54 protein-coding genes and 2 tRNA genes (1 of these 56 running past the window's edge) are annotated in these 57,671 nt (G+C 40.6%); 29 read left to right on the top strand and 27 right to left on the bottom strand.

Annotated features, from left to right (window positions below; translation table 11 throughout):
* Positions 1-81: 81 nt before the first annotated feature.
* The 4 genes from GYX91_RS06800 to GYX91_RS06785 all read right to left on the bottom strand — a co-directional run bounded on the left by GYX91_RS06800 (position 82) and on the right by GYX91_RS06785 (position 5,246).
* Positions 82-1,602 carry a catalase gene (locus GYX91_RS06800; RefSeq protein WP_025330996.1) on the bottom strand — a complete coding sequence of 507 codons (1,521 nt, stop codon included), beginning with the start codon at positions 1,600-1,602 and terminating at the stop codon, positions 82-84.
* 292 nt (positions 1,603-1,894) lie between these two features.
* The gene (gene erpA / locus GYX91_RS06795; RefSeq protein ID WP_078474723.1) at positions 1,895-2,242 is read right to left on the bottom strand and encodes an iron-sulfur cluster insertion protein ErpA; all 348 of its coding nucleotides are present in this window, start codon (positions 2,240-2,242) and stop codon (positions 1,895-1,897) included.
* Positions 2,243-2,296: 54 nt separating this feature from the next.
* Entirely contained in the window at positions 2,297-3,343 is a 1,047-nt protein-coding gene (gene argC, locus GYX91_RS06790) for an N-acetyl-gamma-glutamyl-phosphate reductase (RefSeq protein WP_144363189.1), read from the bottom strand.
* A 31-nt stretch (positions 3,344-3,374) separates the two neighbouring features.
* The gene (locus GYX91_RS06785; RefSeq protein WP_238791323.1) at positions 3,375-5,246 is read right to left on the bottom strand and encodes a potassium transporter Kup; all 1,872 of its coding nucleotides are present in this window, start codon (positions 5,244-5,246) and stop codon (positions 3,375-3,377) included.
* Between the two features lie 441 nt (positions 5,247-5,687).
* On the opposite strand from GYX91_RS06785, the gene rimP reads away from it, so the two are divergent.
* From rimP to rbfA, 4 genes are all read left to right on the top strand, one after another.
* Positions 5,688-6,170 (top strand): ribosome maturation factor RimP, encoded by a 483-nt coding sequence (gene rimP, locus GYX91_RS06780; protein ID WP_084551043.1) that lies wholly within the window; start codon positions 5,688-5,690, stop codon positions 6,168-6,170.
* 47 nt (positions 6,171-6,217) lie between these two features.
* Complete coding sequence (gene nusA / locus GYX91_RS06775; protein ID WP_037392462.1) at positions 6,218-7,705, top strand: transcription termination factor NusA; 1,488 nt, start codon at positions 6,218-6,220, stop codon at positions 7,703-7,705.
* Positions 7,706-7,715: 10 nt separating this feature from the next.
* Positions 7,716-10,637: a translation initiation factor IF-2 gene (infB, locus tag GYX91_RS06770; protein ID WP_174830323.1), complete on the top strand. Its 2,922-nt coding sequence runs from the start codon at positions 7,716-7,718 to the stop codon at positions 10,635-10,637.
* Between the two features lie 80 nt (positions 10,638-10,717).
* Positions 10,718-11,089 (top strand): 30S ribosome-binding factor RbfA, encoded by a 372-nt coding sequence (rbfA, locus tag GYX91_RS06765; protein ID WP_025330989.1) that lies wholly within the window; start codon positions 10,718-10,720, stop codon positions 11,087-11,089.
* A gap of 77 nt (positions 11,090-11,166) precedes the next feature.
* Here the strand turns inward: rbfA and GYX91_RS06760 are convergent, their stop codons facing one another.
* Positions 11,167-11,652 carry a YbhB/YbcL family Raf kinase inhibitor-like protein gene (locus GYX91_RS06760; protein WP_174830321.1) on the bottom strand — a complete coding sequence of 162 codons (486 nt, stop codon included), beginning with the start codon at positions 11,650-11,652 and terminating at the stop codon, positions 11,167-11,169.
* Between the two features lie 217 nt (positions 11,653-11,869).
* Between GYX91_RS06760 and GYX91_RS06755 the strand changes: the two genes are divergently transcribed.
* Positions 11,870-12,562 (top strand): alpha/beta fold hydrolase, encoded by a 693-nt coding sequence (locus GYX91_RS06755; RefSeq protein ID WP_202983731.1) that lies wholly within the window; start codon positions 11,870-11,872, stop codon positions 12,560-12,562.
* 78 nt (positions 12,563-12,640) lie between these two features.
* On the opposite strand, the gene GYX91_RS06750 is transcribed toward GYX91_RS06755, so the two are convergent.
* The 3 genes from GYX91_RS06750 to eno form a co-directional block, all read right to left on the bottom strand.
* Complete coding sequence (locus tag GYX91_RS06750) at positions 12,641-13,018, bottom strand: STAS/SEC14 domain-containing protein (RefSeq protein WP_037392470.1); 378 nt, start codon at positions 13,016-13,018, stop codon at positions 12,641-12,643.
* A gap of 283 nt (positions 13,019-13,301) precedes the next feature.
* Positions 13,302-13,622: a cell division protein FtsB gene (ftsB, locus tag GYX91_RS06745; RefSeq protein ID WP_078474718.1), complete on the bottom strand. Its 321-nt coding sequence runs from the start codon at positions 13,620-13,622 to the stop codon at positions 13,302-13,304.
* 30 nt (positions 13,623-13,652) lie between these two features.
* On the bottom strand, positions 13,653-14,936 hold the full coding sequence (gene eno / locus GYX91_RS06740; RefSeq protein WP_100125926.1) for a phosphopyruvate hydratase: 1,284 nt from the start codon (positions 14,934-14,936) through the stop codon (positions 13,653-13,655).
* Between the two features lie 459 nt (positions 14,937-15,395).
* Here eno and GYX91_RS06735 point away from each other — a divergent pair.
* Positions 15,396-15,488, top strand: a tRNA-Ser gene (locus GYX91_RS06735).
* A 303-nt stretch (positions 15,489-15,791) separates the two neighbouring features.
* Positions 15,792-17,771, top strand: a complete 1,980-nt coding sequence (locus tag GYX91_RS06730) for a ligand-gated channel protein (protein WP_100125927.1) — start codon at positions 15,792-15,794, stop codon at positions 17,769-17,771.
* Between the two features lie 207 nt (positions 17,772-17,978).
* Here GYX91_RS06730 and GYX91_RS06725 read toward each other — a convergent pair whose 3' ends face one another.
* The 12 genes from GYX91_RS06725 to leuC all read right to left on the bottom strand — a co-directional run bounded on the left by GYX91_RS06725 (position 17,979) and on the right by leuC (position 28,618).
* Positions 17,979-18,746 (bottom strand): TatD family hydrolase, encoded by a 768-nt coding sequence (locus tag GYX91_RS06725; protein ID WP_025330982.1) that lies wholly within the window; start codon positions 18,744-18,746, stop codon positions 17,979-17,981.
* Positions 18,747-18,790: 44 nt separating this feature from the next.
* Positions 18,791-19,228 carry a ProQ/FINO family protein gene (locus GYX91_RS06720; RefSeq protein WP_025330981.1) on the bottom strand — a complete coding sequence of 146 codons (438 nt, stop codon included), beginning with the start codon at positions 19,226-19,228 and terminating at the stop codon, positions 18,791-18,793.
* A 102-nt stretch (positions 19,229-19,330) separates the two neighbouring features.
* Entirely contained in the window at positions 19,331-20,446 is a 1,116-nt protein-coding gene (gene aroC / locus GYX91_RS06715) for a chorismate synthase (protein WP_084585107.1), read from the bottom strand.
* 253 nt (positions 20,447-20,699) lie between these two features.
* Positions 20,700-20,954 carry a hypothetical protein gene (locus tag GYX91_RS06710; RefSeq protein ID WP_038648923.1) on the bottom strand — a complete coding sequence of 85 codons (255 nt, stop codon included), beginning with the start codon at positions 20,952-20,954 and terminating at the stop codon, positions 20,700-20,702.
* A gap of 401 nt (positions 20,955-21,355) precedes the next feature.
* A complete protein-coding gene (locus GYX91_RS06705; protein WP_025330978.1) occupies positions 21,356-21,892 on the bottom strand; it encodes a membrane integrity-associated transporter subunit PqiC in 537 nt (178 codons plus the stop codon).
* Positions 21,892-23,529, bottom strand: a complete 1,638-nt coding sequence (gene pqiB / locus GYX91_RS06700; RefSeq protein ID WP_174830318.1) for an intermembrane transport protein PqiB — start codon at positions 23,527-23,529, stop codon at positions 21,892-21,894. Before pqiB ends, GYX91_RS06705 begins: the two co-directional genes overlap by 1 nt.
* Entirely contained in the window at positions 23,516-24,853 is a 1,338-nt protein-coding gene (locus GYX91_RS06695; protein ID WP_174830317.1) for a paraquat-inducible protein A, read from the bottom strand. Before GYX91_RS06695 ends, pqiB begins: the two co-directional genes overlap by 14 nt.
* A gap of 108 nt (positions 24,854-24,961) precedes the next feature.
* Entirely contained in the window at positions 24,962-26,032 is a 1,071-nt protein-coding gene (gene leuB / locus GYX91_RS06690; protein ID WP_037392326.1) for a 3-isopropylmalate dehydrogenase, read from the bottom strand.
* Positions 26,033-26,123: 91 nt separating this feature from the next.
* On the bottom strand, positions 26,124-26,765 hold the full coding sequence (gene leuD / locus GYX91_RS06685; protein WP_174830315.1) for a 3-isopropylmalate dehydratase small subunit: 642 nt from the start codon (positions 26,763-26,765) through the stop codon (positions 26,124-26,126).
* Between the two features lie 66 nt (positions 26,766-26,831).
* Entirely contained in the window at positions 26,832-26,972 is a 141-nt protein-coding gene (locus tag GYX91_RS06680) for an entericidin A/B family lipoprotein (RefSeq protein ID WP_051506459.1), read from the bottom strand.
* Between the two features lie 18 nt (positions 26,973-26,990).
* On the bottom strand, positions 26,991-27,116 hold the full coding sequence (locus GYX91_RS06675) for an entericidin A/B family lipoprotein (protein WP_078474712.1): 126 nt from the start codon (positions 27,114-27,116) through the stop codon (positions 26,991-26,993).
* Positions 27,117-27,211: 95 nt separating this feature from the next.
* Complete coding sequence (gene leuC / locus GYX91_RS06670; protein ID WP_084548021.1) at positions 27,212-28,618, bottom strand: 3-isopropylmalate dehydratase large subunit; 1,407 nt, start codon at positions 28,616-28,618, stop codon at positions 27,212-27,214.
* 607 nt (positions 28,619-29,225) lie between these two features.
* On the opposite strand from leuC, the gene gshA reads away from it, so the two are divergent.
* The 10 genes from gshA to GYX91_RS06620 all read left to right on the top strand — a co-directional run bounded on the left by gshA (position 29,226) and on the right by GYX91_RS06620 (position 38,660).
* Positions 29,226-30,584 (top strand): glutamate--cysteine ligase, encoded by a 1,359-nt coding sequence (gshA, locus tag GYX91_RS06665; RefSeq protein WP_174830313.1) that lies wholly within the window; start codon positions 29,226-29,228, stop codon positions 30,582-30,584.
* Positions 30,585-30,679: 95 nt separating this feature from the next.
* Positions 30,680-31,690 (top strand): tryptophan--tRNA ligase, encoded by a 1,011-nt coding sequence (gene trpS, locus GYX91_RS06660; protein ID WP_174830311.1) that lies wholly within the window; start codon positions 30,680-30,682, stop codon positions 31,688-31,690.
* A gap of 70 nt (positions 31,691-31,760) precedes the next feature.
* Positions 31,761-32,732: a glutathione synthase gene (gshB, locus tag GYX91_RS06655; protein WP_174830309.1), complete on the top strand. Its 972-nt coding sequence runs from the start codon at positions 31,761-31,763 to the stop codon at positions 32,730-32,732.
* Between the two features lie 50 nt (positions 32,733-32,782).
* Positions 32,783-33,190, top strand: coding sequence for a diacylglycerol kinase (locus tag GYX91_RS06650; protein ID WP_174830307.1), 408 nt, complete (start codon positions 32,783-32,785; stop codon positions 33,188-33,190).
* Between the two features lie 147 nt (positions 33,191-33,337).
* Entirely contained in the window at positions 33,338-34,264 is a 927-nt protein-coding gene (locus tag GYX91_RS06645) for an AEC family transporter (RefSeq protein ID WP_084548018.1), read from the top strand.
* Positions 34,265-34,426: 162 nt separating this feature from the next.
* The gene (locus tag GYX91_RS06640; RefSeq protein WP_174830305.1) at positions 34,427-35,359 is read left to right on the top strand and encodes a DMT family transporter; all 933 of its coding nucleotides are present in this window, start codon (positions 34,427-34,429) and stop codon (positions 35,357-35,359) included.
* 27 nt (positions 35,360-35,386) lie between these two features.
* Positions 35,387-36,304 carry a LysR family transcriptional regulator gene (locus tag GYX91_RS06635; RefSeq protein WP_084553453.1) on the top strand — a complete coding sequence of 306 codons (918 nt, stop codon included), beginning with the start codon at positions 35,387-35,389 and terminating at the stop codon, positions 36,302-36,304.
* A 294-nt stretch (positions 36,305-36,598) separates the two neighbouring features.
* The gene (gene dapF / locus GYX91_RS06630) at positions 36,599-37,456 is read left to right on the top strand and encodes a diaminopimelate epimerase (RefSeq protein WP_174830303.1); all 858 of its coding nucleotides are present in this window, start codon (positions 36,599-36,601) and stop codon (positions 37,454-37,456) included.
* Entirely contained in the window at positions 37,453-38,106 is a 654-nt protein-coding gene (locus GYX91_RS06625; RefSeq protein WP_174830301.1) for a DUF484 family protein, read from the top strand. The genes dapF and GYX91_RS06625 overlap by 4 nt, the downstream gene beginning before the upstream one ends.
* On the top strand, positions 38,106-38,660 hold the full coding sequence (locus tag GYX91_RS06620; protein WP_025330963.1) for a hypothetical protein: 555 nt from the start codon (positions 38,106-38,108) through the stop codon (positions 38,658-38,660). Before GYX91_RS06625 ends, GYX91_RS06620 begins: the two co-directional genes overlap by 1 nt.
* 109 nt (positions 38,661-38,769) lie before the next feature.
* On the opposite strand, the gene GYX91_RS06615 is transcribed toward GYX91_RS06620, so the two are convergent.
* Positions 38,770-38,985 (bottom strand): hypothetical protein, encoded by a 216-nt coding sequence (locus GYX91_RS06615; RefSeq protein ID WP_025330962.1) that lies wholly within the window; start codon positions 38,983-38,985, stop codon positions 38,770-38,772.
* 1,059 nt (positions 38,986-40,044) lie between these two features.
* Here GYX91_RS06615 and GYX91_RS06610 point away from each other — a divergent pair.
* Complete coding sequence (locus tag GYX91_RS06610; RefSeq protein WP_174830300.1) at positions 40,045-41,700, top strand: electron transfer flavoprotein-ubiquinone oxidoreductase; 1,656 nt, start codon at positions 40,045-40,047, stop codon at positions 41,698-41,700.
* A 77-nt stretch (positions 41,701-41,777) separates the two neighbouring features.
* On the opposite strand, the gene GYX91_RS06605 is transcribed toward GYX91_RS06610, so the two are convergent.
* Complete coding sequence (locus GYX91_RS06605) at positions 41,778-42,029, bottom strand: hypothetical protein (RefSeq protein ID WP_078474237.1); 252 nt, start codon at positions 42,027-42,029, stop codon at positions 41,778-41,780.
* A gap of 97 nt (positions 42,030-42,126) precedes the next feature.
* On the opposite strand from GYX91_RS06605, the gene GYX91_RS06600 reads away from it, so the two are divergent.
* A complete protein-coding gene (locus GYX91_RS06600; RefSeq protein ID WP_174830299.1) occupies positions 42,127-43,107 on the top strand; it encodes a hypothetical protein in 981 nt (326 codons plus the stop codon).
* 166 nt (positions 43,108-43,273) lie between these two features.
* Here GYX91_RS06600 and GYX91_RS06595 read toward each other — a convergent pair whose 3' ends face one another.
* Both GYX91_RS06595 and GYX91_RS06590 read right to left on the bottom strand, forming a co-directional pair.
* A complete protein-coding gene (locus tag GYX91_RS06595) occupies positions 43,274-43,606 on the bottom strand; it encodes a carboxymuconolactone decarboxylase family protein (protein ID WP_084562332.1) in 333 nt (110 codons plus the stop codon).
* Positions 43,607-43,706: 100 nt separating this feature from the next.
* Positions 43,707-44,222: an RNA polymerase sigma factor gene (locus tag GYX91_RS06590; protein WP_174830298.1), complete on the bottom strand. Its 516-nt coding sequence runs from the start codon at positions 44,220-44,222 to the stop codon at positions 43,707-43,709.
* A gap of 569 nt (positions 44,223-44,791) precedes the next feature.
* Here GYX91_RS06590 and GYX91_RS06585 point away from each other — a divergent pair.
* Positions 44,792-44,867: transfer RNA gene (locus tag GYX91_RS06585), tRNA-Thr, on the top strand.
* A 289-nt stretch (positions 44,868-45,156) separates the two neighbouring features.
* Here GYX91_RS06585 and GYX91_RS06580 read toward each other — a convergent pair.
* Positions 45,157-46,134 (bottom strand): bile acid:sodium symporter family protein, encoded by a 978-nt coding sequence (locus GYX91_RS06580; protein WP_025330957.1) that lies wholly within the window; start codon positions 46,132-46,134, stop codon positions 45,157-45,159.
* Between the two features lie 301 nt (positions 46,135-46,435).
* Positions 46,436-48,031: an inorganic phosphate transporter gene (locus GYX91_RS06575; protein ID WP_025330956.1), complete on the bottom strand. Its 1,596-nt coding sequence runs from the start codon at positions 48,029-48,031 to the stop codon at positions 46,436-46,438.
* A gap of 117 nt (positions 48,032-48,148) precedes the next feature.
* On the opposite strand from GYX91_RS06575, the gene thiE reads away from it, so the two are divergent.
* A complete protein-coding gene (gene thiE / locus GYX91_RS06570; protein WP_174830297.1) occupies positions 48,149-48,775 on the top strand; it encodes a thiamine phosphate synthase in 627 nt (208 codons plus the stop codon).
* Between the two features lie 214 nt (positions 48,776-48,989).
* Positions 48,990-49,997 (top strand): ferrochelatase, encoded by a 1,008-nt coding sequence (gene hemH / locus GYX91_RS06565; RefSeq protein WP_025330954.1) that lies wholly within the window; start codon positions 48,990-48,992, stop codon positions 49,995-49,997.
* Positions 49,998-50,070: 73 nt separating this feature from the next.
* Here hemH and yegQ read toward each other — a convergent pair whose 3' ends face one another.
* Positions 50,071-51,438: a tRNA 5-hydroxyuridine modification protein YegQ gene (gene yegQ, locus GYX91_RS06560; RefSeq protein WP_078474241.1), complete on the bottom strand. Its 1,368-nt coding sequence runs from the start codon at positions 51,436-51,438 to the stop codon at positions 50,071-50,073.
* 179 nt (positions 51,439-51,617) lie between these two features.
* On the opposite strand from yegQ, the gene recO reads away from it, so the two are divergent.
* The 7 genes from recO to GYX91_RS06525 form a co-directional block, all read left to right on the top strand.
* Complete coding sequence (gene recO / locus GYX91_RS06555; protein WP_174830295.1) at positions 51,618-52,349, top strand: DNA repair protein RecO; 732 nt, start codon at positions 51,618-51,620, stop codon at positions 52,347-52,349.
* A 579-nt stretch (positions 52,350-52,928) separates the two neighbouring features.
* Entirely contained in the window at positions 52,929-53,432 is a 504-nt protein-coding gene (gene tssB, locus GYX91_RS06550) for a type VI secretion system contractile sheath small subunit (RefSeq protein WP_025330951.1), read from the top strand.
* Between the two features lie 21 nt (positions 53,433-53,453).
* Positions 53,454-54,986, top strand: coding sequence for a type VI secretion system contractile sheath large subunit (gene tssC / locus GYX91_RS06545; RefSeq protein WP_037392136.1), 1,533 nt, complete (start codon positions 53,454-53,456; stop codon positions 54,984-54,986).
* Positions 54,987-55,050: 64 nt separating this feature from the next.
* A complete protein-coding gene (locus tag GYX91_RS06540) occupies positions 55,051-55,314 on the top strand; it encodes a PAAR domain-containing protein (protein ID WP_025330949.1) in 264 nt (87 codons plus the stop codon).
* Positions 55,315-55,341: 27 nt separating this feature from the next.
* Positions 55,342-56,685: a type VI secretion system baseplate subunit TssK gene (tssK, locus tag GYX91_RS06535; RefSeq protein ID WP_078474412.1), complete on the top strand. Its 1,344-nt coding sequence runs from the start codon at positions 55,342-55,344 to the stop codon at positions 56,683-56,685.
* The gene (locus tag GYX91_RS06530; RefSeq protein WP_171991476.1) at positions 56,675-57,316 is read left to right on the top strand and encodes a DotU family type IV/VI secretion system protein; all 642 of its coding nucleotides are present in this window, start codon (positions 56,675-56,677) and stop codon (positions 57,314-57,316) included. Before tssK ends, GYX91_RS06530 begins: the two co-directional genes overlap by 11 nt.
* Before the next feature lie 8 nt (positions 57,317-57,324).
* On the top strand, positions 57,325-57,671 hold the start of the coding sequence (locus GYX91_RS06525; protein WP_078474410.1) for an OmpA family protein. Its footprint extends 1,264 nt past the window's final position; the window shows 347 of its 1,611 coding nt (coding positions 1-347); it begins with the start codon at positions 57,325-57,327; its stop codon lies off the right edge, out of view.

Genomic DNA, 57,671 nt, shown 5'->3' with positions numbered 1-57,671 from the left:
AATTATCTAACGGAAATATATTTCTATATAAAAATCCTTAAACGTTATTGTTTAAGGATTTTTATCAATTAATGATTAAGTTTAAATCAGAACAGCACATCCCTGTGCTGGGTCACTGCTGCGTGCTGCTATAGCTGCTTCTACTGTCATGCCCAGTGCTTTGGCTACGCCTGCACCATAGTCCGGATGGCAGGCATTGCAGTTACGAATATGTCTGTATTTGATAAAGTCAGGTGCATCACCCATAGCTCGTGCTGTGTTTTCAAACAGTACCTGCTTCTGGTTATCATTCATTAAGTTAAATAAGGCGCGGGGCTGGCTGAAATAGTCATTATCGTCTTCGTGGAAATTCCAGAAATCAGCATCACCATGTATTTTAAGCGGAGGTTCACGAAATTCAGGCTGTTCCTGCCATTGATGAAAGCTGTTAGGCTCGTAATGGGGCAGACTTCCATAATTGTCATCTACCCGGGTTGTACCATCACGATGGTTACTGAAAACGGGACAGCGTGCTTTATTAACGGGTATCTGATGATGATTGACCCCTACACGGTAGCGGGCAGCGTCTGCGTAATTATACAGGCGTGCTTGTAATACTTTGTCAGGAGAAACGCTGATTCCCGGCACCAGATTACTAGGAGCGAAAGCAGCCTGTTCAACGTCAAGATAATAGTTATCCGGGTTGCGGTTTAGTTCGAATTCGCCCACCTCGATAAGCGGATAATCGCCATGCGGCCATACTTTAGATAAATCAAACGGATGATAGGGTACTTTTTCTGCATCGGTTTCCGGCATGATTTGAATATACATTGTCCATTTAGGAAAATTACCGGATTCGATAGCATTGTAAAGATCGCGCTGATGGCTGTCACGATCTTGTCCCATGATAGTGGCGGCCTCTTCATCGGTAAGGTTTTTAATTCCCTGTTGAGTGCGGAAGTGAAATTTAACCCAGAAGCGTTCTTTATTAGCGTTAATGAAACTAAATGTATGTGAACCGAAACCATGCATATGCCGGTAACTGGCCGGTATGCCTCTGTCGGACATGGTAATGGTTACCTGATGAAATGATTCCGGCAGTAAAGTCCAGTAGTCCCAGTTATAAGTAGGGCTGCGTAGATTGGTACGGGGGTCGCGTTTGACGGCTTTATTAAGGTCTGGAAATTTACGCGGATCACGCAGAAAAAATACAGGTGTATTATTGCCTACCAGATCCCAATTGCCCTGTTCGGTATAAAAGCGCATGGCAAAGCCGCGGATATCGCGCTCAGCATCTCCGCCACCGCGTTCAGCTGCTACTTCGGAAAAGCGTACAAACATTTCGGTTTTTTTGCCAATCTGGCTGAATAGTTTGGCACATGTATATTTGGTTATATCGTGGGTAACTGTGAAAGTACCAAATGCACCTGAGCCTTTTGCATGCATCCGGCGTTCAGGGATAACTTCACGGACAAAATTGGCCAGTCTTTCGTTCAGCCATAAATCTTGAGCCAGTAAAGGACCGCGTGGTCCGGCTGTAAGACTATTCTGATTATCAGAGACAGGCGCCCCCTGATCTGTTGTGAGATGGGTTACCGGGCATTTTTTTATATCATGGTTCATGGTAAAGCTCCTTGTTAATTTGTTATTAAAAAAGGCCTTTACTGCTTTTGGCTACCCAGATGATTATAGGCTTAAGTATAAAATCGAATGTTAACTGTTTGTTATTTTTACATTTTATTGTAAATGACAATTATTTTTAAATTGTGTGAAATTTTTAATGTATTGAGTTTTAAAGTGAACAATTTTTGGTTATCGCTGGTTGTTGCCCATAAATAAACCAGCCTGCTTTGGCTGGTTTAGAAAATTAATTCAGTTGTTTGAGTAAAGAAATCTTGCTATATAGTCGATTCACTTAAACAGAGAAAGACGAGCCACAGCCACAGGTGGTAGTTGCATTAGGGTTACGGATAACAAATTGTGAACCGTGCAGACTTTCAGAATAATCGATTTCAGCACCAACCAGATACTGATAACTCATTGGATCGATCAGAAATGTTAAGCCATTTTTCTGGATTTCAAAATCATCATCATTAACGATTTCATCAAAAGTAAAACCGTACTGGAAACCTGAGCATCCTCCCCCTGTTACAAATACGCGCAGTTTCAGGTCCGGATTGTTTTCTTCTGCAATTAAATCTTTTACTTTGGTACAACAGCTTTCAGTAAAGATAATCGGTGTTTCAATATCGGTTTCTGACATGGTGTAGTCCTTTTAATAATATGTGCATACTTGATTGTCTATCCTGCTGACCGGTTATGGCAAGAGGGGAATAAGATTTAATCCGCTTTTTTCATCAAGCCCGAACATGATATTCATATTCTGTACAGCTTGTCCGGCTGCACCTTTTACCAGATTATCAATTACAGAAAGAATAATCCAGGTATTATTCTGCGGCGCAGGTTGTATACTGATGCGGCAGAGATTTGCTCCGCGGACTGAGCGGGTTTCAGGTGTGCTGCCAGCAGGCATGACATCAACAAACGGGCTGGATTGATAATAATCGGCAATCAACTGATATGGGTTGCAACCTTCTTTTACCTGAATATATATGGTGGCATGCATGCCGCGAATCAAGGGCGTCAGATGAGGTACAAACACCAGACTGTTACCTGAATTAGGTTGTAAAAGATTCAGTGTTTGCCTGATTTCCGGTAAATGTCTGTGTCCGCTGATACCATAAGCTTTGAAATTATCGCTGCATTCTGCGAACAGGTTACCGGTATTTGCTTTGCGACCTGCACCAGATACTCCTGATTTACAATCGGCAATAAGCGGCATGTCATGAATCAGACATTGTTGCTGCAATAACGGTAATAAAGGCAGGCTGACACAAGTCGGATAGCAGCCCGGATTGGCTACCAGCTGCGCCTGAGTAATGGCAGTACGGTTCAGTTCCGCCAAACCATAAACAGCTTTTGCGATCCATTCGGGGCTGGCATGAGTAAACGGATACCATTTTTGCCAGACTGCTACATCTTTGATACGGTAATCTGCAGACAGGTCGATTACTTTAACTCCCTGTGTCAGTAATATTGGAGCCTCATGCATGGCTACACCGTTAGGTGTTGCAAAAAATACTAAGTCACATTTACTTAAGTCGGCCTGATCGGGATGTTGGAAAATCAAATGATCATAGATGCCGCGCAAACTGGGAAAATAATCGCTTAGCGTTGTTCCGGTAGTGCTGCGGCTGGTAACGGTGATGATTTCAGCTTCCGGATGCTGTGCCAGTAAACGTAATAGTTCTACACCAGTATAACCTGTGGCTCCGACTATGCCGATTTTAATGCTCATATGGATCTCTCATGAATTTTTTGCAATTGCTGTGTAGTTAAATCACGACCTGAGCGCCGAGTTCGACGACGCGGTTAGCCGGTATATGATAGTAATTACCGGCTGAAGCACTGTTTTTATATAACCATTTGAAAAGGCGTGCACGTAACCGCCCCATATTGCCATGTTTGGTTTTGGCGGCAACAACAATGCTGTCGTGTGACAGAAAAAAAGAGGTATCCATGGTATCAAGTTTAATTCCTTGTTCAGCCATCAATTTCAGAATATGGGTGATATTGGCTGTTTCCTGAAAACCATAATTGGCGATGACTCTGGTAAAGCGGGGACCAATCTGTTTCATGGCAATACGGTCATTATCGGCCACATAGGGTATTTCTTTGGTTTTGACGCTGAGCAATACATTATAGCTATGCAGTACTTTATTGTGTTTCAGATTATGCAGGAGTGCTCGTGGAATGCTGAACGGGTCGGAAACCATGAATACTGCATTGCCGGAAACAATCTGAGGCGGGTAGTCGTGCAGGTTTTCAACAAAATTATCCAATGAAAATTCCTGATTTTGCTGTGCCTGTAGCAATTGTGCCTGTCCGCGACGCCATGTTGAGAATAATGTAACCACAATCAGGGCTACCATTACCGGGAACCAGCCGCCATGAATTAGTTTTAGCAGGTTACTGCTGAAGAAAACCAGATCAAAACACAGAAAAACCGAAGTAAGCAGTAAGGCAAGCGGGATTGGCCAGCGCCAGTTTTTAATCATTACTACGCAGAACAGACATGAGGTAATAACCATGGTACCCGTAACTGCAATACCGTAAGCTGAAGCCAGATGTTCTGAATCGTGAAAAGCCAGTACTACTAATGTGACTGCTACCAGTAACAGCCAGTTAACCAGCGGCAGGTAAATCTGACCAACTTCTTCATTATTGGTATGGATAATATTCATGCGTGGGGCAAAGCCAAGCTGTATTGCCTGACGGGTAAGCGAGTAGGCTCCAGCAATAACGGCCTGACTGGCAATAATAGTTGCAAAAGTAGCCAGAATAATTAATGGAATCAATAGCCAGTGCGGTGCGCTGAGAAAAAACGGGTTATTAATTGCATTCGGATTATGCAGAATCAGGGCACCCTGACCCAGATAATTGATAATCAGACTAGGTAAAACAATTTTTATCCATGCTGTCTGGATTGGTTTACGACCAAAATGTCCCATATCGGCATAGAGGGCTTCTGCACCGGTTACAGCCAGTACAACGCAGCCCAGCCCGATAAAACCGTCCCAGCCATGATTAATGGCAAAATTAATTGCATAGAAAGGGCTGAAAGCAAGAATAATTTTCGGAGCCTGAACTATCTGATACAGACCTATCAGTGCAATAGCACTAAACCATATCAGCATAACCGGACCAAACAGTGTACCGATTTTGTGTGTACCTTTTTTTTGAATGAAAAAAAGTCCGAACAGGATAATCAATGCTATTGGCATAACATAAGACCGGAAGCTTTCACTGATTACCGTTAACCCCTCTGCAGCGGATAAAACCGATACGGCCGGCGTAATCATGGCATCACCGTAAAAAAGAGCGGTGCCGGTAAGCCCCATCATCATCACAATCCATACAGGTTTACCCTTAAGATGCTGCATTGCCTGCTGCATCAGTACAACAACGCCGCCTTCACCATTATTATCGGCTCGCAGAATAAACAGAACATATTTCAGAGTAACGATCAGGAGTAATGACCATACAATCAAAGAAACAAAGCCCAGTACATTAGTTTCTGTGGGAGCGATTGTAGAAGCGCGGAAGCTTTCTTTTAAGGCATACAGAGGACTGGTTCCAATGTCACCGTAAACAATACCCAATGCAGCCAGTGTCATTGCGGTATTGGCAGAAAACTGTTTACGCATTTATTTACCTCTAGTGATTATAGGGGAGTGCAGTTTAGTCTTAACGTCAACTTTAGCCAATCCCTTAAGTGTGAGTTTCTTTAGTTTTTTATTCAATAGTCATAGCAACTTATAATTAATTCATATTAATTTTGTGCTTTTGGATATGATACAGATGCATCATTTATCAGTATATCTGAACGAAACGGTAAATTGTTGACATTATTTCATAATTTGTTATGAAAAATTTACATAATGTTAATTATTATGACTGATTTCAGACAGTGATTATACAGTGCCGATGACGCAATTAATTGATATGTTTGTGCTAATCGGTATTAATTTTAAATTTGAATAATGGCAGGTGGTTTCTTTTTTTTCAACAATGAGTTAAAATAAAGAAATTTTTCGAATTATTGAGAAATGGCCCTAAGGCCATTTTTTTGTTTTTATGGAGCACAGATGGATATTCAGGGCATTTTAGAAAAAACTTTGCCGGGTCTGGGCTATGAGCTGGTTAATTATGAGCTGACTGCTCAGGGGGATTTACGCGTCTTTATTGATAAGGCAGAAGGCGGTATTTCCCTGGATGATTGTGTTGCGGTCAGTAATCATTTAAGCCGGGTATTGGCTGTAGAGGATGTGGATTATCAGCGTCTGGAAATTTCCAGCCCGGGCTTAGACCGTCCTTTAACCAAACCGGCAGATTTTACGCGTTTTGCCGGGCAACTGGCCAAGATTAAGACACGTTTGCCTATAGATGGGCAGAAGAATTTTATTGGTCGGATTAATGGTATTGATGAAAACGATTTAATCAGTATTACGCTGGAAGAAATTAATGAAGCGCGTCGAGCCAAACGTGCTGCTGTGGCAGCCGGTAAGACGGTTTTAATAGAATGGCAGAATATTGATAAAGCACGTTTAAAACCAGAATTTGATTTTTAAATTGAAATTTCATATTTTTGTAAGCAAAGGCTTACAAGGAGAATTAAATGAGTCGTGAAATTTTACTACTGGCCGAAGCTTTGGCGAGTGAAAAAAATGTAGATACAGAAGTAGTATTCAGCGCGCTGGAATTTGCTCTGGCCAGTGCGGCAAAGAAAAAAACTGAGCGTGAAAATATGGATGTGCGGGTAGTGATTAACCGCAATACCGGCGATTACAGCAGTTTTCGCCGCTGGCTGATTGTGGCTGATGAGGATTATACCTATCCCGATATTCAAAAAACCATTGAAGAGATTCAGGAAGAAATTCCGGGAACTACGCTGCAGATTGGTGAGTATTACGAAGAACCAATCGAAAATGTGGAATTTGGCCGGATTGGCGCACAGACAGCCAAACAGGTTATTTTGCAGCGCATTCGCGATGCAGAACGTGAACAGATTTTAAATGAATTTTTACAGCGTAAGGATAGCCTTGTTCTGGGTACGATTAAGCGTGTGGAACGACACGGCGCAATCGTAGAAATTGGCCGTCTGGAAGCACTGTTGCCGCGAGATCAGATGATTCCGCGCGAAAACTTCCGTAATGGCGACAGAGTACGGGCTTTGTTTTTACGGGTAGACCAGATTGGTAACCGCAGTCAGGTTATTCTGACACGTACTTCGCGAGAATTCCTGTTAAAACTGTTTGAAATGGAAGTGCCGGAAATTGAAGACGGTCTGCTGGAAATCAAGGAAGTAACACGTGATCCGGGTTTACGTGCCAAAATTGCGGTGAAATCCAATGATGCACGTATTGATCCGCAGGGTACCTGTATTGGTGTACGCGGTTCGCGTGTCAATGCAGTAACGGAAGAATTAGCAGGTGAGCGTATTGATGTAGTGCTGTGGTCACCTGAAACTGCACAGTTTGTGATTAATGCGCTGAGCCCTGCAGAAGTAACTCGTATTCTGATAGATGAAGATCATCATTCTGTTGATGTGATTGTGGCAGAAGATCAGCTGGCCCTGGCAATCGGACGTGGCGGACAGAATGTACGTCTGGCAGCCGAACTAACAGGCTGGCAGCTGAACATCATGACTGTGGATGAGGCTCAGGAACGCCACGAAGCTGAAGATAAAGCCGTACGTGAGCTGTTTATCAATAACCTGGGTGTTGATGAAAACGTAGCTGAGGTACTGGTTCAGGAAGGCTTTACCAGCCTGGAAGAAGTGGCTTATGTTCCTGTTCAGGAAATGCTGGAAATTGAGGGTTTTGATGAAAGTACGGTAGAAGAATTGCGTAATCGTGCCCGTGATGCCATTTTAACCCTGGCCATCGCCTCTGAAGAGCAGTTAGAGCACATGGACGAAGATTTGAAAAATCTGGAAGGTGTTGATCAGGAAATGCTGCATGATCTGGCCAATGAAGGAATTAAAACCCGTGATGATCTGGCCGAATTGTCAGTAGATGAACTGATTGAAATTACAGGCATTGATGAGGAAACCGCCAAGAAAGTGGTGATGGCAGCACGCGCCCACTGGTTTGACGAAGTATGAGGGTACGCGAATGAGTAATCAAATAACTGTAGAACAATTTGCCTCGGAACTGCATTTATCAACCTCAAGGTTGCTGGAACAGTTAGCCGAAGCAGGAGTACACAAACAGGCAGCGACGGATAAACTGACAGCTGCAGATAAAAAACAGTTGCTGGTTTATTTAAAGCAGTCTAATGGTAGTCAGTCTGCCGGTACCATCACGCTGAATCGTAAAAAACCAGCTGAAAAAAGTACTGTTGGCGGCGTTGAAGTTGAAACCCGCCGGCGGCGGCGTATTGCTGTACCGCCGGAAGAACAGGAAGCCAGAAAGGCAGAAGAAAAACAGAATCTTCCGCAGCCTGAATCCGAACCGGTGAAAACAGCAGATACTGAGGCTGAAGAACTGGCAAGAAAAGCTGCTGAAGAGCAGGCTGAAGCGCGACGCAGAGAAGAATCTGCTGCGGCAGCAGCTGCAGAAGCAGCACGTCTGAAAGCAGCAGCGGCGGCCAGTAAAACCGAACAGAAACCTAAAGTGGAATCTGTGCAGACAGAAGTGGTAAAACAGGAAGTGAAACAGCAACAGAACGCAGCAGCTCAACCTGCAGAAGTACCTGCTGATAAAAAGCCAGCAGCAGACAAAACTGAGCAGTCTAAATCCAAGCGCAACAACCGTAACCGGAATGCGAAAAAAATTGATTTGGCTGCACTTAAGGCTGAAGCAGCTAAGCCGATTATCAGTCCTGAAGAGCAGGCTCAGCGTGATGAAGAAGCCAGACGTGCTGAAGCCATGCGCGCTCATCGTGAAATGTTACTGAAACAGAAACAGGAACGTCAGGCACGGCGCGAAGCAGCTAAACAGCAGGCTAAGGAAGAAAGTAAAGCAGTTAGTGAGCAGAAAACTGCTGAAGTGCGTTCGGCTAAGCCAACTGAGAAAAAACCGGTGAGCAGTAATGCACCGAAAGCAGCAGAAAACGTGTCTGAATCGGCAGGCCGGCGTAAAAAAGATGAGCAGCGTCATCAGCGTGAAGACGATATGCCAAAAGGTAAATCAGCGCGCGGTGGTAAAAACCGGCTCTCGGCAGATGCGGCTAACTCAGAAGAGGGGCGCAGCAGCAGACGAGGTGGTAAAAAAGGTGGTAAGAAACAGCTTAAACTGGAACCAAATCAGCATGCCTTCCAGGCACCTACTGAGCCTGTAGTTCATGAAGTGCTGGTGCCGGAAACCATCACAGCTGCTGAGCTCGCACACAAAATGGCTGTTAAGGCTGCAGAAGTGATTAAAACCCTGATGAAGATGGGTATGATGGTGACCATTAACCAGTCACTGGATCAGGAAACTGCGCTGATTGTAGTTGAAGAAATGGGGCATATTGGTAAGGCTGCTGCAGCTGATGATCCTGAAGCCTTTCTGGATGAAGATACTACCGTTACTGAGGCCGAAAAATTACCCCGTCCGCCGGTGGTTACTGTGATGGGGCATGTAGACCATGGTAAAACATCCTTACTGGACTATATTCGCCGTGCTCGTGTTGTGCAGGGTGAAGCAGGTGGTATTACACAGCATATTGGTGCCTATCATGTGGAAACTCCGCGCGGTGTAATTACATTCCTGGATACGCCGGGACATGAAGCATTTACTGCTATGCGTGCCCGCGGTGCGCAGGCTACCGATATCGTGATTCTGGTGGTGGCTGCTGATGATGGAGTAATGCCTCAGACTATTGAAGCCATTGCACATGCTAAAGCTGCAAAAGTACCTTTAGTGGTGGCTGTAAATAAGATTGATAAAGAAGGTGCCAATCCTGAACGTATTCGTCAGGAACTGACAGCACATGAAGTCATTCCTGATTCATGGGGTGGTGATGTACAGTTTATTGATGTTTCGGCCAAACAGGGCACCAATATTGATGCATTGCTGGAAGCAGTATTGCTGGAAGCAGATGTTCTGGAGCTGAAAGCACCTGTAGATTCAGCTGCTAAAGGTATTGTTGTCGAGTCACGTCTGGATAAAGGGCGTGGTGCGGTAGCAACCTTGCTGGTACAAAGCGGTACGTTGCGTAAAGGTGATGTTGTGCTTGCCGGTACAACTTTTGGTCGTGTACGTGCCATGGTAGATGAGAACGGCAAAACCATTACTGATGCCGGTCCGTCTATTCCGGTAGAAATTCTGGGCTTGTCAGATGTACCTAATGCTGGTGAAGATTTTATTGTACTGGCTGATGAGAAAAAAGCACGTGAAATTGCTCTGTTCCGTCAGGGTAAATATCGTGATGTACGACTGGCTAAACAGCAGGCCGCCAAACTGGAAAACATGTTTAACAACATGGGTGAAAATCAGGCGCAAAGCTTGCCGATTATTATTAAAGCAGATGTTCAAGGTTCTTATGAGGCCTTAGCAGGTAGTTTACGTAAACTGTCTACTAATGAAGTACGGGTTGATGTATTGCATAGTGGTGTAGGTGGTGTGACAGAATCTGATGTGAATCTGGCTATCGCCTCTGGCGCAGTTATCATTGGTTTTAATGTACGTGCTGATGCCACTGCACGTAAATTGGCTGAACATGAAGGTATTGAGATCCGGTATTACAATATCATTTATGATGCTATAGATGATGTGAAGGCAGCTTTAAGCGGTATGCTGGCACCAGAACAAAAAGAAAATGTGATTGGTACAGTAGAAATTCGTCAGGTTATTAACGTATCAAAAGTGGGTAATATCGCCGGCTGTATGGTAACCGATGGTTTAATCAAGCGTGATTCTCATGTTCGGTTAATTCGTAATAATGTGGTTGTGCATACAGGTGAACTGGCTTCATTAAAACGCTTTAAAGATGATGTTAAGGAAGTACGTCAAGGCTTCGAATGTGGTCTGATGCTGAAAAACTTCAATGAAATTATGGAAGGTGATCAGCTGGAAGTCTTTGAGGTAGTTGAAGTTGCCCGTAAGCTTTAAAATGATTTAGGGTATAACAGGCAGCCAGAGAAGTTTCCGGCTGCCTGAATTTACTGGCCTGATCACAGAAAGGAATGATTATGCGTAAACCTCAGCGTGGTTATGCTCGTCAGGATCGTGTCAAAGAGCAGATTATGCGTGAACTGGCCGAACTTGTGCGTGTTGGTCTCAAAGATCCGCGTGCCGGTTTTATTACAATTAATGAAGTAGAAGTAACCCGGGATTATAGTCATGCTACTATTTATTACACCGTGCTGGATGATAGTACCCGTGCTGTAACCGAAGAAGCACTGGAACATGCTAAGGGTTATTTGCGTAGCGAACTGGCTCGTCGAATAACTTTATTCCGTACACCTGAGCTGACGTTCATTTATGATGATTCACTTGAACGTGGTATGAGTATTTCGCATTTGATTGATAAAGTTTCTAAAGAAAAACCGGTTGAAGATTAAATGAAGCTTAAAAAAAGAGGTTGTCCAAGATTGGACAACCTCTTTTTATATTATTTAACCTGATTTATATTATGAATTTAGCGACCATAGTGAACCATTACTGAGGCTTTGGCAATGGCATGACTATTCACTACAAAACCCGCATAACTAGTAGTTGCATCCTCAGGTAAATCAATTTTATCGGTATTCAGAGCATAAACAGTAAATATATAACGATGGGGCGTATGACCTTCTGGCGGATAAAAACCCGAGTAACCTAAAGTTCCGGTCTCGTTACGTAGCTGACGTGTTCCGGCAGGTAAATTCTGCCCTCCTTCTGCACCAGCATTTCTTTTTAGTTCAGTTAAGTCTTTTGGCAGATTAATAGCCATCCAGTGCCACCAGCCTGCACCTCCTGTAGGCGCATCAGGATCATGGCATTGAATTGCAAAACTTTTGGTTTCGGCTGGCGCATTTTCCCAAATTAAAGCAGGAGACTGGTTGTCACGATCACTTTGATAAGAGGAATCGACAGTGTCGCCGTTTTTGAATTCAGGACTGGTTAAAGTAAATGTATTTGGCATTATATTTCTCAATGTCATTAGAAGATAAGATATGTGGTGATTTAATTTTGCTGGATAAGGTTAATTAAGTCAACGCAATGTAAGAATAATAAATAATAATGAAATTAGTTAAAAGGGTTTTAGATTGGTAGCAAAATAATTGCAAACATTAATTTGGCTGATTGATAAACTGTTATAGAATATCAGGCCAGTGGTTTGCTCTTTTGAGACTATCAAGATGAAAGAAATATTACCTTGGGTATGCATTCCTGGTTTTATGCTGGATGAAACATTATGGGATGATATGAAAGCTAATTTGGCTGAATCCCAGCCGGTATTATGTGCATCACTGGCAAACGGAGACAGTATTGCTGCTATGGCAGAAAATATTGCTGTTTCTGCTCCTGAACGTTTTGTGCTCATTGGTTTTTCGCTTGGCGGCTATGTTGCAAGAACACTGGCCGCCCAGTATCCGCAGCGGGTTGCTGCCCTTGTCTTAATTGCTACTTCATTGCGTGAGGATACACCACAGCAATATGCAGCAAAACAAAATACTTTAAAAATTCAGCAGCATCTAAATTTTCGTGGTTTGGGGCATAAAGCTATAATTCAGACGTTGCGACCTGATAATCAAAATAATCAAGAGATGATTGGCAGAATCCGGCAGATGAGTGAACGTTTGGGTTTTAATGTGTTAAGCAAACAATCTTTGCTAAACCGTAAAACTCCGACAGATCAGAAAATTTCCTGCCCGACTTTGATTATTGCTGCTGCGCAGGATCAGATGCGCTCTATCGATGAAGCTAAGGAGTTGCAGGAATTTATACCACAGGCTAGTCTGAAAATAATCGAAAATAGCGGACATATGTTGCCACTGGAGCAACCGGAAATATTGGCTGAAATGATATCCGGCTGGCTCAATCAGCTTTGATGTAATTAAATTTAATTAAAAATATTTTTGGTTTTATCAGTTAAATATATTAAGCGTGCTTACTGATGAATAAAGCAGTTAATTATTGCGGATGGCATTTGAATTTTGTGTATTCTGTTCCAGCCATTTTTGTGCTGTAGCTGTATCACTAAAGTATCTGGGTCGTTGCAAAGTTAGTAAATTAGCAAGACGTATACCTATACGAATCCAAATATCGTCAACGACAATAGCAGTACGACCAAAATCATGGGCATGCTGACGCAGAAATCTGAGATGTTCTAAAGCCATATCTATAGTGAAATCTTTCATCTGACTTAGATCAAGTAACAGATTAGGTAAATGGGTGTGTTCAATGGCTTTTAACAAAGCATTTTCCAGCTGATGAAAATCTTCCAGTGTAAATTCATTGTATAGTACAACGTCTAAACCGTAACTTTTCTGATGGATAGAAATCATATATTTGCCTTTAATGCCCAGAACAATTTATCTTACCTGATTCAGCAGATTTTAAAATATCATACTAATTGATTAATACATTGGCTATGATTCTTGTAAGTCTATTCTGATATTGATTAGAAAATTTTAAAAGCTGTGGTATTGATACAACCAAACTATAGGTTGATGGATTTTGTTAGTCAAATTAAATCATCTGTTAGAAATAGAATATATTGCTATAAAATAAAACCAGCAGTTTTTAGTACTAAAAACTGCTGGTTTGGTAATGCCAAAGTGTTTTTCTTTATCTTTGAGGAATATTATTCTGATTACTTGTAGTAGTTACAAGTGTGCCTGAAGGTACAAAACGATAGAAAACTTCGCCATCCTGTATATAACCCAGTTTATCCCGGGCCATTTCATTTATTGCATCTTTTCCATCGGCAAGATCTTTAATTTCGGCGGTAAGAGCTCGATTACGCTGTATCAGGGTTTCATTACTAGCATTTTGATTTATGACGTTGTTCTCAAGATTCCACATATCGTGCCAGCCGCCATGCCCCATCCACAAGTCGTATTGTAAACCGGCCAATGCAAATAACAATACCCAGGTTACCCACTTCATTTTATTTGCCTATAATATTCCATATCAGAATTAGCTAAGCTGATAAAAAGCTTTTTTACCCGGATAGTAGGCTGCAGAACCAAGTTCTTCTTCAATTCGCAGCAACTGATTATATTTGGCAATACGATCAGAGCGTGAAAGTGAACCAGTTTTAATTTGCATGCAGTTTGTACCTACGGCCAGATCTGCTATGGTGCTGTCTTCGGTTTCGCCAGAGCGATGGCTCATTACACTGGTATAGCCAAAGCGTTTGGCTAAATCTACCGCTTTAAGTGTCTCGGACAATGTACCAATCTGATTGACCTTAACCAGAAGTGAGTTAGCCAGACCCTGGGTTATACCTTCGCTTAAAATAGCCGGATTGGTAACAAACAGATCATCACCAACCAGCTGTACTTTTTTACCCAGACGTTCTGTCAGAAGTTTCCAGCCTTCCCAGTCGTGCTCGCTCATACCGTCTTCAATAGACACAATAGGGTATTTGTTAACAAGGTCAGTCAGGTAGTCAGCAAACTCGGCACTGGTCAGGCTCAGATTTTCTGCAGTTAATTCATAATGCCCGTTTTTGTAAAACTCACTGGAAGCGCAATCCAGAGCCAGTACGATATCTTTGCCCGGAATATAGCCTGCTGCCTCTACAGCAGACAGAATCAGCTGAATGGCTTCTTCATGACTGGCTAAATCTGGCGCAAAACCGCCTTCATCACCAACACTGGTAGACATACCTTTATCATTACATAATTTTTTCAGATGGTGAAATACTTCAGCGCCACAGCGCAATGCCTGACGAAATGATTCTGCGCCCACCGGCATAATCATGAATTCCTGAATATCAAGGCTATTATTGGCATGTGCACCGCCATTGATAACATTCATCATGGGAACAGGCATGGACATTGGCCCGGCACCGCCTATATAACGATATAGTGGTAAACCGGCATCTTCTGCTGCAGCACGGGCAACTGCCAATGAAACTGCCAGCGTAGCATTGGCTCCAAGGCGACCTTTATTATCAGTACCGTCCAGATCAATCATAATCTGGTCGATATAGCTTTGTTCACTGGCATCAATGCCAATAAGTGCCTGTGCAATTTCATTATTAACATTCTCTACAGCCTGTAATACACCTTTGCCCAAATACCGCTGTTTATCGCCGTCACGCAGTTCCAGTGCTTCTTTTTCACCGGTAGACGCGCCAGAAGGCACGGCAGCTCTGCCCATTACCCCAGATTCAAGCAGAACATCACATTCAACTGTCGGGTTACCGCGTGAATCCAGTATTTCACGCGCAAAGATGTCAATAATTGCACTCATGCAAGTCTCCAGAATTTTAAATTTTATATTGTTATGCGATAAAGACTACAAACAATAATTTTGCCAGTCATCGGGTTGACCAGATGGTTAAACTTTGTATTATACCGGAGGCTGAGTATGAGAAAAGGGTAATTTACACATGATTTTTTGAGCGGTAAATTAAATAGAACAATCAGGTAGCATATGTTTATTATATAAAGTAAACAAATTGATTTCTGTTAAAGGTGCTTTGGAGAATCAACTAAAACTCTCAGGAACTTATGGTGGCTATATATCAACTTTATCTGAGACCTGAATTTTAGTATAGCTCAGATTTGTATCCATCGGTGGTTTATAGGCGTAAAGAAAATGTTGTTTACTGCTATAGTGTTAGCAAATAGGGCATCATTTCGGAGTTTTTTTTGTATATTTTTGTTTGACAGTTAAGAGTTGATTAGGTATAGTTCGCAACTTCTCTACGGAGAGTTGGCCGAGTGGTCGAAGGCGCTCCCCTGCTAAGGGAGTATACGGGCAAAACCTGTATCAAGGGTTCGAATCCCTTACTCTCCGCCATTTTACAAAAAATCCCTGAATTAAATTTCAGGGATTTTTTATTTACTGGTTTTAAAATGAGAGTATGTATCGCTATTGGTAAATCTTATTTTCAAATCATTTAGTTATGTCATTACTTGCCATGACATAATACCTACGCCAACTCAAATGGTATTCTTTTTTATATTTTGTCAATAAATCTGATGCTTTTTAGGTATATTTATGTTAAATTATATAATGATTACTATTATCATTTAAATGAATTTAACTAAATAATTTATTTAAATTTTATTAAAATAAATTCGTCAGAGGTCCGTCTTCATTATGCGTAAACTGGTTCACCATTCGTTTTCACTGGCATTACTCTCAACTTTAATATCTCCGTTATATGCTGCAGAAGCAGTACTGGATGATGTAGTGGTAACAGCTTCGGGATTTAAACAACAGGCAAAAAATGCAGCAGCATCAATTACTGTGATTAATGCCAAAGAACTCGAAACTAAGGAATATCACGATGTCACTGATGCTTTGCTGGATGTACCAGGAGTGGTAGTAACCGGTGGCGGCAGTACGAAAGATATCAGTATCCGTGGGATGTCGGGTGCTTATACTATGTTGCTGATAGATGGCAAACGGGTCAATTCGCGCGGGGTTCGTCCTAATTCCGATGGTCCGGGAATTGAGCAGGGCTGGATGCCACCAATTTCAGCGATTCAGAGGATTGAGGTGATTCGTGGTCCTGCTTCAGCTTTATATGGATCCGATGCAATGGGTGGGGTGATTAATATCATTACCAAAAAAACAGCTGCTGACTGGACTGGTTCAATTAAGGCAGATGCTACTATACAACAGCATAGTAATAGCGGTAATACTCTGCAAAGCAGCGTTTATGTTTCCGGTCCGTTAATTCAGGATAAATTAGGTATCCGTGTTAATGCAGGATATTCTCACCGCGATGAAGATAAATTTATCGGCGGCTATAAAGAACAGCGTATGCGCAACGGTGATCTGGTTCTGTCCTGGACACCGGATGATAAAAATACAATTGATTTTGAATTAAACCGAAGTTTACAGAATCGCAATGGTAAAGTAGGTAAAACAATTGATACAGCACCGCGCAGGGGTGTAAAACCTACAGATGATTACACGCTGTATGATCGCAATCAGTATAGTATTACTCATCGTGGCCACTACGATAAAATTGATACTCAGACATATGTTCAGCGTGAGGAAAATGATAATCCATCACGTGATATGCATGAAAAAAATACTATTTTTAATACCCAGACTCAGTTTCGCCTGAATAAACATACTTTGAGCATCGGCGGCAGATGGCAACGGGAAGAACTGAATGATACTGGTAACCAGCTTGTTATTAACGGGCGGCGGTTAACTCATCTGGAGCGTGATTCCTGGGCAGTTTTCGGACAGGATGAATGGCGTATCGTACCAACATTTGCACTGACTGGTGCAGCACGACTGGATCATGATGAAAATTATGGTTCTGAGATCACTCCAAAGTTTTATGGTGTATGGACGCCTAATAAAGAATGGACAATAAAGGGTGGTTATTCCCGTGGTTATAAAGCACCTGCACTGCGTGCAGCATCAGATGGCTGGGGGCAGGTAACCGGTGGTGGATATTCTAATGGTATTATTATAGGTAACTCAAATCTGAAACCGGAAAAATCAGATAATTTCGAAATCAGTTTCAACTGGGATAATAACCGTAATCTTTCTGCTGGTTTAACTACTTATTATACAAAGTTTAAAAACAAAATAACGGAAGTACGTACCTGTCAGGGTAAGGCCGGTTCAAATGCCTGTTCTTGGCGTAATGAGTATTTTGACTTTATCAGTCAGCGCGAAAATGTGGATAAAGCAGTTTTACGCGGTATAGAAGCAACATTTGGCTGGAAAATTACACCAAAAGTAGACTGGTCTGCGAATTATACCTATACACATAGTGAGCAGAAGAGTGGTCAGTTTAGTGGTAAGCCATTAAATGAAATGCCGAAAAATATGTTTAATACCACGCTTAACTGGAATGCGACGGAAAAATTATCTACATGGGCCAGATGGAATTTCCGCAGCAGAACTTCAGATTATCTGTCACGGACCTCAATGGCAATTGGTAAGCCATCATATGGTTTTGTAGATACAGGATTGGTATTTAAACCGAAAAAAGATCTGATTTTAAGTGGCGGTATTTATAATATATTTGATAAAAGAGTTGATCAGAAAGATTATGGTCGTACTCTGGATGGGCGTCGTTATAGTATCAGTGCACAAGTTAATTTCTAATCCGAAGTTATTGCTGTTTCAAAATAATTTCTTATTATTAATTTTTGAAAAAGTATAAATCTGCCAGCTTTCAATTATTGAAAGCTGGCAGATTCCTAATGATGAATAGTTATTTAAATTTCTGTATATGAGTACTAAGCAAAAAACATTCTAGTGTTATTCATGCCTTTCACCAATGATTCTTTCAGTTAATAAATAATACTGAGATTAAGTTTTTTGTGAAATAACTTGAAACGTATTTTTGCTAGTAATGGAAGCTATATCCTGCCAGTGACTATTGCGCAAGCCGGCTATGATTTCAGCAATCTGGCGTAAATTATCAGGAGTGTTATTCTGATGCGGCAGAGGAGACATATAAGGTGCATCAGTTTCGATTACTATATGTTGTAAAGGTAGCTTTTCGGCAATGTGCCGAATTTTTTTTGCCTGTGTTCGTAATAATAAAGAACCAACACCAATAAAAAAACCATGCTTAATCCAAGCCTGTGCTTCTTCCATACTGCCGGAAAAGGCATGAGCAATCCCGCCAAAAGTAAATTGGCAACGTTTAATACTGTGTATGCAAGCATCGGTAGCATGGACGTTATGAATAATGACAGGACGCTGCAGAGATTTGGCCATTCTTAGTTGGGCTTCAAAACAGTTAATCTGCAAATTTTTGTCTGCTGTGTTATTTATTCGTGCAAAATCCAGACCAATTTCTCCCATCATAATATCTGGATGTGTATGTAGTAATGATTCGAGTTGATTGAGTGCAGAATCATTGTGACTGTTGATATACCAGGGATGAATGCCTATTGCCGCATATATGCAAGAATAAGCTTCTTGAAGTTCGATGGTTGTCAGCCAGTCAGCAGGGCTGGTGGCGGGTACGAGAAAATGACCAATATGTTTATCAGCAGCCTGTTGCAGTACTTGGGTTAAATTTTCTGTCAGGGGGCTGTGATTGAGATGGCAGTGGCTGTCAAATAGCATGAGAATAAAAAACACGAGCTTGAGGGCTCGTGTATCTGCTGGTATCAGTTCTGTGATGATTCTTCGCTGCTACTGCTATGATCAGTTTCAGCTTTTGCAGAGGGGGTTTCTGCGACTTCAGTTGCTGATGCCGGTTTTGCTGTCTGCATAGAGGGATGTTGTTTAGCAATAGCCTGCTCTTCTGGTGAAACTTCACCTTTAAAGCGGTTATTCAAATCAAAACGCTTTCCTCCGCGTGCCAGAGATTTGATATATCGCGGCCGGCGGCAGTGATTGGCCAGAACGCGTGCTATAAGAGCAGGATCATATTGTGGTAATGCAGTAATTAAATCCTGATCAATGCCGATTGCTAATGGTTTAAAATGCTTAAATACATCATATTTGCGATAGATATGTTCGGCAATCATATCAGTTTGCTTTTTTTTGCTCATGGTCTGTACAGCTGATTTCAGGGCTGCACCCAAAGCGGTTTCTTGACTCATAAAGTTACTTCCTTGTGGGTTTATGGCCATTTCAATGAAATAATAATGAATTAAATCATTGATACAGATGATAACTTTGCAGTTATGGCTATAAAAAAATATTCAGATATTAGCTTCATCAGATAAATAATGAGCAATATCAGGTGTATTTACGTGAATATCAGCATTTTGTGCACGCTGGCGTAAAGCATGATCCATGAGTACCAAAGCAAGCATTGCTTCAGCAATTGGCGCTGCGCGCAGTCCGACACAAGGATCGTGACGACCTTGGGTCGATAGTAGAACCGGCTTGCCATGAATATCTATTGAATGACGAGGTGTGGCAATGCTGCTGGTAGGTTTAATGGCCAGATTAATGTGTATGTCCTGACCACTGCTGATGCCTCCTAATATACCGCCGGCATTATTAGATCTAAATCCTTCAGGTGTCAGCTCATCTCCATGTTCACTGCCTTTTTGGCGTATACATTCAAAACCTGCACCTATTTCTACGCCTTTAACTGCGTTAATGCCCATCATGGCATGAGCTATATCGGCATCAAGACGATCGAAAACCGGTTCACCCAGTCCGACCGGAACATGACGAGCAGTAACATGCAGTTTGGCTCCGATGGAATCACATGCTTTACGTATGCTATCCATATATTGTTCCAGTTCTTGAATCTGGCTTTTATTGGCGACAAAAAAAGGATTATTGTTTATATAGGCATAATCTTCAAAAGAGATATTTTTTTCACCAATCTGGGTGATATGGGCAATTATTTCAGTATTAAAATGCTGACGTAACCATTTTCTGGCTACTGCGCCTGCTGCTACCCGGGCAGCTGTTTCACGAGCTGAGCTACGTCCGCCGCCGCGATAATCTCTGATACCGTATTTATGCCAATATGTGTAGTCCGCATGTCCGGGGCGGAAACTCTGAGCAATATCACTATAATCTTTACTGCGCTGATCAGTATTTCTGATTAATAAAGCTATCGGTGTGCCGGTGGTTTTTCCTTCAAATACGCCGGAAAGAATTTCGACAATATCTGCTTCACGACGCTGAGTAACATGGCGGCTGGTACCGGGTTTACGTCTGTTCAGATCATGCTGAATATCGGCCTCATTTAAAGCCAGTCCCGGCGGACACCCGTCTATGATACAACCAATTGCAGCACCGTGGCTTTCACCAAAGGTGGTAACAGTAAGGATTTGTCCGAAAGTATTGCCGGCCATAAGTTTTACTCTTACATTTTCAGTATCAGAAATAATTTTGCTGTTGAGTTTAGCATGGTTTATACGGTTTAGGCATAATTTGTCTGGCAGTTCGTTTGTTTTTGGCGCAGATGCTTTGATATGGTTATAAATTTACCTTTTTTACCAGAAATTTTTGTCTCTTATCAACAGAAATAAGGATGTGATAAGCCTGATAAGTAAAAAATATGTTAAATGGATAGTAAAATTTAATAATGAATCAAATGTAATATTTTTATTTATTGATAGGCTGTTTTTTCTGATCGGTTGTTTTTGCTGCCGGTTTTTCAGGCTGGCCGGATGGTTCTGTGCCGGCTATAACGGGTGGTTCTGATGGTACGGGCTTGGTTCTAATCGGAAAGTTAATTGTCGTACCAAGACCAAAATTGTGATTGCCACCACCAATACCGACTGCCACATTAGAAGGCATGCCAATACTGCATGCTCCAACTAGAAGTAAAGCAATAAGGGAAACGAGTTTTAATCTCATAATTCTCTTCGGATAGAAATATTGTTTTATTATAAATCTTTCTGGTTATCTGGCGAATTAATTTATGGTGTCATTAGTGTAATTTTGTTATCTGGAGAGTATAGAATAAAAAATCATTTAGCTGAAAGTATCATTATTAATATAGAGAATATCAATATTTTTACTGATTTATATTATTGTTTTATCTATATTTATTAAATATGGCATTAAAAGAATAATTTTTTATTATTATAAATGATGGGGTATTGATAAATTCCCCATCATAGCTCATCTCATCTGCATTTTCATTTACTGAATTGCCATCTTATGCACTTGAATTAGTAACGGTATGTCCCGTTTAGAAAAAAATTGTCAAATGTGCTTATTAGGCCAAACTGCGATCCTGGTTAGTATTGCAATAATTAATTATATGGAGCAATGCTTTTGGCTACATTACTGAGTCCTTGAGCCAGAGCATTAACCATATTATTGTAGCCATTGCCTTGCTGAGGTAGTCGGACATTAAAGTTCTGACCTTGTTCATTATTAATACCCTGCCAGCTGCTGTAACCACTGATGTAGATATAACCATCATAGCTACCTTGAAAAGACTGTATATATACAGTTAGTGTGGTTTTAGTTTTATTTTCAGGAGTAAACAGATAGCGAATACTTTGTTTATTAAGTTCATTGGCCAGTGTCTGACTAATTTCATCGCCAAGATCATCAGCCCATAGATGCTGCTGGGCAAAGTGCAGAGTTGTCGGACTGTCCTGATAAACTAAATTCCCCTGATTAAGGCGCTCAGCCAGTACCACTTTAAGTTGTACCGGAATTCTCTGGCTGCCGGCCGGTAATTGATAGTTACTGCCGGGTAGCTGATAGTAGGTAATCGGATTACCGGCACATGCACCAAGCGTCAGACTGACAGCACAGACAAGTGGTAACAAAATTTTCATTATCTGGCTCCTTTTGGTTCCGGATCATGCCCGCGACGATTAAAAATCAGGGCATTGGGTTGTTGTTTCAGGGTTTTCAGTGTTGGCTGTGCATCTTTCAGGGTGCTGTCAATACTTTTCAGAGTTTGCTGAATATCACCATATAGAGGTGAGGTGCTGGATACACCTTGTAATGTAGTCCGTAATTCTTTCAGAGTAGCCGCCAGCTCAGCAGGTAGTTGCTGAGTTTTATTTTGTGATAACAAGCGGTCTGCACTGGCCAGAGTCGTTTTTAATTGCGCCAGTGTCATATCCAGCTGTTTCATGGTGTTTTCTATAGGCAGCTTATTCATTTTGGCTAATAGTGCAGTCAATTGATTCTGGATCATATCAAGTCCGGTATGGGTGCTGCTGATAACGGTATATCCCTGATATTGTGCTACGGGTTTAAACAGTGATTCTCCCGCTTGCGCCTGAGATAAACTAATATACTGATTACCAGTAATCAGATTGTCTTTTTCCAGAGATGCAGATAACCCCAGATTAAGTGCCTGCTGGATTTGCTGCTGCCAGATTTTATCATCTTGTTTGCCGGCATTTATTTCCATACGTCCCGGCTCAATACGTAAACGTACTGGTATCCAGCCATGCTGGAAGAGTTTATGGCTGTCATTCAGGGCAAAGTAAGGTACATCTGCAACAGAACCGATATTAATACCCTGATATTCTACCGGAGCACCAACGCTGAGTCCGCGTACAGACTGCTGGAAGAATACAACATAGTATTGAGCACGGTTTGTCGGCAGGTTATCCAGCTCCCGTTCGCTATTGTAGAGAGTAAATTCAGTGTTGTTGGCAACAGGATTGCCTTTACCTTCAAACATGGTTTTGAATACGATTGCACCCGAGAGCAGTGCGGGTATGGGCGCAGAATCAATATGTACACCGCCGCCAGAAGCAGTAATCTGCAGGCCGGTCTGCAGCCAGAATTTAACTTTGTCGCCTATCAGACTGTCATACGGACTATTGATGTAGACCTGATAATGTACACTGTTGTCTTTAGGGTCAAAATAGGCTTTTTCAATTTGTCCGGCACTGATATCTCCGTAAAGTACCGGGCTGCCCGGATTAAGCAGCTTGTCACTGTGGCCTTTCAGACGCAAACGTATACCACTTTGCGATATGGCAGTGACCGGAGGTAAATCAGCAACTGTAAATGTTTCTGCTCTTTCTTTGCTGTGCCCCGGAGTAAAAGCGATATATGAACCGGAAACTAAGGTATTCAGGCCGGTAATACCACTCTGATCTATGCGTGGTTTAACAATCCAGAACTGAGTGTCTTTACGTAGCATATTTTTGACGTCAGCTGTCATCTGCGCTTTGATTTGTACGCCTTTTTCATCTGGGCTGATTCTGATTGCAGTAACTTTACCGACGGTGACGTTCATGACTTTAATGGTAGTCGTGTTAATTTCAATCCCGTCCGCGTCTTTTATATACAAAGTAATTTCCGGCCCTGTATGGCGCAGATGCTGAAAAAGCAGCCATGCCCCGGTTAATAATGCCAGCACCGGAATAATCCACACCAGTACGTTAAAGGGTGGATTACGTTTTACTGTGGCAGTTGCCTGCGGCGTCTGATTATCAGATTGGCTCATGATGAGAATGCCTTTTACTGCTGTTTTTATAATGAGGTTTATGGTGTTTTCTTTGTTGTACTGCTTCATCCCAGAGTAAACGCGGGTCGAAACTCAGTGCAGAAACCATGGTCAGGATGACAACTGCACAAAAGTAAATGGTGGCAGCACCTGGGGTTACATTAGCCAGTGGTGTGGAAAATGCCGACATGAGAATGATAACGACAAATATATCAATCATTGACCAGCGCCCGATTGATTCGGTAATACGGTAGAGTATGGTTAATTTGTGTGCAGACATTAATGGCCGGTAAGCAGCAGAATACAGTAGAACCAGCATAGAAATAATTTTCAATATGGGAATGGCCATACTGGCACTGAATATAACAACTGCAATTAAAACGTCACCATCATTCCACATGTATTCTATACCATCAAGAATGGTACTAGAAAGATTGGTGCCCGGCGAGCGGGTAATCATCATCGGCAATAAATTAGCCGGTATATAGAAAATAATGGCTGCCAGCAGAAAGGCCATACTAATGCTCAGACTTAACGGTTTACGGCGGCTCAGATACGAACCGCAGACGCTGCATACATTCAGGCTGGCTGGTTGCTCAAAAAGACAATAATTACAGTTGAGGGTATCAGCACTATTGTTCTGTAAAACAGGATCATTGCCGGTAAGGCGCTGTATCTGATAAAAAATCCAGTGTTCAGGTACACCCTGAGAAGTGCGGATAAGTAAAATGGCCAGTACCATCATCAGCCAGAAAGCAAGTCCGAAATGAATTTGTGCCATACCACTGATTTTAATATAAGCTACCAGTGTGGCAATATAAAATACATCGACCATAATCCAGTGGCGCAGACGAACCAGTGTACGGGTAGCGTATAGCATACCGGGTAATATCTGCCGGTAGCGCAAACCTGTGTATACGTACAGACACAATAACAGAAACAGTACCGGCGAACCAAAAGTTAACAGGAACATGACTTCCGCCAGCAAAGAATAATCCTGCTGGGCCAGTGTCTCAACCATATACGGAATAGTTAGCTCTACATGTATGCCAAGTAAATCTATGCTCATGTATAACTGTGTATACACAATTAACATGATAATTAATGAAGCAATAGCATAAGCTGTTGGCGTATCCAGTGGATGATGTTCAATTCGAACCAGATGCTGCCTGCAACGAGGGCAATGAGCATATTCGCCGGGAGTCAGCGAAGGAATAGACAGAGAAAGACCACAGCAGGGGCAGCCAACATGATGTGCCGGCAGGCTGCCATCTGGCAAGTCAGTTAATGAAGTTTGCGCCTGTTGTGTGGAACGGTAGCTCAAGATATCAAATTTCAATTATAAAAATAGCTATATAAAAAATAACTTAACAGAGATATAAATTCTCTGTTAAGTTCAATATACGTAATTTAATGATAATGTGCAATTATCTTATAACGCAGCAAGTACGGCATCACCCATCTGGCTGCATGAAATACGCGTACAACCTTCTTCAAATATATCACTTGTCCGCAAACCTTGTGCCAGCACTTTGCCTACAGCTGCTTCGATTCGCTGAGCTGCATCTTCGTTATTCAGGCTGTAACGTAAAAGCATCGCTAAAGAAAGTATAGTAGCCAGTGGATTAGCCAGATTCTGACCGGCAATATCAGGAGCAGAACCATGTGAGGGTTCATACATGCCCTTACCGGTTTCATTGAGAGAAGCGGAGGGCAGCATACCAATAGAGCCGGAAAGCATTGAAGCCTGATCAGAAAGAATATCACCAAAGATATTGCCTGTTACGATAACGTCAAACTGCTTAGGTGCTTTTACCAGTTGCATGGCGGCGTTGTCTACGTACATATGGCTAACGCTGACATCAGGATAATCTTTACTCATTTCTGTAATGATTTCACGCCATAATTCTGTTGTTTCCAATACATTGGCTTTATCGACGGAACAAAGTTTTTTGTTGCGTTTTTGTGCTGCTTCAAACGCAATTTTACCGATACGGCGAATTTCACTCTCACTGTAACGCATGGTGTTGATACCTTCGCGTTCACCGTTAGCTAGTGTATGAATTCCGCGCGGTTCACCAAAATAAATATCGCCGGTTAATTCACGCACGATAAGAATATTCAGTCCGGAAACTACTTCCGGTTTTAATGTAGAAGCATTGGCCAGCTCTGGATAGAGAATTGCCGGACGCAGATTGCCAAAAAGATTGAGGTCTTTGCGTATGGCTAGCAGACCGCGTTCGGGACGTAACGAACGTTCCAGTTTATCGTATTGAGGGCCGCCAACTGCGCCAAGCAATACTGCATCTGCCTGACGACAGATATTCTGAGTAAATTCAGGGTAGGGATGTCCGTATTCATCATAGGCTGCTCCTCCCAATGGTGCATACTGATAATCTGCATCCAGCCCCTCTGCAATCAGTTTGTCCAGAACGCGTACAGTTTGTCCGATGATTTCCGGTCCGATACCGTCACCGGGAAGAATAGCAATATGTTTGCTCATTTTATTCTTTCTGCTTATCGATTAATGACTGATAATTTTGAGTTATCAGTTAGTTTTTCAGATTATAAATGATTGAAAATTTCTGATTCAGTCAGAGCTGATACAGCCATGGTTGTTGTTGCTTATGTTTATTTTCATATGCTTTGATAGCATCAGCATGTTGTAATGTCAGTCCGATTTCATCCAGACCGTTAAGCAGACAGTGTTTGCGGTGTTCAGTAATCTCAAAATGATAATGTTTTCCGTCTGGCGTGTTAACAGTTTGTTCCGGCAGATTAATATTTAGCTGATAACCTTCATGAGCTGTCACATCGTGAAATAGGAGATCAACAGTTTCTTCAGGCAGAACGATAGGTAATAAACCATTTTTGTAGCAGTTATTGAAAAAGATATCAGCAAAAGAAGGTGCAATAATGGCACGGAATCCATAATCATCCAGAGCCCAGGGAGCGTGCTCACGGCTGGAGCCGCAACCGAAGTTTTTCCGTGTGAGCAGAATATGCGCGCCCTGATAACGTGGCTGATTAAGCACAAAGTCTGGATTTAGCGGACGTTTACTGTTATCCATACCTGGCTCACCATGATCCAGATAACGCCATTCATCAAATGCATTCGGCCCGAAGCCGCTGCGTTTAATGGATTTAAGAAATTGTTTGGGAATGATTGCATCAGTATCTACATTAGCGCGGTCAAGAGGCGCTACGAGTGCAGTAAGAGTGGTAAAAGATTTCATGCGGTATTTCAGTATTTTATAGTTTATGATTGAATTTTATGCAAGCCCTTGCGGGCTTGCATGCAGTTACATTTCTGAGCGTACGTTGTCAGAAGCATTACTTACAGCCTGACCGCCGGCAGAAATATCGCGGCCTACACCGGAAACAGTATGACAACCGGCCAGAAAACCAACAATAGCAAGACTTAAAAGCATTAATTTTTTCATGATCTTATCCTTGTATTGTTATCTGTTGGCAGCATTGGATAAATGTTGACCACCAGCTTTGACATCCTGTCCCACGCCGTGAATTGTGTGGCAACCAGTAACTACGGCCATAACCATTGCAGCAATTAACAACATTTTTTTCATACCGTACTCCTTCAACAAAGATAAATATTAACAAATTCAATCAGAACTACATGCTTATCATGCACTTGCTGGATTAAAACTGCAAGTTATTCACTTTATATCTGTCGCACATCGGTAAAATGTCCGGTAATGGCAGCAGCCGCTGCCATCGCCGGACTAACCAGATGAGTACGTCCGCCGTTGCCCTGTCTGCCTTCAAAATTCCGGTTAGACGTTGAGGCACAGCGCTCCTGCGGCTGTAAACGGTCTGCATTCATGGCCAGACACATTGAGCAACCTGGTTCACGCCACTCAAATCCGGCTGCTGTAAAGATTTTATCCAGTCCTTCTGCTTCTGCCTGCTGCTTAACCAGACCGGAACCGGGTACAATCAATACCCTTTTTACATTATCTGCTTTGTGATGTCCTTCTGCGACACTGGCAGCAATGCGTAGGTCTTCAATTCGTCCGTTTGTACAGGAACCAATAAAAACAACATCAACCGGAATCTCGTTAACTGGGGTACCGGCTGTTAATCCCATATATTGTAATGCGCGCTGCATACCTTCCCGTTTAACCGGATCAGTTTCTGCAGCAGGGTCTGGTACTTGCTGATTGACTGCAATCACCATTTCGGGTGATGTTCCCCATGTTACCTGTGGTTCTATATCAGCAGCATTAAAGTGGTAGGTTTTATCAAAATGTGCGCCTTCATCGGATACCAAAGTGTGCCAGTAGCTGACAGCCTGATCCCACAGCTCACCCTGAGGTGCAAAATGACGGTTTTTAATGTAATCAATAGTTGTCTGGTCGACGGCAACCAAACCGGAGCGGGCACCTGCCTCAATGGCCATGTTGCATAAGGTCATGCGACCTTCCATAGAAAGATTACGTATAGTTTCGCCGCCAAATTCAATTGCATAGCCTGTACCGCCGGCTGTACCAATTTGCCCGATAATATATAAAGCAATATCTTTGGCTGTGATACCTGTTTTGAGGGCACCGTCGATTTTAATCAGCATGGTTTTTGATTTTTTCGCAGTAATACACTGTGTTGCCATCACGTGCTCTACTTCTGATGTGCCAATACCATGAGCAAGCGCCCCGAATGCACCATGTGTAGAGGTGTGTGAATCACCGCATACTACAGTCATCCCGGGTAAAGTTGCTCCCTGTTCAGGTCCGACAACATGAACAATACCCTGATTGATATTTTTAAACGGATAATATTTCTCTACACCGAATTCGCGAATATTTTTATCCAGTGTATTGACCTGAAGTTTGGATATCGGGTCAGTAATTCCTTCGTCCCAGTGATCGGTCGGTGTGTTATGGTCAGCAGTGGCCACAATGCTTTGTTCACGCCAGAGAGGACGGTGAGCAAGTTTCAGTCCCTCAAAAGCCTGCGGACTGGTTACTTCATGTACAAGATGGCGGTCAATATAAAGTAAAACTGTACCATCAGCCTGTTCTTGGACAATATGGCTATTCCACAGTTTTTCATATAAGGTTTGTGCATTCATTGTAGTAGCTTTGTTTTGTTATGTTTTATGTGTGATGCATCTTAATACTGTTAAGGTGGTTTTACAAGTATTTTGTCTAAAAAATAAAATTTTGGACTAAAATAAGCAAAATTATCGAATATTTTAGACTAAATGTCTAATTTGCCTGTTTGAATTCTCTATAAATCATTTGATTTAAGCTGGTTAATCTGAATCATGTATGGTGAAGACTATAGATAATAGTTGCTGTTTTATAAAGATTAGAAGTTATTGGTTTCAAGCTGGCTGGTACTTTTTCAAATAATAGTAAGCGATGCTTTTATCTGGATATCTGTGTTAACTTAATAAAATGTGTTTATATATTCGGTAGTAATCAGAAAAAAGTATGTACAAAGGATAGTTTATCTGTCGATATCTAAATTTTTATATTAAAAAATTAATATTTTCATTGTGTTATATTCTTGTGACTGGTTTGGTTTATATTTATGGCTGCCTGCTTGAATCTGTCAGAAAATAAAACCTTTAGTTCAGCCAAACTTAAAAAGAATACCCTCTGAACCGGCAAAATTATATAGAATACCGCATGTGCAGCAAAAATGCTGGGTATGAATGTAGAAAGGAATGAAATATGAGTTTACCTGATGTAGCCTCAGCGCATCGTGAAGAATTGCAGGATTTTGAACGTGCAATTTTAGCCAGTCAAACACAGATTGAATCATGGTTTCGTGCTCAATGGCGACATCACCACGCTCCTTTTTACGGTTCTGTGGATATTCGTAACAGCGGATATAAATTAGCCAGCATAGATATGAATCTGTTTCCGGGCGGATTTAATAATCTGAATCCCGTTTTTCTTCCGCTGGCATCAGTAGCAGCACAGGATGCCGTAGAACGTGCCTGTGCTGATGCACAATCAGTTTTACTGATTCCCGAAAATCATACGCGCAACACTTTTTATTTACAAAATGTCTATGCGCTGTATTCTATCTTGCGCCATGTCGGATTAGATGTTCGTATCGGAACCCTGAATCCTGAGATTACAGAGATTACTATACTGGAAACAGCGCTGGGTGACCACATTACGTTGGAACCTGTACAGCGACAGGGCAATCTTTTACAGCTGGCCGACGGTTTCACCCCTTGCATGATTCTCCTGAATAATGATTTATCTGGCGGTGTGCCGGAAATATTGCAGGGTCTGGAGCAAACATTATTGCCTCCGTTAAAAGCTGGGTGGACTACAAGGCGTAAAAGTACACATTTTCAGGCCTATAATCAGGTAGCTTCTGAGTTTGCACAATTAGTAGGTATAGATGAGTGGACAATTAACCCTTACTTCGAAGTATGCAGTGGTCTGGATTTTACCAGTCATGAAGGAGAAAACCGGCTGGCTGAAACTGTAGAAAGATTATTGCAGCGTATTCAGCACAAATACGATGAATTAGGTATTCAGGATAAACCATTTGTTATTGTTAAAGCCGATGCCGGTACTTATGGTATGGGTGTCATGAGTGTGCATTCTGCTGAAGAAGTACGCGGTTTAAATCGTAAAAAACGCAATAAAATGGCTAAAATCAAAGAGGGCCTGGAAGTAAGCGAAGTAATTGTACAGGAAGGAATTTATACTTATGAAACCCTGAATGGGGCAACAGCCGAGCCAGTGGTATATATGATGGACCGGTTTGTCATTGGTGGTTTTTACCGGGTACATCAGGATCGCGGACCAGATGAAAATCTGAATGCAGTTGGTATGCATTTTGTACCATTACAATGCAATATTGCTTCTCTGGATACTCAGAGTGCTGAAGAAGCAGCCAGTAAACGGGAATTTAAACCATGGGAACAGCTGGGCATACCACAAACAGAAAATGTTACTCAGGCCAGAGATTGTGAAAGTATCCGCTTATATGTTTACGGAGTGCTGGCCAGACTGTCTCTTCTGGCTGCAGCTATTGAGTTGGAAAATATGTCTGAACCGGCGGTTTAATTTATCCGGATCGATTATATGATTTGCTGAATGTTAAAAGTATGAAAACCGGCCTCAGTATTAATAAAAATTTATTTTTAAAGTAAGTGTTTATAATGAAAAAAATTCGTGTTTTAACTGGTGTAACGCCAAGCGGAATTCCGCACCTGGGTAATTATGTTGGAGCAATTCGTCCGGCAATACAAGCAAGTATGAACTCAGAAGTAGAATCTTTTCTGTTTTTATCTGATTATCATGCGCTGATTAAATGTCATGAACCTGAAAAAGTACATGAATCTACCAAAGCAGTAGCAGCAACCTGGCTTGCCTGCGGTCTTGATCCGGAACGGACAACTTTTTACCGTCAGACGGATATTCCTGAAGTAATGGAATTGAACTGGATACTTACCTGTAATACAGCCAAAGGTTTGATGAACCGGGCACATGCCTATAAAGCTGCGGTACAGGAAAATGCAGAAAAAGGGCAGGAAGATCCGGATCACGGAGTTGAAATGGGGCTGTTCTGTTATCCGATGCTGATGAGCGCGGATATACTGATGTTTAATGCGGATAAAGTACCGGTAGGACGTGATCAGATTCAGCATCTTGAAATGGCGCGCGATATTGCCGGTCGATTTAATCATCGTTATAAACCGTTATTTACGTTACCGGAAGCTGAAATTGATGACAACGTTGAAACTCTGGTAGGGCTGGACGGCCGGAAAATGAGCAAAAGTTATGGCAATACCATTCCATTGTTTGAGTCTGAGAAAAAGTTGCAGAAAGCTGTTAATAAAATTGTTACCAATCTGAAAGAACCCGGTGAAGCCAAACAACCGGATGAAAGTCCGCTGTTTGATATTTATAAGGCATTTGCGACTCCGGCAGAAACTTTACAGTTTACTCAGATGCTGGCTGACGGGCTGGCCTGGGGTGAGGCTAAAAAAATTCTGGCTGCAAAAATTAATGAAGAACTGGCTGAAAAACGTGAACGTTTCGAGCAGCTTAACGCACAACCATCCTTAATTGAGGATATTTTGCAGGCTGGAGCAGTAAAAGCACGTCAGACAGCAAAACCTTTGCTGGAAGCTGTACGTGAAGCTGTGGGTATCCGCTCACTCAAATAAATAACGTGGTAATTATCCGGACGGGAATAATTTTATCCTGGCCGGATAAAAATTCTAACAGGTAAATTCAATGAAAATCTTATTTATTGCAGATCCGATGGCGAGTTTCAAGACTTATAAAGATACGACTTATGCCATGATGCGCGAAATGTCTCAGCGGGGCTGGAAACTGTTTCACACCTTAGCCGGTAACTTGAGTGTGCAAAATGAGTATGTGACAGCAAAGGCAGATGAATTTGATTTTATTGAAGCAAAAGATAAATATGACCATGCATGGTTTAATGTTTTATCTCAGCAGCAATATCCCTTAAATAGTTTTGATGCAGTAATCATGCGTACAGATCCGCCTTTTGATATGCAGTATCTGTACGCTACTCATTTGCTGACACTGGCTTCTACTCAGGGTGCGCATGTATATAACAGTGGTCAGTCTATGCGTGATTTTAATGAAAAACTGGCTATTCTGAATTTTACTGAGCTTACCGCACCAACACTGGTTACTACCCGCGCTGCAGACATACGTGAATTTTTAACCCGGCATCATGACATTATTATTAAGCCTCTGGATGGTATGGGAGGAATGGGTATCTTTCGTCTGACGCTAAGTGATCCCAATATCGGCAGTATTCTGGAAATGCTGATGCATCTGGATAGTCGAACTATCATGGCACAACGTTATATTCCGGAAATTGTGCATGGTGATAAACGTATATTGGTTATTGGTGGAAAAGTCGTTCCGTATGCGTTGGCTCGTATTCCGCAGCATGGTGAAACGCGCGGAAATCTGGCTGCCGGAGGAAAGGGTGTGGCTCAGCCATTGAGTCAACGAGATCAGCAGATTGCAGAAACACTTGCTCCGGAACTGGTACGCAGAGGGATTTTACTTGCCGGCCTAGATGTTATTGGTGATTACCTCACTGAAATTAATGTAACCAGCCCGACAGGTTTTCAGGAAATTACCAGTCAGACTGATTGTAATGTACCGGCACTTTTTGCTGATGCAGTGGAAGAAGCCGCCCGCTTATATGGCTCTCCGGTTTGATACTTAAAAACTCAGTTAAAAATTCAATATAACAAGGATAATATCTGATCATGCCTGAAAATAATCAATCGTTTGCAACATCGATTAAAGGTAAAAAGGGCTTGCGCCGTATATTCAATGCCTATGGTTATTCTCTGGCGGGTTTGAAGGCAGCTTGCAGTGAATCGGCTTTTCGCCAGCTGCTGGCATTAAATAGCGTATTGATTGTACTTGTATTTGTGCTGGATTTTGGTAGCCTGACACGAATGGTATTAATCATGGCATCGTTTTTAAGCTGGATTGTGGAATTATTTAATACTGCTATTGAAGCTGCAGTAGATCATACTTCGCTGGAAAAGCATCCTCTGGCAAAGCGAGCCAAAGATACGGCTTCAGCCGCTCAATTGTTAACCATGCTATTGCTGGCTGTATTATGGTCAATGGCATTGTGGAGTGACTATTTTGTAAACTGGTTTTAAGTCACAATTAAATTTAGGATAAGGGCAGAATAATTACATAATAATGACAGCCTGATTCTGAAAAATATTGCCAAACTATTTACATTTTCTTCATATAGCAGAATATATACATATCTGGCAGATATACTGAGAAGGAAAGGGCAGATAATGCATTTTTTGCTGATTTTATTACCGGTATTTGGTATTTTCGTCACGGGTTTTATCGCTCAGAAGACATTGAAATTTGATATTGCCGGTTTATCAAAAATGTCTTTGTATATTCTGTCTCCCTTTCTGGCTTTCAAAACTTTCTATAATCACCCGCTAACTAGTGCTTATGTTTATTATGCTTTTTATGTTCTGGCATTGTGTGTCGGGCTGATTATACTGGTTTATCTCTGGTCGGCATTTTGTCATTATAAAAATCAGGATAATTGTGCTCTGATTCTGGCTTCATGCTTTATGAATAACGGTAATTATGGCACTCCGGTAATTCTGGTATTTTTTGGTAGTGCCGGTTTTGATATTGCTGTTATTCTGATGGTATTACAGCAATTTATTATGAGCACCATCGGCACTTATTATGCAGCTAAAGGCAGTAGCGATGTTGATGGTATTAGCCAGAATACCGTACTGAAAAAAGTCTTACGAATGCCGATTATTTATGGCGCATTGTTCGGATTAATATTTCAATTACTGCATATTCCTTTAAGTAAGGAAATTATGCTGGCAGTGGGTATGATCGGGGATTCATCTATTCCGGTAATTATGCTGATTCTGGGCATGCAGCTGGCTACATTGCATATCAGGCAGATTGAAACAGCCAAAATCAGTTTTGCGCTGGTTATCCGATTACTGATTTCACCTCTGTGGGCAATGCTGCTTGTATATTTTATGCCAATAGATCTAATGGCTAAAAAAGTGCTTATAGTGCTGGCGGCAATGCCTACCGCGGCTAACACTACATTACTGGCTGTCCAGTTCAATACCAGACCACAGCTTGTATCTACAGCTACCTTTATCAGCACGGTTTTAAGTTTAATTACTTTGCCTGTTGTTCTGATGCTGGTTCAGCCCCCAGTTATGCATTTATAAATAATATAAATAAAATTCTTACAAATGCTTCTGGTTGAGATATCTGTATTTAATAACAGTTATTACCTGATGTAATAACTGTTATTACGGCTGCTGTAATGCACTTTTACCTGAGAACTGCTATAAAAATAAAAAATTTAATACTGAATCAGGTTTAATGATATGAAAGTCAGTCAGCTGCAAAATTATCAAAGTATCTTGTATTTATTAATCACGGTTGCAGGCTGGGGAATTATGTATCCTGCCTCAAAACATGCTGTTTCTTCTGGTATTGATGGTTATTATCTTACCTGTATTCGCTATGTGCCTGGTGCCCTGCTGGTTAGTCTGGTATTGATTATTCAGGAAGGAAAACAGAGTTTTCGGACAGAAAATAAAACTTTGCAGCTTTGGTTTTTCGGTAGCGTCGGTTTTGCCGGATTGAATTTTTTTACATTTATCGGTATAGGATTCTCATCAGCCGAACATGCAACGATTATTCTGGCTTTAATGCCTTTATTATCCCTGATTTTATTTTCAATAATTCATCGCATTTTGCCGGATTTTCGCACAATCATCTGCATGCTATTGGCTTTTACTGGCATTGTTCTGGTGATTACCGATGGAAATTTTAACCATTTACTTGCCTCATCAAGTTTTATCGGCGACATATTATTACTCACAGCAACTGTTTGCTGGGTAATATATACTTATTTTGCCAATACGATGATTTCAAAATATGATTGGAGTGCATTGCGTATAACCGCTCTGAGCTCTTCATTAGGAATGTTAACCATCATAGCAATAACTATGATTGCGACTTTGCTGGGATATGCCGGCAGACCGGAAATGAAAGCCATATTAGCAAGCAGACTAGATATTTTTATACTGATTATCACTGCGCTGGTTATCATTAGCTGGAATGCCGGTATTAAAGGTCTGGGTGCAGTTAATGGTATTTTGTTTGTTAATCTGGTACCGGTTATTTCGTCTGTTATCGGAATTTTTCAGGGGCATAAAATTTCTGTAGTGGAAATGTGCGGTATGGCTATAACTTTGGTCGCGTTGGTGCTAAATAATATTTTTATGCGAAATAATCAACAGACTAATGATTAGATTCAAATGATTTAAAGCATTATCAGAATGAAAAAACGTTTAAAAAGCATGCATATAGCTAGTCTTGAATTGTTTTTGACGGCTGCTGAAAATGAAAATTTTTCTACAGCTGCACAATATCTGAATATTACCCCGGCAGCAGTCAGTCGTTCAATTAAGCGGCTTGAGGAAAGAATAGGGGTTGAATTATTTAGTCGCAATACCCGTAAAACAAAATTAACGCCAGAAGGACGAATTTATTATACAAAATGTACTGAAGTTCTGGAGTCATTAATCAGTACCGAAAAGGCACTGAAAGTAAACAAAGAGGCAATTTCCGGTAAATTGAAAATAAGCGTTCCGGAAACTTTTTTTAATTATAAAATAATACCTTATGTAAAATGCTTTTGTGCACAGTATCCGCAGCTTAAGCTTGACTTTCATGTAACAAACCGCAATATTGACTTTGTAACGGAAACTTATGATATTGCTGTAAGACTGATTCAGCCGGATACCAGACTGGAACCATTTTTAGTTAAAAGGAAATTATATTGTGCCACATCCGGTTTGTTTGCCAGTCCTGAATATTTGTCTGAGAATAATATAATATATGAACCGGCTGATATTCAAAATCATAAGTGTATCAATTTCAGTATCAGCCAGAATAATAAAAAATTTTCATGGAAATATATAGATAAAAGCACAGCACACAGTAATGGAACTGATCAGATACACGTATTTGACAGTATGCTGGCAACAAAATTTCTGGCCATTAATGGCAATGGTATTGTTCAGCTTTTTCGATTTGCTGTTCAGGAAGAGTTACAATCCGGCAAGCTGGTCGAAATATTACCGGAATGTTCTCAGGATAATCAATGGGAGTTTTGTTTTCTTTATCCGCAAAGCAATAAAAATTCGGCAAAACTACGGGTTTTTATTGATTATTTCAGTAAACAAATAAAATAATCAGTTTTTCTGCATAATTTATATAAACAGATTTATTTATCTGGATAGGTTCTGTTTGATAAATTGACAAAATCTTTTGCTGCTGTTTTCTCTTGCCGGCAAAATAATCGGACTATTTGGGTTAATTGTAAATAAAATAGCTGGTTTAGTGATCATTAACGCCTGTTTTCAAGATAATTGTATTTTTTCCGGATAAAGATATTTGCTAATTAGTTCAGTGCAGAACTTATCGTTACGGTGATAAATCGGTATCATAGCTGCTTAAACCAGTTGTGATGACAGACTGAATGGCATATGACTAAACTAAAATTTACTAAAATGCATGGTTTGGGTAATGATTTCATGGTGATAGACGGAATTAGCCAGAAATTTTATCCGGATACAGCACCAATCGCTGCATGGGCTCAGCGCCATACAGGGGTGGGATTTGATCAGCTTCTGCTGATTGAAGCACCGCAGACACCGAACGCTGATTTTCGTTATCGTATTTTTAATGCAGATGGCTCCGAAGTAGAGCAATGTGGTAATGGTGCACGCTGCTTCGCCCGTTTTGTTTATGATAAAGGATTAACCAGCAAAAAACAGATTGTGGTAGAAACTGCCGGTGGAATAATTGTGCCGCGATTGAATGAAGATGGGCTGGTAACAGTGGATATGGGTATACCGTTGTTTGCACCGGAACAGATTCCGTTTGCGGCTATTGATGAAAATGATGCCAAGAGTATCAGCCATGAACTGGTTGTCGGAACTGATACTGTTAGTGTGACCTGTATCAATATGGGTAATCCGCATGCAGTGATAGTTGTAGAAGATATTAATCATGCGCCCGTGCACCGGCTTGGTGCAGCCATCGAAAGTCACAGACAGTTTCCTCAGCGGGTTAATGTCGGATTTATGCAGATAAAAGCGCCACGAGAGATTTATTTGCGTGTGTTTGAACGAGGTGTCGGAGAAACACAGGCTTGCGGTACCGGTGCCTGTGCTGCGGTTGTAGCCGGAATCAGTCTGGGCTTACTAGGTGATGATAAACCGGTACAAGTAAATTTACCTGGCGGGCAGCTATCAATAAGCTGGCAGCAGAAACCTGATGCGCATGTCTGGATGACCGGCCCGGCAGAGACTGTATTTGAAGGAGAGATAAATTACTTATGAGTATTAAGGAAGCTGAAGTACTAAAATTTTTACATGCACAGCCACAGTGGTTATACGAACATGCTGCTGAATTTAATCTGCGCCCGATTGAAAGCAAAATATTGTCATTTCAACAGGGCAAAATGCAGGTAATGCAGCAAAAAACTGAAAAAATGGCCTCACAGCTTATTCAAATGCTGGGTGATGCTGATGCTAACCATACATTAATGGCCAAATTCATGGCGTTTACTCAGCGTCTGCTTATCGTCAATACTCTGGCACAATGGCAGCGAGCCATCAGTGATGGATTAAACAATGAATTTACTTTACCTTATCATGCACTAATCATCACTGCAGATATTCCTAAAAATGTTCGTGTACCTGTAAATTTACATGTGAATGAGAAATTTAAGGTTATTGGTAAAAAATTAACTGCTCCTGCTTGTGGCGCTTTACCGGTTGCTGCTTTACTGGAATTATTGCCTGAACAACCGCGACTGGAAAGCTTTTTGCAATTACCTTTACGCTGGAAAGAACAGACGCTGGCTATTCTGGTAATTGGGCATGAAGATGAAGTACATTTTTCCCCTGATATGTCTACTGAATGGGTTGCTGCTATAGCTGATAATATGGCGGCTGTGCTTGCACGTTTGCTGAAACTGGTGCGTTAATGGGTACGTTAATCAGTTATGCAGTTGTATTGGTATATACAGGAGTATTTGTCTGGCAATGCTATAAATACCGTATTTATGGCTGGCTGGTTGTTTCACTGGTACTCTGGATAATTCTGGCCGCAATGAGTAGCCTGATATTACCGGGTATTGCTGATTTATTTAAGCCACTAAATCTGTATTTGATGCCAGTGTATATCTTACTCGGTTCATGTTTTGCTCTGCATCGGCGCGATCAGCTGAAACAAAGTGCATATTTAACTGCGTTGCTGTATGGTGGCTGGTTGCAGTTTAGTGCCTTGGTTGTTTGTTTGGTTTTGGTATTATGCTTAGTGAAAAATGTTATCCTGCAAATTCCATTACTGGTCACTTTATTCCAGATGTTTGTCTGGCAACCGGTTTTCTGGATAGGAAGTCAGTGGATAATAATGCTTCTGCTATTTTTACGCAGTACAGAAACTGAAAAACCTCTCTGGAGTGTACGAACTGTATTATTTTTCTGTTTATTTGAACAGTTGTTATATTTAATGATGAGTTTCAGAGGCAAACTGTAAAAAAGTTTTAATCAATACAGATTGCTTGAATAATTTTATTATATTGCTCGATACGATTAAACAACAAAAAAGCCAGACTTTCCAGTCTGGCTTTTTTGATTTTTTGTGCTTAGTTAGAAGCAGCAGAAGCTTCAGAAGCTACAGCAGGAGCAGAAACTTCAGATGCCGGAGCTGGAGCTGGTTCAGAAGCCGGAGCTGCTTCAGAAGCTGTAGCAGGAGCAGAAACTTCAGATGCAGCAGATGCAGCCGGAGTTTCATTTTTATCATTGCAGGCAGCCAAGAACAAAGACATCAGAGCTGCAGCAACTAATAAAGATTTTTTCATGATTATGTACCTTAACTTGTATCAAAAAGTATTACTTTAGTGATGGAAATCCAGTTTTTGCACACTATATCATTCGTCAATAAATAGCTATAGTGCGCATAACTTGTGCAAAGCGAATTATGCCCCGCCTTGCAAACTAATGCAATCAGCCAAGTGTGTATTTTCGTTAAATAAGTAGTTTCTTTGATACATGTATATAGTCGAAAACATGGATTGATAGTGTATTTACTTCTACCCGCGCCCATGGAAAGGTGTTGTAATTTAAAATATAAAGTATTGATAAATTTTAATAAAAATAAATATTAAGCAACAATATTGTTATTAAAAAGTAATTATGTGCTTAAATTATTAATAATCGAAACAGTTGCTTTTTTACAACAAATTTACATGTTTGTTGTTTTATATACTCAATATCTGATTAGCGTTTACTAACAGTGGTGATATTTGATGAAAAGCAATAGAAAAAATCAGCTATATTTTACTGATGGGTTTAATTTATACATAACTATATAATATTTATATTTTTTTATTTAAATATAAATTATTAATATCGTTGTGACTGTAATTCTACGATGGATAATTTATATAGATTGTTGAAAAGCATATCTGATAACAGATATATTTTGATTCCTTCTTGAAGGCTTGAAGTGCTGATTAATTTCTTGCTGTTATATTTATAGTTTTTACGGTTTTTATTGTGAAGTATTAATTGGTAGTAAAGATGTAAGTCGTTTGAACTTTTTAAGTAGAGTGAAAAACGGTTTTCAAATAAACAAAATTTACATTAAATACTTTTATAAGTTAGAGGTAACTACGAGTAAGTTTAATTTACCTGCTTTCATCAATAATTTATTATTTGATCAAATGGGTTCGAAATTAATTCTATATATAATATTTTGTCTGCTTGATTACTAAATTAAGATATAAATTCGTTAATCAGTGTAGTCGATATATCTAGTCATTGTTCGATATAATGCCAGTTTTTATTATACGGTATATGTATATTGTTTATGTCTGCCGTAGATTTAGTTATCATTGTTTCAATGCAGGAAATCGACCATGACAGAATCCATAGAACGTGAAAGCATGCATTATGATGTAGTGATTGTTGGTGCCGGACCGTCTGGATTAGCTGCTTCCATACGATTAAAGCAACTTGCAGCTAAAGAGCAACGTGACATTAGTGTATGCATTGTCGATAAAGGTTCTGAAGTGGGGGCGCATATTCTTTCGGGAGCCGTCATTGACCCGCGTTCATTATCTGAACTGATTGAAAACTGGCAAGAAAAAGGCGCACCTTTAACCTGTGCAGTTAAAGAAGACCGGCTGCTGTTTCTGACTGAAAAAAAAGCTTATCGTTTACTTACTCCGTCCAGCTTTAATAATCATGGTAATTATATTATTAGTCTGGGGTTGTTTTGTCGCTGGCTGGCACAGCAGGCTGAGGAAATGGGAGTAGAGATTTATCCCGGTTTTGCAGCTGCAGAAGTTCTTTATCATCCTGATGGTTCCGTACGCGGAATTGCTACCGGTGATATGGGACTGAATAAAGACGGACAACCGGGAAGTAATTATCAGCAGGGTATAGCGTTACTGGCAAAACAAACTATATTTGCTGAAGGATGTCGAGGCTCGCTTACCAAAGCTTTAATTCGGCAGTTTCAGCTGGATAAAAATTGTCAGAATCAGACTTATGGAATCGGTATCAAAGAATTGTGGTCTGTTGCCCCAGAAAAATCCAAACCGGGCACAGTCATTCATTCAATTGGCTGGCCGCTAGACCGGAAAACTTATGGTGGTTCATTTCTTTATCACTTAAATGATAACAAAGTTGCTGTCGGGTTTGTGATCGGACTGGATTATCAGAATCCGTATATGTCACCATTTTCTGAAATGCAGCGCTATAAAACCCATCCGGCTATCCGTGAGGTGCTTGAGGGTGGTACCCGTATTGCTTATGGGGCACGTGCATTAAGCGAAGGTGGATTGCAAAGTTTACCTAAACTGACTTTTCCGGGTGGCGTGCTTGTCGGTGATACTGCCGGTTTTCTGAATGTTCCCCGAATCAAAGGCATTCATGCGGCAATGAAGTCAGGTATGCTGGCAGCAGAAGCTATTGCTGATGTATTAAAAGAGGAACATGTCAGTGATGATAGTAATACTGAAGCAGTGAAATATAGTGAATTGTTTCGAGACAGCTGGCTGTATCATGAGTTACATAAAGTACGAAACATCCGGCCGTCATTTAAATGGGGGCTGTTTGGCGGTCTGGCCTATAGCGGACTTGAAGAATATATTTTCAGAGGTAAGGCACCGTGGACGCTACGTCATCAAAGTCCGGATTATGCATCTTTACGAAAAGCACAAGAATGCCGGCCTATTGATTATCCCAAAGCCGATGGTAAATTAACCTTTGACCGTACGAGTAGTGTTTATCTTGCCAGTATCAGCCATGATGAGAATCAACCCGTACATTTAAAATTGAATAATCCTGAGCTGGCGATATCTGTCAATTATCGTGAATATGGCAGTCCGGAAACACGCTATTGTCCGGCTGGTGTTTATGAAATTGTAGATCAGGCCGGTGAACCGCATTTACAGATTAATGCGCAAAACTGCGTGCATTGCAAAACCTGTGATATTAAAGACCCTGAACAGAATATTAACTGGGTTTGTCCTGAGGGTGGAAGCGGACCCAATTATGCAGAGATGTAAGAAAATAATAATTTATTTTAACTGAATCTATTTAATTAAACAGGCTGGCAATTATACTATTGCCAGCCTGTTTAGGTTTAATGTTCACGTTCGTGAAAAAATGCATAAGTGGCATCGTGAAATAATTCTACTTGCGGATTTTCCTCATACTGTAATTCCGCAATTTCATTATCAAAAGCCGCGCGTATGGATTCAGTAGCCAACTCAGCTATGTCTGCAGGCAGCGCACGCAGCAGACCTTTAATTGCGGTGGCCAGCACCCGGTTTTGCATAATCAGAGCCTCGTTGCTTTCTTCCAGAAACTCTATTCGCTGTTCAATGGTACTCATGTGTTATTCCTAATTTAATTGAACACTATGTAGTTTATTTTAGCATTTTCACCTATAAAAGTTGCTATAATTACTCAGCTATGGCTTACATAAAAATATGCACAGCCAGTTAAAATATACCGGACTGATCGGAAGTGGGGGCATGGTGAAAAATCAGTATGAACAACAAAATCAATTTGTTTTTACTTTGAGTGATGATCTGCCTGAACAGCAATCTGTCGCTAATCCAACTGTCAGCCCTGCAAAAATGGCTACAGAGACTATGCCCGAATGGGAGCGAAGTCTTGAGCAGTTGCGCCAGCACAAAAAAAAGCAAGATAGCCGGTCAAACCGTCAGGAAGAAGTCATATCAGATGCACCGCCGTTATCTATACCTAAAACCAGAAGACGTTCGCATGATTTCAATGTGCCTCCGATAGTTACCAATACGATAAAAAATCGTAACAGACAAACTGAGCCAGAGCCGAAAACGGTATCCACATCCCAGCCTGCTGAAGTTTTACTTGATCCAGTACAGCGTGAGCGGGTTTATCGGGCTTATCTGAAACAATGGCAGCAGCAAAGTACACTAGAAGCGCAAAAGCAGGAATCTGCATTAAATGATACAGCCTTGCTTATTCAGGAAGACTGGCTGGCCGCACAAAACTGTTTACAAAGCGCTCCTGTTGATGAAAATCTACCTTCAAGCTGTACTATCCAGCTAAAAGGCAAACAGTCTACTGTTATACCAACAGAAGTAAGCCGGCAGAAAACAGAAGATGAGCTTTCTGCTACCAGCGATAATGGCCAGCCAATCATTCATGTACATATGCATGTCATAGAACCGCGAGGTACAGCTAACAGGGCAGTAACCTGTATTTCCGAGCAGGCTTTACTGCAACAGTTAACTGAAAAATTACGTCCGCATCTTACTGATGTATTAGCAGGTATGGTTCGTGTTGCCGTACAAAAGCATACAGCTGGTCTGGTGACCACATTACAGCGTGAATTAATGGCCGAAGTACCCGGAGCAGTAGAGGATGTATTGCAGCATAATCTGACACAGGTTATGAATAATTTTAAGAAAAAACAACGCTAAATCAGGCCTTGCTTTAATGTAATATTTATCGATAATGCAACTGAGTACACTAGCCATTCAAGTGTACTCAGTTTAATAAAGTAGTTAGAAATCCAGAAAATTTAAAGAATTGCACCTACAAAGTATATACATAAGTATTTATTACTGTTTTACTAAATCAACTATTTTATTGCTCAAATAAACGCATTGCCAGCAAACCATGTGCCATGGTTGCGCCTGCTTTTACAGAAGCTGAAATTGAAATTAATTCTGCTAATTCTTCTTCACTTACTCCTGCTTGTTTTGCTCCTTTAATATGAACATCAATACAATATGCGCATTGTGTAGTGAGTGCTACAGCTAAAGCAATTAACTCTCTTGTTTTTATCGGAATATTTCCTTCTCTGCGTTTGATGGTTTTATGGTCAAAATCTATAAATGCCTGTGTTTCTTCGGGTGCATATTTTAATAATGCAGCAGTGTATTTAAAATCATTGCTTGATTGATATTGATTAGTCATTTTATCTCCCAGTTTAAACTTAAAACTAACATTCCTGATAAATTCTCTACGAAAAGAACAAAGCTATTATGTTGTCTATAAATTATTGAATTTAAATTTTTTATAAATTAATTTTTTCTTTTACCATTAATCTGGCACGGTGTAAGCGACTTTTAACTGCTTCAACTGTGATGCCAAGCTTTTCAGCTACTTCCGGCGTGGAGTACTTCTGAATATCTCGCAAAATCAACACCTGCCGGTAAATCAAAGGTAAAGAAATAATTGCATTAGTTAGATCTATTTTAAGATCGATATCTGTAGAAGATGCAGACAGCTTATCAATATCTGCCCGGGCTTCAATGTTTTTGGATTGTCTGACTTTAAATAAACGATAACATTCTCGTTCTATAATTCGAAATAACCAACTTGTAAAAGAAGAGATAGTTTTCAGCGTACCGATTTTTTTATGTAACTGCCATAATGTGAATTGCACAGCATCTTCAACATCTTCTGTTGTGGAACAAGTTCGTCTGGCAAATCTTCTGATGTCAGGTTGACATACTAACAATAACTGATTAAGTGCATGTGCATCACTCAGACAGGCACATTTAATGAGTTGCTCTCTGTTTTGTTTCATTTTTTATCCACTGTATCCTGCTTAAAATTAATGCTGAATAAGCCTGAATAAATATCTATTTTTATCAACATATCTGTATAGAGTGCTAAATATACAGAATGGATTCAAAAATTTTGATTAAATTTTTAGAACGAAGTTTATTATTCAGACTGAATTGGAAAAATCTAATATTGAATGAACATTGATTATTAAAATTTTTTTATAAATATCTGATTAAAAATAAATCTGAGAGAAGATAATTGATTATGTGGTTTGACCGAAATGCGGCTAATATCAATTTTTAAATCTTTTATTAATTTATTGAGATACAAAAATTAATCTCGAAGAAGAAAATAAAATATAAATTATTTTAGATAAAATCTGAATATTTTTAATATTCAATTCAATTATTAAAAGCCCCATTAAAAATTTCAGGTATAAAGCGCAGAAATAACTTGGGGCTCAATTAAACAGATATTATATTTATGGTCAAAACTATTATATTAACAAATAAATAAAATTGGATAGCAATGGTGAGTATAGAGCGATTATGCTATACTGCGTGCCATTCAGAGTATTCTTAATCGGAAGCCAGTATAGCTCAGTTGGTAGAGCAGCGCACTCGTAACGCGAAGGTCGTAGGTTCGATTCCTATTACTGGCACCATAAGATAAAATAAATCAATTAGTTACAATTATTTTATCCCTAACTCGTGACTACCAGTCTATTCACAGCAGCTACTTTTAAACCTAATTGTTCAGCTTATAGTATATCTATATTTTTGATTTATGCCATTGTATCAAAATCAAGTAAATACGATATTTGCAGCATTATTGAGCGATTTGATGCAAATAGATTAAGTGCCAGCAAATCTTATTTCTGGCACTATGATGCAGATATTATAAAAAACAAATAGCAAGCTTTATTAGAAATAAAACCTAAACTCGAAGGTAATCTATTCCGTTTTATTCAAACGTGCATAGCGTTGCGCCAGTACTGCACAGATCATTAGTTGTAACTGATGAAAAATCATCAGTGGTAATAACATAATGCCTACTATGCTGGCAGGAAAGAGTACATTGGCCATGGGTACGCCATTTGCCAGACTTTTCTTAGAGCCGCAAAATACAATAGTAATTTCATCAGCACGGTTAAAGCCCAATGAACGGGCAACCAGTGTATTAATGCTGATAACCAGAAACAGAATCAACAGACTCAGAATCACAATCATACCAATTGAGCCTAGATTAACTTTGTGCCATAGTCCTTCAACAACAGCATCACTGAATGCTACATAAACGACTAAAAGAATCGAACCGCGATCAGTCCGGTTTATCCATACTTTATGTTTATGAATCCAATTTGCAATTAATGGTCTGGCCAGATGGCCTAAAACGAACGGCAGCATTAGCTGTAATAAAATCGATTCGATAGCAGCTGTTGTGTCCACGCTGTTGCCACTGGTGGGCATCATTAGACCAACCAGTACAGGTGACAGGAAAACGCCCAGAATACTGGAAGCAGATGCACTGCATACTGCTGCTGCAACATTTCCGCCGGCAACAGAAGTAAAAGCAATTGCGGACTGTACTGTAGCCGGTAATGCGCACAAATACAGAAAGCCCAGATACAGTTCGGGAGAGAGCCAGTGGGGAACCAGTATACGCAAACCTAAACCGATTAGCGGAAATAAAATAAATGTGCTGCAAAATACAACTAAATGTAATCGCCAGTGTCTGATACCTTCTGTAATCGCCTGCCGTGACAGCTTTGCACCATGCATAAAAAATAGTAAGGCAATGGCAACTGTGGTCAGATAACTAAAAAATGTTTTTGTGCTGCCCTGACAAGGTAAAACAGTAGCTGTACCTACAACCGTTAACATTGCCAGCAAAAAGGGATCTATATAAAATTTTTTAAGCAGGTTATTCATTGGCAACAACCAGTTTGTGCTGAGTTTGTGACAAAAGTCATCATTTTAGCTTAAATGGTTGAATAAAAAACAGCCGGTGATTAAGTTAAAAAATTTAATTTGATTTTAAAATTACTTTTTAAATTTAAGAAATCTGGAAAAAAGTATTAAATGAAATTTAATAACGACTATTTGTAGTGTCATTCAAAACAGAGTTAAATTTATTCTATAAAATCCGGGAAAATTTACATTACACAATCGCTTTAATCATAATAAAACCAGATAAACATACTTATCCGGTTTCATTAAGATAATTGTTAATTTAAAAAAATGAGTTGAGTCCCAAAAATATCAATACAGATAAAACTGCAGCAGAGGGCAGGGTAATCACCCAGGCCAGTGCAATTGGTTTCATCAATTTCCAGTTGGCATTACGATTAACCAGTCCGATACCCAGAACGGCACCAACCAGAATATGTGTACTGGATACCGGTAGCCCCATCAGTGTCGCCAGCATTACAATAGCTGCAGAGGAAAGCTCTGCTGTAAAGCCGGATGCAGGATGCATTTTGGCCAGATTGGTACCAACAGTCTGGATGACTTCTTTGCCGATAAACCATAAACCAACAATCAGTGCCACACCAAATGTTATCATCACTGGAGCCGGAATCATGGCATTGGCATCTATACCAATATCACCGGTACGGATAATATCCATAATGGCGGCAAACGGGCCAACTGCATTGGAAATATCATTAGCGCCGTGACTAAAAGCAAAGCCGGCAGCAGTAAATACCTGCATCCAGCTGAACATCAGAAAGGTTGATTTGCTTAAATCTTTGCGCCTTAAGGTTTTGGCGTAAATGAATGTGGCCATCCAGATTAATGCGCCAATCATGATGATTAACAGGAAATTGGTAATCACAGATAAACCAAGGTGCAGATTAGTCAGCCCTTTAAATAACATCATAGCGGTAATCATCATGCCGCCACAGGCTGAAATTAAGGGTACCCAGCTATGCAGTGCCTTAAATGCGTCGATGTTATTTTTACGGCTTTCGATATCTGCCAAACCTTTATAGTAATCTGATTCGAGCTCTTCGACGCTATAATCAGGATCACTGTAATTTTCGGCATCACGGGCTATAGCAGAGGAAATGCGAATTTTCTCGGTTTCACTTAGCTTTTCAAACCAGATTTTGTGTTTTTCTTTATATGCTTTTTTTTCCTGCTTAATTTCTTTTAAAGCTATAACCATCCGGTCATTGTAGTCCAGTACATGCTTTTTTATCTGGCTGAACAGGATATAAGAAAATGCACCTCCTAAAACAGGTGAGATAACCCAGGACAGACCAATTTCTCCCATTTTGTTCCATTGAATTAAATCCAAAGCGCTGCCATTACCCGTTATCAAATAGCCTAGACACAATCCGCCACCCACCAGTCCACCTATCAGCGAGTGTGTTGTTGAAACCGGTAAACCTTTTTTGGAAGCAATTAACAACCAGATTGCCGCCGCCAGTAATGCTGCCAGCATGACATTAATGCATTGTGAAGGTGTTAAATGCATGGCACCAAGGTCTATAATGCCGTGACGAATTGTTTTTGTTACTTCGCCGCCGGCAATAACCGCACCAGAAACCTCAAAAACAGCCGCTATACCCAATGCCTGCGGTATTGTAAGGGTTCCGGCGCCTACACTGGTACCAAAGGAGTTGGCAACGTCATTGCCACCGATGTTAAATGCCATGAAGGCGCCAAACAGAGTGGCAATAACAAATAATAATGGAGAATGATGGTTGGTATATCCAAGCCCCCAATAAATAAAGTATGCAATTGTGCCGAATAATAATGCAGCAAAAGTATAATTAACCCGGGTGATCAGGGGAGAGCGAACAGAGGATGCGTCTGAGGCCATAATATATTTGTAAAAGTGGAAAATTCAGTACAGACATCTGCAAACATTATTGTGTGTATGCAGTGCTGCGTGAAAAAACTATCATTATAAAGATTTTTATTTCAAAAGGAATATTTTATGTATGCAAATTCGTTTTTACCTATAGTTGCTCCGCTGAAATTCTATACTGTTGTTCCTACTGCAGATTGGGTAGCGCGGATGGTCGATGCAGGGGCCAATACTGTGCAGCTGCGTAATAAAACTCTGATTGGTTCAGCATTGTACCGTGAAATTCAACGCAGTGTCGCTTATGCAAAAGATACACCTACACAACTATTTATCAATGATTTCTGGTGGGAAGCCGTAGATTGCGGTGCGTATGGGGTGCACCTAGGACAGGAAGATCTGGATAGTGCTGATTTAGTAATGATTCAGAGTTCAGGCTTAAGGCTGGGGGTAAGTACACATTCGCCAGCAGAACTGAGTAAAGCATTAGCAGTAAAGCCAAGCTATGTAGCCTGCGGGGCAATTTTTCCTACTACAACCAAAACTATGCCTACTGAACCTCAGGGACTGGACAAATTAAAGCAATACGTGATTCAAGCCGGAAATACACCTACAGTTGCTATTGGTGGAATTGATTTAAATAATGCACGCGATGTACTGGCTACCGGCGTAAGCTCTCTGGCTGTAGTTCGTGCTGTTACTGAATCAGCTGATCCTGAAAAAGTAGTAAAAGACTTTCAGGCGCTTTGGAATAAATAAAGATTTACCAGTATTTTGTAAACTAAAGTAGTTTTATCAGGGTGAGCAGGGGATTAGGTTAAGCACAGATAATCGCTGCATCAGGTCTGTTGCAGAGGTAATGCCTGATGTCAGTAAAGTATATAACTGGTGAAATTGCTAACAAGCAGAAGATATAGGCTATACTCGCAGTACTTTTATCTGATTGACTGATAATTGATTGCTGCCAAATATTATGTCAAAAATTTTTCTTTCTGAACCAAAAACTTCTAAACCGGCAATTGGTGTTTTATTGCTGAATCTCGGTACACCTGCTGCACCTGAACCTCAGGCTGTACGCCCGTATTTACGCGAATTTTTATCCGACCAGCGTGTAGTCGAATTACCGCGTTTTTTATGGCAGTTAATATTACGCGGGATTATTTTGCCTGTTCGCGGGCGTAAAAGTGCCCACGCGTACAGCACCATCTGGCAGGAGGCTGGTTCTCCTTTATTAATCGGAACACAACTACTTAGTGCTTCTTTAGCCAGTGCTATGCCAGACGGTGTTATTACCCGTTTTGCTATGACCTACGGACAGCCCAGCGTAATTGATGTTATGCAGGAAATGAAACAGCTTGGTGTGCAGAATTTGCTGGTGTTGCCGTTGTATCCGCAATATGCGGGTTCCAGTAGTGGTGCTGCACTGGATCAGGTATGGCGGGTGATGCTTAAGCAGCGTGTACAAATGGCAGTACGAAGTATCACCGGCTTTTATGCAGATAACAATTATATAAAAACACTGGCCAGACATATTCAGACATACTGGCAAAAGCATGGCAGAGGGCAATGTTTATTAATAAGCTTTCATGGTATACCAGAGGCTCAGCATCAGGCTGGCGATAGTTATGTTGAGCATTGTAAAACCACGACCCGTTTACTCACAGAAGAACTTGGTCTGCAAGCAGATGAATACCGGCTGGCATTTCAGAGCCGCTTTGGCTATGCACCCTGGGTCGGACCAAGTACTCAGGATTTGCTTATCCAGCTTCCTCAGGCCGGAATCAGCAGACTTGATGTCGTATGTCCGGGTTTTGTTACTGATTGTCTGGAAACACTTGAAGAAATCAATATTCGCGGTAAAGCAGACTTTCTGGCGCATGGCGGAAAACAGTTTCAGTATATTCCCTGTATGAATAGTGAGCATGAATGGGTTGAAATACTGGCTCCGCTAGTGAAGCAGCATTTACAAGGCTGGCTGTAAATTACACAAATATCTGAAACGGATAATAAAAAAGCCATAGTGTAATATCACTATGGCTTTTTCAGCAGCTTATTTAATTAGCTTCTGCCTGGGGAATAATTCGTGCAATCAGGGCATTATCTTTGCCGAGCATCTGCGGAATTTTTACTTCAATTCCGTTTCCGGAAGCTACTTCTACCGGATAGCCCTTACGTGTCATTGCTTCAAGGCGGATAATCTGATTACCGCCCGGATGAATAATTTCCAGCTGGTCACCAAGGCTGAATTTATTTTTTACCTCAATGGTTGCCCATCCTTCAGAATCAACAGCCGTAACTTTGCCTACATACTGACTTTGTTTTGATAAAGAATGTCCGGAAAGGTAATTCTGGTACTCTTGTGTCTGATGCCGTTCCAGAAAACCAGTGGTATAACCCCGGTTGGCCAATCCTTCGAGTTCTGCCAGTAGGCTATAATCAAAAGGTTTACCTGCAACTGCATCATCAATAGCACGACGGTATACCTGTGCTGCCCGGGCTACGTAATAGACTGATTTAGTCCGGCCTTCTACTTTTAAAGAATCTACACCGATTTCTGCCAGTTTGGCGACTTGTTCTACCGCGCGTAAATCTTTGGAATTCATGATATAGGTGCCATGCTCATCTTCCATTATGGGCATCATATCACCAGGCCGGTTTGCTTCTTCAATCAGATAGACTTTATTTGCCAGCGGGTGACGTTGCTGGTCATTTAAGCCATATAATGCATTATCAGCCAGACTTTTCGCCTGATTAAAGTCAAAATCGGGTAATAATTGAGCATCGCCACTGTCGCTATCAGCCGTATTATGTACTTTATAATCCCAGCGACAAGCATTTGTACAAGTACCTTGATTAGGATCACGATGATTAAAATAACCGGAAAGCAGGCAGCGGCCTGAGTAGGCAATACACAAAGCTCCGTGAACGAATACTTCCAGCTCAATATCCGGGCATTGCTGCCTGATTTCGGCAATTTCATTAATACTGAGTTCGCGCGACAGAATAATACGTTCTATGCCGATACTTTGCCAGAACTGTACCCCCCAAGCATTGGTGGTATTAGCCTGAACGGATAAATGAATCGGTATTTCCGGCCATTTTTCACGCACTTTCATAATAAGACCCGGATCAGCCATAATCAGCGCGTCTGGCTGCATAGCAATAATCGGTTCCATATCGGCCAGGTAAGTTTTCAATTTTGCGTTATGTGGCAAAATATTACTGGCCAGAAAAAATTTCTTTCCGCGTGCATGTGCTTCAGTAATACCCTGTTCCAGTACTGGCAGATGTGCAAATTCATTATTACGTGCGCGCAGAGAATAACGCGGCGTGCCGGCGTAAACAGCATCTGCGCCATAATCAAAGGCTGTGCGCATCCGCTCCAGTCCACCAGCGGGCAATAATAATTCTGGTGCTTTCATGGGTATTTAAACTTTCCTGATTATTTCGAATACATTCAGGCAGCCGGCTTTAAAATAGCCGGCTGCCTGAAAAATATAGTCTATATTGTTAATAGAATTATCCACTTTTTCCTGTATATGGTCAATTGCATGCCATAACCGGCTATAATTGAAAAATCCACATCTGACATAAAACGGCTATGTCTAATAATCGCATCAATCATCAACCTGCTTTCTTGCTTACCTCCCGTCCATGGAGTGAAAGCAGTCTGCAAATTGAAGTATTTTCCCGGGATTATGGCAGAGTAGTGATGCTGGCGCGCAGTGCGAGGCGCCGGCAAAGTGAATTGCGAGGTGTACTCGTTCCTTTTGTGCCGCTACAGCTATCCTGGTATGGGAATAATGAATTGAAAACTCTGCACCGGGCAGAATGGATAGGCGGCTGGCCTCAGCCTCAGAATCAGGCGTTATTCAGTGCCATGTATGTAAATGAGCTGGTACTAAAACTAACAGCCCGGGAGGATCCGTTACCTGATGTTCACGCGGCACTACATACCGTACTACAACATATTTCAAACGGCGAACACTTATCTGCACTGCGTTATTTTGAGTGGTCATTACTGCGTGCTTTAGGTATTGCTCCTGATATTAGTCAGGATAGTCAGGGGAAGGGGATCATTAATCATGAACGCTACTGGCTGCGCGCCGAACATGCCCCTGTTTTATTGATGCAGGCACAGATGTCAGCGCAGGAAAATGGTATTGTTGTTCACGGACACACTCTGAATGCATTAAATAACCGCTCACTAGCTGAACAGCCTGAATGGCATACCGAGGCCATAAGGCTGACACGTATGCTTCTGGATTTTCGTCTGCCTGAAGGTATCCTTAGCCGGCGTGTATTAAAACAATTGCAGCAATATACCGTATAGGAATAAAGAAACCTGGTTTGAAAAATAAAAAAAATGAATTCACAATTAGATTATAGTTTTTTTCTATAAAATTTTATTTTATGATCAATAAAATAATTATATTTTTTTGGTTAAATTGAATAAAAAATGTTCAGAACATTATCAGCTGAAAATTATATTTCATTTAAAAAATAATTATTTACATATATTCAATAAAAGAAATCTTTACAATAATTTTAAAAATTTAATATTTATTATGGCTAATATTTAACTAATTTTTTCATAGATAAAATTTATGAAAAAAATTGGTTAATAAACGACAGATAAAATGATTTTTGTAATCAATATAGCATTAAATTTTATAAAATTATTTACTTGGTAACCAAAATAAGTCAAAATAAGTTAAAACATGTATATATGGGCAGAATAAAATTTAATTTAACTTCCAATTAATTTAAAGCTGTTGTAACTTAATTATTATTAAATTTTTAAAACAAAATTTATTGAAAATTTTCATTTTGCTATATATTCCGTATCAAAACGCAGTAATGTAATGACTCTGATCTGTTATCAGTATTCAAATTTCAACAAGGAGTAATCATGTCAGAAAGTTTTCAGAACGAAGTACCACCAGCACGTGTCAATATTAAACTGGATTTACATACAGGAGGTGCTAAAAAACAAGTTGAATTACCTTTGCGTTTATTAGTGGCTGGCGATTTCAGCTTCAAAGAAAGCGATACTCCGCTGGCAGAACGTGAAAAAGTTTCAATTAATAAAAACAACTTTGATGCAGTGCTTGCTGAAATGAATCCAGCCGTAAAACTGTCTGTTCCAAATGCTCTGGCTGATGATAATTCCGAAATTCCTGTGAATCTTGAATTCAAATCAATGAAAGATTTTCATCCTGAACAGATTGTTCAGCAAGTACCTGAACTGAAATCGTTGCTAGCTATGCGAAATCTGCTGAGAGATTTGAAGTCCAATATTCTGGACAATGCAGTTTTACGCAAAGAACTGGAAAAAATTCTGCAGGACAAAAACCTTTCTGATGAGTTGCGCAAAGAACTTGAAGCAATCTCACCGATCATTTCTAAAGAATAAATACCGCAGAGGAAAATAAGTATGCAAAAAAATGTGCAGAATGCTGGTTCCGTTAAAAAGGGAAATGCTGTTCAACAGTCTGTTTATGAATCATTATTTGATAAAATAAATCTGAATACCGTCTCTACAGCTCCGACTTTTGACCATTACACCAATAATACAGCATTATCTGAATCTGCTACCAATGAACGTATCTCAGTAGCGATAAACGTATTCCTGAAAATGATTCAGGACAGTGCCCAAACTGTAGACAGATTGGATAAATCCTTACTGGATTTCCATATTGCCAAGCTGGACAAATTAATCAGCAATCAGTTAGACAATATTCTTCACCATCCTGAATTTCAGGCAATTGAAGGTACATGGCGTGGTCTGAAATTCTTAGTTGACCGTACCGATTTCCGTCAAAATGTCAAAATTGATGTACTTGATGTTTCAAAAGATGCTCTGATTCGCGATTTTGAAGACTCACCGGAAGTCATCCAAAGCGGTCTGTATAGCCATACTTACATTAACGAATATGACACCCCAGGCGGACAGCCTTTTGCCTCAATCATTTCGGCTTATGAATTTGACCGCTCCCCTCAGGACATTGAGCTGCTCAGAAATATTTCAAAAGTTTCCGCTGCTGCACATATGCCATTTATTGGTTCTGTAGGTCCTCAATTCTTTGGTAAAGAAACAATGGAAGAGGTTGCCTCAATCAAAGATATCGGCAACTACTTTGACCGTGCTGAATACATCAAATGGAACAGCTTCCGCAATACTGATGATGCCCGCTATATCGGTCTTACTCTACCGCGCTTTCTGGCACGTTTGCCTTATGGCAGTGAAACAGTACCGGTACGGAGTTTCAATTACAGTGAAGAAGTTAAAGGCCCTGATCACAATCGTTATTTGTGGGCTAATGCCACCTTTGCATTTGCAGCTAACATGGTAAGAAGCTTTATTAAAAATGGCTGGTGTGTTCAGATTCGTGGCCCGCAGGCCGGCGGACTGATTGAAAATCTGCCGATTCATTTATATGATCTGGGTTCCGGCGCACAAATGAAAATTCCGACGGAAGTATTAATTCCTGAAACACGGGAATTTGAATTTGCCAATCTGGGTTTTGTGCCATTATCGTTCTACAAAAATCATGATTTTGCATGTTTCTTCTCTGCAAATTCAACACAAAAACCAGCCCTGTACGATACTAAAGAGGCGACAGCCAATAGCCGTATCAATTCACGTCTTCCTTATATTTTCCTGCTGTCACGTCTGGCTCATTATCTGAAACTGATTCAGCGCGAAAATATCGGTATGACAAAAGACCGGCGTGTTCTGGAAGTGGAAATGAATAACTGGATACAGAATCTGGTTACAGAAATGACTGATCCAAGTGATGAGCTGCAGGCTTCACATCCGTTACGTCAGGCAAAAGTGGTAGTAGAAGATATTGAAGATAATCCGGGTTTCTTCAAAATTAAACTATTTGTCATTCCGCACTTCCAGATTGAAGGTATGGATATTAATCTTTCATTAGTATCTCAAATGCCAAAAGCTAAAAAATAATCCGGTATAAGCGAAAAATCTACCGATAGTTCCCTATCGGTAGATAACCATAAAGGATTGCTAAATGTCACGCGCTATTATTTGTAAGGGAGATACCACTACACATGGTGGGGTAGTACTTGAAGGTGATCCTATCGCAAAAATTGAAGGAAGACCGGTAGCACGTAAAGGCGATAAAGTTAGTTGTCCGAAATGTAGTGGTACTCATTACATTGTAGAAGGTGATCCCAAGCTAACAGTAAAGGGGCGTCTTATGGTTCTCGAAAACATGAAAACCAGCTGTGGTGCTCGATTGTTATCCAAACAATCATTAGCTAAATGTGAATAATCTATCTAATTTAGAACAGGTTGTAAGTTGAAAATCATCAATCCGATTTGGTACGAAGGTACCTTACTGCTGCCACAAATTTTCCAGCAACAGGAATTACTGCAACAGGCAAATGCCTTTAGCATAATGCAGTGTACGCGAATTATGCCATGGGGCGTAATGCGTATGGAAATAGACACTAATAGTCTCACTCTGAAAAAGCTTAAATTATCGGATTGTGCAGTATCATTTCAGGATGGTACTTGGTTTGATTCACAGCAGATGCAGTTTCTGCCGCCTGCCCGTGACTTATCACAATTACCGGATGACATACTCGAAACAACAGTATATTTAACATTACCAGAACTAAATACCGTAGGCAGTAATCTGCTTGAAAACAGCAGTAATGCACCATTACGATTTTCTAAACAGTTTGTTTCGGTTACTGATCTTTACGGTAGCCAGCAAACAGAAATTGCAGAAAAAAGATTGAATTTCAGCCTGAAATTCTCTCATGAGAACCGTCAGAATTTTTTGGCAATACCCATTCTTCGTCTGATTAAAAATCAAAATAATATCTGGCAGCTTGATGCACAATATATACCGCCAATATTCTTTATTGGCAGCAATATTTTTCTAATGGAGATGCTGTCAAGACAGATACAAATTCTGCTTAATAAAAGTCAGCGTCTTGGTTCATTACGAAAAGAACGTAATCAGCAATCAGCAGACTTTCTTGTATCCGATATTTCATTATTTTGGCTGCTGAACATACTCAATCAGTCTATACCGGAAATGGTGCTGTTACAAACACATAAAAATATTGCACCAGAAAACTACTACATCTTACTGGCACGTTTGGTTGGAAGTCTGCTGTCGTTTTCAATTGAATCCAGTATCAAAGACATACCGCAATATGATCCGTTTAATTTAGGTACAACATTCATCCGGTTAAATGAAATGCTTATAGAGCTGCTGGATACAGTTATACCTACAGTACTGGTACTGGTGGATCTTGAAAAAGTTGGTAATACCCGCTGGATTGGTCATCTGTTAGATGCACGTTTGGATGAAAACACAGATTACTATATTTCTGTTCGTGCCAGTGTTCCGTTATATGAACTTCAGGAACGCTTTCCGAAACTATGTAAGATTGGTTCTCCTGATGATGTTGAGCGAATTCTGCCGTCAGCATCCAATGGTATTCCATTAAGAATGATGCAGCGTTTACCCAGCGCATTACCCATGCGTTCAGAAGCTACCTATTTTGCATTAGATAAGTCGCACCCGGGCTTTAAAGCCATGATAGCAGCCAGATCATGCTGTATTTATTCACCTAATTCATTTGATGGATTAAATATCGAATTATATGCGGTGCCAAATGAAGAATAACGAAATTCCAGATTACGTACGGGAAAATTTACGTAATTATATTTTATTTGTAACGCGGTTAAGTTTAGGGCATGCCATTCAGGATATGGATGAAGTGCAGTTGCTTGCTATTCATTTTGTTTCAGAGTTTGATCAGAAACTGAGTGAAAATCACCTGCCTGAGCATGAGCGAAAACAGATAAAGTATGCATTGTTTGCACTTGTTGATGAGCTTGCCTTACGCTTTTTAGATAGCAAAAGTAAATCAATTTGGGAAAACAGCCCGTTACAGGTATCCCAATTTGGTGAGTATGATGCTGGTATACAATTATTTGAAGATATTCAAACTGAATTACATAAACCGGATCCGTCATTCTGGCTTTTAAGTGTTTGGCAGCTGGTATTTGCTCTTGGATTTAATGGTAAATATTTATTTGAAGAAACACATGCTCGTAATGAACTCATTACCAAAATTGATTCGCATTTGCCTGAAATAATCATTCCTTCACTTCAGACTAATCGAAGATTGCGCCCGATTACTATACGTTCTTTTTCGACAGTGAGCTGGTGTTTAGCTTTTCTGGTGTTCACTGTGGTTATATATCTGGTGCTGAATAAATATCTCAGTAATCTGGTTGCCAGTATTGGATAAGGTACCAAATGAGTAAACGCATTTATTACACATTACTGCTTGTCTGGATTGTTTGCCTGTCGCTATATTTTATCTGGCAAATTTGGGATATATACTGGGTAATCAAAATATGCTTGAGTATACTCATAGTACTGGCATGTGGATTTCTGTGGTATCAGAATCAATTTTGGTTTCGTAAGCAAAGTGCAGCAAGTCTGTACAATATACCTAAATCCCAGCGCATCATTCTCGTAGCAGGCGATGATATATCTGATTGGATAGAATCTTCTGAACGTTGGAGACTGTTGCGTGATTCAATGTGGATCAGGGTAGAAGACTGTGCGCAGTTAATCAGCATTTATCAGAATCTGGATGA

This window comes from Snodgrassella sp. ESL0304, from assembly GCF_013344995.1.
In the GTDB taxonomy this organism is placed as follows: domain Bacteria; phylum Pseudomonadota; class Gammaproteobacteria; order Burkholderiales; family Neisseriaceae; genus Snodgrassella; species Snodgrassella alvi.
Note: the sequence above shows the minus strand (reverse complement) of the source record. Positions and strands in the feature narration are given on the sequence as shown.

Bases quoted from the DNA above. Each gene is read 5' to 3' on its own strand.
- GYX91_RS06595 (WP_084562332.1), bottom strand. From the start codon at position 43,606: ATGACTAATCAATATCAATCAAGCAATGATTTTAAATACACTGCTGCA.
- aroC (WP_084585107.1), bottom strand. From the start codon at position 20,446: ATGGCCGGCAATACTTTCGGACAAATCCTTACTGTTACCACCTTTGGT.
- ftsB (WP_078474718.1), bottom strand. From the start codon at position 13,622: ATGAAGTGGGTAACCTGGGTATTGTTATTTGCATTGGCCGGTTTACAA.
- GYX91_RS06625 (WP_174830301.1), top strand. From the start codon at position 37,453: ATGAGTATTAAGGAAGCTGAAGTACTAAAATTTTTACATGCACAGCCA.
- GYX91_RS06540 (WP_025330949.1), top strand. From the start codon at position 55,051: ATGTCACGCGCTATTATTTGTAAGGGAGATACCACTACACATGGTGGG.
- GYX91_RS06650 (WP_174830307.1), top strand. From the start codon at position 32,783: ATGCCTGAAAATAATCAATCGTTTGCAACATCGATTAAAGGTAAAAAG.
- thiE (WP_174830297.1), top strand. From the start codon at position 48,149: ATGTATGCAAATTCGTTTTTACCTATAGTTGCTCCGCTGAAATTCTAT.
- GYX91_RS06675 (WP_078474712.1), bottom strand. From the start codon at position 27,116: ATGAAAAAAATGTTGTTAATTGCTGCAATGGTTATGGCCGTAGTTACT.
- eno (WP_100125926.1), bottom strand. From the start codon at position 14,936: ATGAGTGCAATTATTGACATCTTTGCGCGTGAAATACTGGATTCACGC.
- GYX91_RS06750 (WP_037392470.1), bottom strand. From the start codon at position 13,018: ATGATTTCTATCCATCAGAAAAGTTACGGTTTAGACGTTGTACTATAC.
- recO (WP_174830295.1), top strand. From the start codon at position 51,618: ATGTCTAATAATCGCATCAATCATCAACCTGCTTTCTTGCTTACCTCC.
- GYX91_RS06705 (WP_025330978.1), bottom strand. From the start codon at position 21,892: ATGAAAATTTTGTTACCACTTGTCTGTGCTGTCAGTCTGACGCTTGGT.
- yegQ (WP_078474241.1), bottom strand. From the start codon at position 51,438: ATGAAAGCACCAGAATTATTATTGCCCGCTGGTGGACTGGAGCGGATG.
- GYX91_RS06785 (WP_238791323.1), bottom strand. From the start codon at position 5,246: ATGCGTAAACAGTTTTCTGCCAATACCGCAATGACACTGGCTGCATTG.
- GYX91_RS06730 (WP_100125927.1), top strand. From the start codon at position 15,792: ATGCGTAAACTGGTTCACCATTCGTTTTCACTGGCATTACTCTCAACT.
- GYX91_RS06755 (WP_202983731.1), top strand. From the start codon at position 11,870: ATGAAAGAAATATTACCTTGGGTATGCATTCCTGGTTTTATGCTGGAT.
- hemH (WP_025330954.1), top strand. From the start codon at position 48,990: ATGTCAAAAATTTTTCTTTCTGAACCAAAAACTTCTAAACCGGCAATT.
- trpS (WP_174830311.1), top strand. From the start codon at position 30,680: ATGAAAAAAATTCGTGTTTTAACTGGTGTAACGCCAAGCGGAATTCCG.
- GYX91_RS06620 (WP_025330963.1), top strand. From the start codon at position 38,106: ATGGGTACGTTAATCAGTTATGCAGTTGTATTGGTATATACAGGAGTA.
- GYX91_RS06680 (WP_051506459.1), bottom strand. From the start codon at position 26,972: ATGAAAAAATTAATGCTTTTAAGTCTTGCTATTGTTGGTTTTCTGGCC.
- GYX91_RS06530 (WP_171991476.1), top strand. From the start codon at position 56,675: ATGAAGAATAACGAAATTCCAGATTACGTACGGGAAAATTTACGTAAT.
- gshA (WP_174830313.1), top strand. From the start codon at position 29,226: ATGAGTTTACCTGATGTAGCCTCAGCGCATCGTGAAGAATTGCAGGAT.
- rbfA (WP_025330989.1), top strand. From the start codon at position 10,718: ATGCGTAAACCTCAGCGTGGTTATGCTCGTCAGGATCGTGTCAAAGAG.
- GYX91_RS06575 (WP_025330956.1), bottom strand. From the start codon at position 48,031: ATGGCCTCAGACGCATCCTCTGTTCGCTCTCCCCTGATCACCCGGGTT.
- GYX91_RS06610 (WP_174830300.1), top strand. From the start codon at position 40,045: ATGACAGAATCCATAGAACGTGAAAGCATGCATTATGATGTAGTGATT.
- dapF (WP_174830303.1), top strand. From the start codon at position 36,599: ATGACTAAACTAAAATTTACTAAAATGCATGGTTTGGGTAATGATTTC.
- erpA (WP_078474723.1), bottom strand. From the start codon at position 2,242: ATGTCAGAAACCGATATTGAAACACCGATTATCTTTACTGAAAGCTGT.
- GYX91_RS06640 (WP_174830305.1), top strand. From the start codon at position 34,427: ATGAAAGTCAGTCAGCTGCAAAATTATCAAAGTATCTTGTATTTATTA.
- GYX91_RS06720 (WP_025330981.1), bottom strand. From the start codon at position 19,228: ATGAGTCAAGAAACCGCTTTGGGTGCAGCCCTGAAATCAGCTGTACAG.
- GYX91_RS06635 (WP_084553453.1), top strand. From the start codon at position 35,387: ATGAAAAAACGTTTAAAAAGCATGCATATAGCTAGTCTTGAATTGTTT.
- GYX91_RS06710 (WP_038648923.1), bottom strand. From the start codon at position 20,954: ATGAGATTAAAACTCGTTTCCCTTATTGCTTTACTTCTAGTTGGAGCA.
- nusA (WP_037392462.1), top strand. From the start codon at position 6,218: ATGAGTCGTGAAATTTTACTACTGGCCGAAGCTTTGGCGAGTGAAAAA.
- tssB (WP_025330951.1), top strand. From the start codon at position 52,929: ATGTCAGAAAGTTTTCAGAACGAAGTACCACCAGCACGTGTCAATATT.
- GYX91_RS06600 (WP_174830299.1), top strand. From the start codon at position 42,127: ATGCACAGCCAGTTAAAATATACCGGACTGATCGGAAGTGGGGGCATG.
- GYX91_RS06645 (WP_084548018.1), top strand. From the start codon at position 33,338: ATGCATTTTTTGCTGATTTTATTACCGGTATTTGGTATTTTCGTCACG.
- GYX91_RS06800 (WP_025330996.1), bottom strand. From the start codon at position 1,602: ATGAACCATGATATAAAAAAATGCCCGGTAACCCATCTCACAACAGAT.
- leuB (WP_037392326.1), bottom strand. From the start codon at position 26,032: ATGAGCAAACATATTGCTATTCTTCCCGGTGACGGTATCGGACCGGAA.
- leuD (WP_174830315.1), bottom strand. From the start codon at position 26,765: ATGAAATCTTTTACCACTCTTACTGCACTCGTAGCGCCTCTTGACCGC.
- GYX91_RS06580 (WP_025330957.1), bottom strand. From the start codon at position 46,134: ATGAATAACCTGCTTAAAAAATTTTATATAGATCCCTTTTTGCTGGCA.
- GYX91_RS06725 (WP_025330982.1), bottom strand. From the start codon at position 18,746: ATGCTATTTGACAGCCACTGCCATCTCAATCACAGCCCCCTGACAGAA.
- tssC (WP_037392136.1), top strand. From the start codon at position 53,454: ATGCAAAAAAATGTGCAGAATGCTGGTTCCGTTAAAAAGGGAAATGCT.
- GYX91_RS06590 (WP_174830298.1), bottom strand. From the start codon at position 44,222: ATGAAACAAAACAGAGAGCAACTCATTAAATGTGCCTGTCTGAGTGAT.
- gshB (WP_174830309.1), top strand. From the start codon at position 31,761: ATGAAAATCTTATTTATTGCAGATCCGATGGCGAGTTTCAAGACTTAT.
- rimP (WP_084551043.1), top strand. From the start codon at position 5,688: ATGGATATTCAGGGCATTTTAGAAAAAACTTTGCCGGGTCTGGGCTAT.
- GYX91_RS06605 (WP_078474237.1), bottom strand. From the start codon at position 42,029: ATGAGTACCATTGAACAGCGAATAGAGTTTCTGGAAGAAAGCAACGAG.
- GYX91_RS06615 (WP_025330962.1), bottom strand. From the start codon at position 38,985: ATGAAAAAATCTTTATTAGTTGCTGCAGCTCTGATGTCTTTGTTCTTG.
- leuC (WP_084548021.1), bottom strand. From the start codon at position 28,618: ATGAATGCACAAACCTTATATGAAAAACTGTGGAATAGCCATATTGTC.
- infB (WP_174830323.1), top strand. From the start codon at position 7,716: ATGAGTAATCAAATAACTGTAGAACAATTTGCCTCGGAACTGCATTTA.
- GYX91_RS06760 (WP_174830321.1), bottom strand. From the start codon at position 11,652: ATGCCAAATACATTTACTTTAACCAGTCCTGAATTCAAAAACGGCGAC.
- pqiB (WP_174830318.1), bottom strand. From the start codon at position 23,529: ATGAGCCAATCTGATAATCAGACGCCGCAGGCAACTGCCACAGTAAAA.